Annotated in this window: 45 protein-coding genes and 5 tRNA genes (1 of these 50 running past the window's edge); 42 read left to right on the top strand and 8 right to left on the bottom strand. The window is 31.8% G+C overall.

Annotated features, from left to right (window positions below):
- The 3 genes in view from GN138_RS14475 to GN138_RS14465 are tightly spaced (at most 4 nt apart) and all read left to right on the top strand, a layout consistent with a single transcriptional unit that may run on beyond the window.
- A protein-coding gene (locus GN138_RS14475; RefSeq protein ID WP_157364713.1) for a DegT/DnrJ/EryC1/StrS family aminotransferase crosses the window boundary here: on the top strand, positions 1-951 show its 3' portion. Its footprint begins 153 nt before the window's first position; the window shows 951 of its 1,104 coding nt (coding positions 154-1,104); its start codon lies beyond the left edge, outside the window; its stop codon occupies positions 949-951.
- Positions 952-2,268 carry an O-antigen translocase gene (locus GN138_RS14470; protein ID WP_157364712.1) on the top strand — a complete coding sequence of 439 codons (1,317 nt, stop codon included), beginning with the start codon at positions 952-954 and terminating at the stop codon, positions 2,266-2,268.
- 4 nt (positions 2,269-2,272) lie between these two features.
- Positions 2,273-3,565, top strand: coding sequence for an O-antigen translocase (locus GN138_RS14465; RefSeq protein ID WP_197429358.1), 1,293 nt, complete (start codon positions 2,273-2,275; stop codon positions 3,563-3,565).
- 14 nt (positions 3,566-3,579) lie between these two features.
- Here the strand turns inward: GN138_RS14465 and GN138_RS14460 are convergent, their stop codons facing one another.
- Positions 3,580-4,734, bottom strand: a complete 1,155-nt coding sequence (locus tag GN138_RS14460; protein ID WP_157364711.1) for a glycosyltransferase — start codon at positions 4,732-4,734, stop codon at positions 3,580-3,582.
- A gap of 82 nt (positions 4,735-4,816) precedes the next feature.
- Here GN138_RS14460 and GN138_RS14455 point away from each other — a divergent pair, with 82 nt between their 5' ends.
- Positions 4,817-5,902: a glycosyltransferase gene (locus tag GN138_RS14455; RefSeq protein ID WP_157364710.1), complete on the top strand. Its 1,086-nt coding sequence runs from the start codon at positions 4,817-4,819 to the stop codon at positions 5,900-5,902.
- A gap of 8 nt (positions 5,903-5,910) precedes the next feature.
- Positions 5,911-6,315, top strand: coding sequence for a sugar 3,4-ketoisomerase (locus GN138_RS14450; RefSeq protein WP_157364709.1), 405 nt, complete (start codon positions 5,911-5,913; stop codon positions 6,313-6,315).
- On the opposite strand, the gene GN138_RS14445 is transcribed toward GN138_RS14450, so the two are convergent.
- The 3 genes from GN138_RS14445 to GN138_RS14435 form a co-directional block, all read right to left on the bottom strand.
- Positions 6,301-7,236, bottom strand: a complete 936-nt coding sequence (locus tag GN138_RS14445) for a glycosyltransferase family 2 protein (protein ID WP_157364708.1) — start codon at positions 7,234-7,236, stop codon at positions 6,301-6,303. The genes GN138_RS14450 and GN138_RS14445 overlap by 15 nt on opposite strands.
- Position 7,237: 1 nt before the next feature.
- Entirely contained in the window at positions 7,238-8,542 is a 1,305-nt protein-coding gene (locus GN138_RS14440; protein WP_157364707.1) for a capsular polysaccharide export protein, LipB/KpsS family, read from the bottom strand.
- Between the two features lie 125 nt (positions 8,543-8,667).
- Positions 8,668-9,351: a cell division ATP-binding protein FtsE gene (locus tag GN138_RS14435; protein ID WP_157364706.1), complete on the bottom strand. Its 684-nt coding sequence runs from the start codon at positions 9,349-9,351 to the stop codon at positions 8,668-8,670.
- Between the two features lie 245 nt (positions 9,352-9,596).
- Here GN138_RS14435 and GN138_RS14430 point away from each other — a divergent pair, with 245 nt between their 5' ends.
- The 3 genes from GN138_RS14430 (at position 9,597) to GN138_RS14420 (ending at position 16,111) form a co-directional block, all read left to right on the top strand.
- Positions 9,597-12,617 carry a tetratricopeptide repeat protein gene (locus GN138_RS14430; RefSeq protein ID WP_157364705.1) on the top strand — a complete coding sequence of 1,007 codons (3,021 nt, stop codon included), beginning with the start codon at positions 9,597-9,599 and terminating at the stop codon, positions 12,615-12,617.
- A gap of 61 nt (positions 12,618-12,678) precedes the next feature.
- On the top strand, positions 12,679-14,400 hold the full coding sequence (locus GN138_RS14425; protein WP_157364704.1) for a porin family protein: 1,722 nt from the start codon (positions 12,679-12,681) through the stop codon (positions 14,398-14,400).
- Between the two features lie 82 nt (positions 14,401-14,482).
- Positions 14,483-16,111: an amidohydrolase gene (locus GN138_RS14420; RefSeq protein ID WP_157364703.1), complete on the top strand. Its 1,629-nt coding sequence runs from the start codon at positions 14,483-14,485 to the stop codon at positions 16,109-16,111.
- A gap of 182 nt (positions 16,112-16,293) precedes the next feature.
- On the opposite strand, the gene GN138_RS14415 is transcribed toward GN138_RS14420, so the two are convergent.
- Positions 16,294-16,995, bottom strand: a complete 702-nt coding sequence (locus tag GN138_RS14415) for a class I SAM-dependent methyltransferase (protein ID WP_157364702.1) — start codon at positions 16,993-16,995, stop codon at positions 16,294-16,296.
- A 70-nt stretch (positions 16,996-17,065) separates the two neighbouring features.
- Here GN138_RS14415 and GN138_RS14410 point away from each other — a divergent pair, with 70 nt between their 5' ends.
- Genes GN138_RS14410 through GN138_RS14390 form a run of 5 tightly spaced genes read left to right on the top strand, consistent with a single transcriptional unit; the run spans position 17,066 to position 20,675 of the window.
- Complete coding sequence (locus tag GN138_RS14410) at positions 17,066-17,560, top strand: YkgJ family cysteine cluster protein (RefSeq protein ID WP_157364701.1); 495 nt, start codon at positions 17,066-17,068, stop codon at positions 17,558-17,560.
- Between the two features lie 50 nt (positions 17,561-17,610).
- A complete protein-coding gene (locus tag GN138_RS14405) occupies positions 17,611-18,510 on the top strand; it encodes a hypothetical protein (protein WP_157364700.1) in 900 nt (299 codons plus the stop codon).
- A 14-nt stretch (positions 18,511-18,524) separates the two neighbouring features.
- Complete coding sequence (locus GN138_RS14400) at positions 18,525-18,965, top strand: hypothetical protein (protein WP_157364699.1); 441 nt, start codon at positions 18,525-18,527, stop codon at positions 18,963-18,965.
- Positions 18,966-18,967: 2 nt separating this feature from the next.
- Complete coding sequence (locus tag GN138_RS14395; protein WP_157364698.1) at positions 18,968-19,810, top strand: sterol desaturase family protein; 843 nt, start codon at positions 18,968-18,970, stop codon at positions 19,808-19,810.
- A complete protein-coding gene (locus GN138_RS14390; protein WP_231743089.1) occupies positions 19,773-20,675 on the top strand; it encodes a glycerophosphodiester phosphodiesterase in 903 nt (300 codons plus the stop codon). Before GN138_RS14395 ends, GN138_RS14390 begins: the two co-directional genes overlap by 38 nt.
- Positions 20,676-20,981: 306 nt before the next feature.
- Here the strand turns inward: GN138_RS14390 and GN138_RS14385 are convergent, their stop codons facing one another.
- Positions 20,982-22,292 (bottom strand): exo-beta-N-acetylmuramidase NamZ family protein, encoded by a 1,311-nt coding sequence (locus tag GN138_RS14385; RefSeq protein WP_157364697.1) that lies wholly within the window; start codon positions 22,290-22,292, stop codon positions 20,982-20,984.
- 9 nt (positions 22,293-22,301) lie between these two features.
- Here GN138_RS14385 and GN138_RS14380 point away from each other — a divergent pair, with 9 nt between their 5' ends.
- The 28 genes from GN138_RS14380 (at position 22,302) to GN138_RS14245 (ending at position 51,011) form a co-directional block, all read left to right on the top strand.
- Positions 22,302-23,534, top strand: coding sequence for an ABC transporter permease (locus tag GN138_RS14380; RefSeq protein WP_157364696.1), 1,233 nt, complete (start codon positions 22,302-22,304; stop codon positions 23,532-23,534).
- A gap of 187 nt (positions 23,535-23,721) precedes the next feature.
- A complete protein-coding gene (locus tag GN138_RS14375; RefSeq protein ID WP_157364695.1) occupies positions 23,722-24,702 on the top strand; it encodes a PLP-dependent cysteine synthase family protein in 981 nt (326 codons plus the stop codon).
- Between the two features lie 329 nt (positions 24,703-25,031).
- Positions 25,032-26,159, top strand: a complete 1,128-nt coding sequence (locus GN138_RS14370) for an FIST signal transduction protein (RefSeq protein WP_157364694.1) — start codon at positions 25,032-25,034, stop codon at positions 26,157-26,159.
- On the top strand, positions 26,153-27,883 hold the full coding sequence (locus GN138_RS14365) for a PAS domain-containing hybrid sensor histidine kinase/response regulator (RefSeq protein ID WP_157364693.1): 1,731 nt from the start codon (positions 26,153-26,155) through the stop codon (positions 27,881-27,883). Before GN138_RS14370 ends, GN138_RS14365 begins: the two co-directional genes overlap by 7 nt.
- Positions 27,884-27,918: 35 nt before the next feature.
- The gene (locus tag GN138_RS14360) at positions 27,919-29,190 is read left to right on the top strand and encodes a DUF2851 family protein (RefSeq protein ID WP_157364692.1); all 1,272 of its coding nucleotides are present in this window, start codon (positions 27,919-27,921) and stop codon (positions 29,188-29,190) included.
- Between the two features lie 17 nt (positions 29,191-29,207).
- Entirely contained in the window at positions 29,208-29,435 is a 228-nt protein-coding gene (locus GN138_RS14355) for a PspC domain-containing protein (RefSeq protein WP_157364691.1), read from the top strand.
- Positions 29,436-29,441: 6 nt separating this feature from the next.
- Entirely contained in the window at positions 29,442-30,464 is a 1,023-nt protein-coding gene (locus GN138_RS14350) for a potassium channel family protein (RefSeq protein ID WP_157364690.1), read from the top strand.
- Between the two features lie 96 nt (positions 30,465-30,560).
- The gene (locus GN138_RS14345) at positions 30,561-32,156 is read left to right on the top strand and encodes an alanine/glycine:cation symporter family protein (RefSeq protein ID WP_157364689.1); all 1,596 of its coding nucleotides are present in this window, start codon (positions 30,561-30,563) and stop codon (positions 32,154-32,156) included.
- Positions 32,157-32,175: 19 nt separating this feature from the next.
- The gene (locus GN138_RS14340; RefSeq protein ID WP_157364688.1) at positions 32,176-33,063 is read left to right on the top strand and encodes a ComEA family DNA-binding protein; all 888 of its coding nucleotides are present in this window, start codon (positions 32,176-32,178) and stop codon (positions 33,061-33,063) included.
- A gap of 13 nt (positions 33,064-33,076) precedes the next feature.
- Positions 33,077-34,243, top strand: coding sequence for an acyl-CoA dehydrogenase family protein (locus GN138_RS14335; RefSeq protein WP_157364687.1), 1,167 nt, complete (start codon positions 33,077-33,079; stop codon positions 34,241-34,243).
- 194 nt (positions 34,244-34,437) lie between these two features.
- Positions 34,438-35,817, top strand: coding sequence for an alpha-amylase (locus GN138_RS14330; protein WP_157364686.1), 1,380 nt, complete (start codon positions 34,438-34,440; stop codon positions 35,815-35,817).
- 111 nt (positions 35,818-35,928) lie between these two features.
- Positions 35,929-36,819 carry a tyrosine-type recombinase/integrase gene (locus tag GN138_RS14325; protein ID WP_157364685.1) on the top strand — a complete coding sequence of 297 codons (891 nt, stop codon included), beginning with the start codon at positions 35,929-35,931 and terminating at the stop codon, positions 36,817-36,819.
- An 83-nt stretch (positions 36,820-36,902) separates the two neighbouring features.
- Positions 36,903-37,205, top strand: a complete 303-nt coding sequence (hpf, locus tag GN138_RS14320) for a ribosome hibernation-promoting factor, HPF/YfiA family (protein ID WP_157364684.1) — start codon at positions 36,903-36,905, stop codon at positions 37,203-37,205.
- A gap of 115 nt (positions 37,206-37,320) precedes the next feature.
- Positions 37,321-37,394, top strand: a tRNA-Thr gene (locus GN138_RS14315).
- Between the two features lie 73 nt (positions 37,395-37,467).
- Positions 37,468-37,549: transfer RNA gene (locus tag GN138_RS14310), tRNA-Tyr, on the top strand.
- Positions 37,550-37,684: 135 nt separating this feature from the next.
- A tRNA-Gly gene (locus GN138_RS14305) sits at positions 37,685-37,757 on the top strand.
- Positions 37,758-37,825: 68 nt separating this feature from the next.
- Positions 37,826-37,897 (top strand) — tRNA-Thr (locus tag GN138_RS14300).
- A 73-nt stretch (positions 37,898-37,970) separates the two neighbouring features.
- On the top strand, positions 37,971-39,158 hold the full coding sequence (gene tuf / locus GN138_RS14295; protein ID WP_157364683.1) for an elongation factor Tu: 1,188 nt from the start codon (positions 37,971-37,973) through the stop codon (positions 39,156-39,158).
- Between the two features lie 62 nt (positions 39,159-39,220).
- Positions 39,221-39,293: transfer RNA gene (locus tag GN138_RS14290), tRNA-Trp, on the top strand.
- A 40-nt stretch (positions 39,294-39,333) separates the two neighbouring features.
- Positions 39,334-39,528, top strand: coding sequence for a preprotein translocase subunit SecE (secE, locus tag GN138_RS14285; protein WP_157364682.1), 195 nt, complete (start codon positions 39,334-39,336; stop codon positions 39,526-39,528).
- A 19-nt stretch (positions 39,529-39,547) separates the two neighbouring features.
- Positions 39,548-40,093: a transcription termination/antitermination protein NusG gene (gene nusG / locus GN138_RS14280; protein ID WP_157364681.1), complete on the top strand. Its 546-nt coding sequence runs from the start codon at positions 39,548-39,550 to the stop codon at positions 40,091-40,093.
- Between the two features lie 67 nt (positions 40,094-40,160).
- Entirely contained in the window at positions 40,161-40,601 is a 441-nt protein-coding gene (gene rplK / locus GN138_RS14275; RefSeq protein ID WP_157364680.1) for a 50S ribosomal protein L11, read from the top strand.
- A gap of 11 nt (positions 40,602-40,612) precedes the next feature.
- Positions 40,613-41,302, top strand: coding sequence for a 50S ribosomal protein L1 (gene rplA / locus GN138_RS14270; RefSeq protein WP_157364679.1), 690 nt, complete (start codon positions 40,613-40,615; stop codon positions 41,300-41,302).
- Positions 41,303-41,321: 19 nt separating this feature from the next.
- Positions 41,322-41,843, top strand: a complete 522-nt coding sequence (gene rplJ / locus GN138_RS14265; protein WP_157364678.1) for a 50S ribosomal protein L10 — start codon at positions 41,322-41,324, stop codon at positions 41,841-41,843.
- Between the two features lie 58 nt (positions 41,844-41,901).
- The gene (rplL, locus tag GN138_RS14260; RefSeq protein WP_157364677.1) at positions 41,902-42,276 is read left to right on the top strand and encodes a 50S ribosomal protein L7/L12; all 375 of its coding nucleotides are present in this window, start codon (positions 41,902-41,904) and stop codon (positions 42,274-42,276) included.
- Between the two features lie 122 nt (positions 42,277-42,398).
- Entirely contained in the window at positions 42,399-46,211 is a 3,813-nt protein-coding gene (gene rpoB / locus GN138_RS14255) for a DNA-directed RNA polymerase subunit beta (protein ID WP_157364676.1), read from the top strand.
- Positions 46,212-46,284: 73 nt separating this feature from the next.
- Positions 46,285-50,586, top strand: a complete 4,302-nt coding sequence (gene rpoC / locus GN138_RS14250; protein ID WP_157364675.1) for a DNA-directed RNA polymerase subunit beta' — start codon at positions 46,285-46,287, stop codon at positions 50,584-50,586.
- A gap of 107 nt (positions 50,587-50,693) precedes the next feature.
- The gene (locus tag GN138_RS14245) at positions 50,694-51,011 is read left to right on the top strand and encodes a DUF3467 domain-containing protein (protein WP_157364674.1); all 318 of its coding nucleotides are present in this window, start codon (positions 50,694-50,696) and stop codon (positions 51,009-51,011) included.
- A gap of 233 nt (positions 51,012-51,244) precedes the next feature.
- On the opposite strand, the gene GN138_RS14240 is transcribed toward GN138_RS14245, so the two are convergent.
- Both GN138_RS14240 and GN138_RS14235 read right to left on the bottom strand, forming a co-directional pair.
- Positions 51,245-51,475, bottom strand: coding sequence for a (4Fe-4S)-binding protein (locus GN138_RS14240; RefSeq protein WP_157364673.1), 231 nt, complete (start codon positions 51,473-51,475; stop codon positions 51,245-51,247).
- A gap of 111 nt (positions 51,476-51,586) precedes the next feature.
- The gene (locus GN138_RS14235; protein WP_157364672.1) at positions 51,587-53,176 is read right to left on the bottom strand and encodes a peptide chain release factor 3; all 1,590 of its coding nucleotides are present in this window, start codon (positions 53,174-53,176) and stop codon (positions 51,587-51,589) included.
- A gap of 381 nt (positions 53,177-53,557) precedes the next feature.
- On the opposite strand from GN138_RS14235, the gene GN138_RS14230 reads away from it, so the two are divergent.
- Positions 53,558-57,671 (top strand): beta strand repeat-containing protein (locus GN138_RS14230; RefSeq protein WP_231743088.1); only part of this gene is annotated, 4,114 nt, incomplete at its 3' end.

The following is a 57,671-nucleotide window of genomic DNA, read 5'->3' as shown; positions in this document are numbered from 1 at the left end:
TTTTGTATTGGTACTGCAAACGGTTTAGACGCTCTTACACTTATTTTAAAAGGCTATATACATCTTGGAAAATTAAAGAAAGGCGATAAAGTGATTGTGCCAGCAAATACATTTATTGCTACAATTTTGTCGGTTTTACATGCAGATTTAGTGCCTGTTTTGGTTGAGCCAGACCCAAATACTTACAATATATCTATTCAATCCATAGAAGAAAATATAGATGATGAGGTTAAAGCTATAATTATGGTTCATTTATATGGTCAGTTGTGTGCTGTTGAAAGTTTACAAGATGTAACCCAAAAACATAATTTGCTTTTAATTGAAGATGCAGCACAAGCGCATGGTGCTGTTTCAGAGTTTAATAATTCTCTAGCAGGAAATTTATCGCATGCTGCTGCATTTAGTTTTTATCCAAGTAAAAATCTAGGTGCACTTGGTGATGGAGGCGCTGTAACTACTAATGATAACCAATTGGTAAACGTAATAAAGCTTTTACGCAATTACGGAAGTACCGAAAAATACACTAATAAAATAATAGGTTACAATAGTCGTTTAGATGATATGCAAGCAGCATTTCTAAATATTAAATTAAAATCTTTAGATAGCGATAATAATAAACGAAGAGCAATTGCAAAAACATACATTAACGGCATTACTAACCCAAAAATTAAACTACCGTTTTATAATGGTTCTCAGAATCATGTTTTTTATGCTTTTGTAGTAGAGGTAGAGGATAGACTACATTTTACTAATTTTTTAAATTTGCATAAAATCGAATGGCTAATTCATTATCCAATTCCGCCACATCAACAAGAGGCATTAGGTGTTTTTTCAGGTTTAAGTTTGCCTATTACAGAAAATATTCATAATAAAATAGTTAGTTTGCCTATGAGTCCCGTAATGACCAAAAATGAAGTGCAAGGTGTAATTGAAGTTTTAAATTCTTACTAATTGAAGCGATTTTTTAATTATATAAACAAAGAAGTTTTAGTACAATCTGCAGGTTTAAAATCTGCAAATATTGGATTGAAGATTGTATCTGGAATAATTATATCAAAATTTATAGCGCTTTTTGTAGGGCCATACGGAATGGCTCTTATTGGTAATTTGAGAAATTTTTTGAGTGTTGTTCAATCTTTAGCTATTTCTGGTTTATATAAAGGGTTTGTAAAACAAATTAATGAAGTAAAAAACGATGTGTTACAATTAAGTAAAGCATTATCTACTGTGTTTTATTTTGGCTTTTTCTCATCAATGATTCTGGCAATATTGTGTTATTACAATGCTGAATTTATTAATAATATGTTGTTTTCTTCAACTTATAATTACACCTATATTATAGAAACTTTAGCCATAGTTTTACCATTCTATTCTTTAAATATGTATGTGTTTTCTATTATGAATGGATTTTCTAAATACAAATACTTATTAATAATAAATATCTTAGGTCAAGTTTTAGGTCTGTTAGTAACCTTAGTTTTAATATATCAAGAAAACATTAATGGTGCTTTGATGGCCATTGTTATAACACCAGCTTTAAGTTTGCTAATAACGCTAGTAGGTATAGTTTTTAGACGAAGTTTAATGGGTTCTATAAAAATATCGGAAGTTAGTTTGTCTATTTTGCAAAATTTAAGTCCGTATATGATAATGGCATTAGTAAGTGCAATTGCAATACCTGTAGTGATGATTATTATTAGAAATCATCTTATTACTGAAATAGGTATAAAAGGAGCAGGTTATTGGACCGCAATGACGAGAGTTTCAGATTATTATTTAATGTTTATCAATTCCTTAATGGCATTGTATATTTTACCTCGTTTTTCAGAAATTAATACAAAAACTGAATTTAAAAAAGAGGTGTTAGATTTTTACAAATCTGTTATGCCAGTTTTTATAATATTACTTTTTTTAATATACATAAGTAGGTCTGTACTGGTAAAGGTTTTGTTTTCTGAAGATTTTCAGCCGGTAGAAAATTTATTCGGTTTTCAGATTTTGGGTGATATAATTCGTGTTTTAGCTATGGTCATTATTTACCAGTTTTTGGCAAAAAAGATGTTTGGTCATTTTTTAATTTTAGAGGTGTTTCTATTTGTAATAATGTATTTTTCTAGTATTTATTTTATAGACGAGTTTGGTGTAGAAGGTGTTGTTATGGGTCATTTTTTGAGCTATTTATTATATTTTGCTATCATATTACTGATTTTTAATAGCTCATTATTCGGGATTTTGAATGATGATGGTTTAGACGAATCTTACAATTAAAACCGTGAAACTTCCTAAATTTATTAGCAACAATACTGTGCTTAAGATAACCTCTCTTAACGCTGTAGTTATATTTATTAGGTTAGTTGTTTCAGTCTTTATACAACGATTACTAGCGGTGACCGTTGGTGAAGCTGGTATTGCAAATATTGGCCAAATTAGAAATTTGCTGGCTATGCTTACCACAACATCTACACTTGGAGTTTTCTCAGGTGTTGTAAAATATGTGGCTCAATTTAAGGAAGACCAACCTGAGCTATCTAAATTATTTTCTACAGTTACACTTTTTGTGGTTATTGGTTCTATAGTGTCTTCAGTAATTTTATTTTTTGGAGCTTCTTATTTTTCGGAGAGTGTGTTTTATTCTCAAAATTATAATTATGTCTTTCAATTACTGGCAGTAATAGTGCCTTTTATAGCCGTAAATAGAGTGGTAAATGGTGTTGTTAGTGGTTTGTCTGACTATAAAAGATACGCTAAAATAGAGTTAATTAGTTACCTCCTTGGCGCTGCTGCGTTATTAATAGGTTTGTATTCTAAAGATATTAAAGGTGTAATAGTTGCTATTGCATTAGCACCTCTAATTCAATTAATAGTTTTAGCTTTTGTATTTGGTAAAACTTTAAAAAGGTATGTTCATTTTAATTCTATTCAGCTCAATTTTTATTACCGAAATAAATTATTAGCATTTACTTTAATGTCATTTATCTCTTCATTTTTAATCAATTATATTGAGTTAGATGTTAGGTCTTTAGTTACCGAAGAACTAAATATCAATGAAGCTGGTTATTGGACAGCCATGAGCTTTATCTCTAAAAATTATATGGTATTTGCTACAGGTTTATTTACTCTATACGTCCTACCAAAATTTGCAAACATTACTAATAAAGTAGAGTTTAAACAAGAGGTTTTAAATATCTACAAAACCATTTTACCCATTTTTGCTTTAGGTATGTTGTTGGTATATTTTTTGAGAAACCTAATTATTGAGTTTGTTTATCCAGATTTTACGGGAATGGAACCGTTGTTTAAATGGCAACTATTAGGGGACTTAGTGCGTTTGGCGTCGGTTGTATTAGCACATCAGTTTTTAGCTAAACGTTTAGTAAAAAGCTTTGTAATTACAGAACTAGTTTCATTAGGTTTGTTTTTTGGACTAACAAAACTGTTTATCTCATATTACGGAACAGAAGGTGTTGTAATGGCTCATTTTGTGAGATATATAATTTATTTTATAGTGGTAATAATGGTAATTAAAAATTATTATAGCAAAACAGATTTAGAAGTGCAATCTTGATAATATAACGCTCTCTACTCTCTACTCTCTATTTGTGCTTGCCATTTCTCTAGGTAGTTTTGAGCACATTTAATATGATCGTGTTCTGCTTCAACAAATTGTCTGGCTTTTTTAGAAATCTCAATAATTTTTTCCGGATTAAGAATTAACCATTCTAATTTTTTTGCAATGGCTTCAGCATCTGGTAAGGCATTTATAGCAATAGTATCTTCCTCTAAATTATAATAGTCTAACCATTCTTTTTCTGCACCAGTAAATACTACTTTACCTTTAGCCATGGCCTCTAGTGCATTATAACCTTGGTCATAAGCATAAACTTGGTCTAGTAAAATATGCGCCTTGTCAAAACTTTTAATGTAGTCTTTATATGGTAAATCTTTAGTAATAATTATGTCAACTTTGTTTGGGAATTTTTCTGCAATAATGGTAAGGGCATCATTAAAAATATCGTTGCCTTTTTTGTAATAATTAAAACTATTGATACCATGGAAAATAACAATTCTATCTTTAATATTTGGTTTAGAATACTCAAGTTTGCTTAAATTAATAGCATGTGGAATCATCCCCAAATATTTTTGATGTCCGAGTAGTGGAATATGATAATCTAGGTCATTTGATATTACACCTTTTATGGTATTATAAATATAATCATGAAGAATTTTATGAGATTTTGTTAAGTAGCTTAAAGGCGAAGAATAATCCTTTTTTGAGCCTTTTCCATCAAAGTATGGCGTTAAAATAGAGTATCGAAACTTTTTATTGTAAGAATGTGTTACGCAAATGTAATCTGTACCACAAGATAGGAGAAACGGATTTTTGTTCCATTCAATTAATAGTTCAAATAATGTTTTTTGAGTATTTCTGTCGCATCCAAAGGGTGCTTCGTTAATGAATTGTATAATATCAAAATTAGATAATTCCTGTTTTTTAGAATTTATTTGATGTTTTAAATGTAAACTAAGAATATCAATATTGAAGAGTTTTACAAATAATACTTTTAGTTTTTTTAATAGACCAGATTCAAAATAATTTTTTATTTCAATATCTACTTTCACTTTTTTAAAGCCATCAGTTAAACCAACAACTTTTGCAGAATGTCCTAGTTCTTCTAATCCTAATTTTACATTTCTATGAGCTCTATTGTATTCGCCAACGAGTAAAATTTTCATTCTATTTATAGATTAAGCTGAGAAATGTTTAGTAAAAATGTCTAATATATATGCTTACATTTGTTTTCAAATATAGTATTTAATGGGTAATCCAGTAAAGAAAAAAATATGTATTGTTGTTAAATCGTTAGCAGGTGGAGGCGCAGAACGCTCTGCGGCACTCTTATCAATTATGTTGTCTAATTTAGGGCACGAGGTACATGTTGTTACTGTATTAAATGATATTAATTATAAATATGCAGGAACGCTTCTAAATTTAGGAAAAATAAAAGAGCAGAATTCTAATTGGTTTGGAGGAATAAAGCGTTTTTTATTGTTTTATAACTATTTAAGATCAAATAATTTCGATTTTGTTATAGATAACAGAACCAGAGTAAGGCGAATAAGAGAATTTATTATTTCAAAAATACTTTACCAACCAAGTAAAACAATTTATTGTATGCGTAGTTTTAACTTAGTTAATTATATGCCTACAAATGCGTGGTTAGCAAAGTTTATTTACGGAAGTGCTTTTAAGGTAATTGGTGTTTCTACTGCTATCACAGAAGAGTTAAGGAGTAAGTTTCATTTTACAAATGCTATAACTATTCATAACCCAGTTGACATAAGTATTGAAAAAGTTTCAACAGACTTAATCAATGGAGATTATATTCTATTTTTTGGAAGACTAATAGATGAAGTTAAAAATGTATCATTATTGCTTAAAGCTTATGAGAAATCCCAGTTGCATAAAGAAAAAGTTAAATTAATAATAATGGGTGAAGGGAAGGATAAGGTTGGTTTTAAAAAGAAGGTTGCTGCAATGTCTTGTAGTTATTTTATTCAATTTTTAGATTTTAACCCTAACCCAAATAGTTTAATTGCGAATGCAAAATTTACAGTATTAACGAGTCATTACGAAGGATTTCCAAGGATGATTTTAGAATCATTATCTCTCAGTACACCTTGTATTTCTGTAGATTGTAAATCTGGACCAAGTGATATTATACAGCATAATAAAAATGGATTGTTAGTTGAGAATTATAATACTGATGCTTTAGCAGAAGCTATGAATTCCCTGTATTTTGATAAGGAACTTTATAACAATTGTAAAAAATATGCCAAAGAGAGTGTTTTAAAATATAACCAAGAAAATATTGCCAAACAGTGGCAAGCAATCTTAAACTAAACCTTAAAATGAGCAGAAAAAAAGAAACTTATATAATAGAAATTCCTAAAGTACATGATGAAAGAGGAAGTTTGGCTGTTGTGGAAAAAGACGTTCTTCCGTTTAAAATAAAACGTATTTATTATTTGTACGATGTGCCTAGCGATAGTTTTAGAGGTGGTCATGCTCACAAAGAACAACAATCTGTAATTATAGCGCTTAGTGGCAGTTTTGAGGTTGTAGTAGATAATGGATTATCTAAAAAAAGAATCCTGCTTAATAAGCCTAATCAAGGTTTGTTTATACCTACAGAAATGTGGAGGGAAATAGAGAATTTTTCATCAGGTTCGGTTTGTCTAGTCTTAGCTTCTACTGAATTTAATGAAAGTGAATATATAAGAAACTATGATGAGTTTAAATCATTTGTAAGATGATATATAAATCCCATTTTTAATAAAAATTAAATAAACCTTTTTCATTAATAATATTATACTCTTAGGCATTTTAAGAATTAGTTTTTGCTTAAAATTTAGATGTGTTTTATCAATTTGCGGAAGTAGTTTTTTATAGGTTACTTCGTTTGATGCTAACTTACACTGAATAGCTAAAGAATAACGATTAAGTATTAAGTAATGTTTTAGCGAGGTATTGGCGACTTCAAATTCTTTAAAACTACTAAATAATTTTTCTTTACTAATTTGGTGATTGCTTTTAGATAGACTATTAGGTACAGATTTGTCATAATAACACGTGATTATAGGGTTAAATACAATATTTTTATAAATGCCATATCGTATCATTAAGTCTAAATCTTGACCGGATAATATTTCTGAATTATAACCTCCTAAATTTAAAAAGTCAACTTTATTAAAAGTTATTGAAGATGTCATTGCTATTGGATGAATTGTGCTTGCTTTAAAATAATCTTCAATAAGATGTGGTGTTGTTTTTTTGGGTGTGTTGTAAATTGCATTAATTAAATTAGTTTCTGATAATTTTAATTGATAAGCATTGGAAAATAAACTTTCCATTGGAAACATTGTTATGGATTTAAAATGCTCCTCCAAATGGTTTGTGTACCAAAAATCGTCCGCGTCAATTAAAGCTATAAATTTGGCATTGGCTTTTTTAACTCCAATATTTCTTGTTTCTGCAGCACCACAATTATTCTGAGAATAAAGTTTAATTCTACTGTCCTTTATCTTTTTTACTTTTTTTACGCTATTATCTGTTGAGCCATCATCTATTATAATAACTTCAAAATCTTTGAAATTTTGATTAAGTACACTTTGTAAAGTTTTTTCAATGTGGTCTTCTTTATTATACAACGGAATTATAACTGAGAAAAAAGGCATATTATAAATTCTGTATTAAATGGTTGGCAATTGTTTTTGAAGACGTTAAAGTGCTATCTGTAATAGCACCTTGCAGTAAAACACTGTTAAATAAAGCTACTTTAAAAGTATCAATTTTTAATTTATTAGGCTTGTAATCAACGGCATTTTCTAAGATTTGAGAAAGTTCCTTTTTATCTTCAAGTTTTAGGCAAATAGCGTTGTTATCATAAAATGCATTACCTAAAACCACAACCGTTTTATAGTTGAGAATGGCTTCTATACCAACGGTAGAGTTATTTACAATGACAATATTAGATTTTTTTAAGGCAAGATTTAAAGGTGTTGAATTATCAATTAAAATATTGTTAGACTTTATAAATTCGTACAAATCGTTGTCATATTTATTAATATAAAGTGGATGTTCTCTAATCACTAATTTTAAACCTTTAGGTAAATTGTTGTACACACTTTTTACAATTTCAGTGTGCGATTTAAAATGAGGACTATGATAAATCATATTAACATCTAAAGGAACCTGAAGCACGAGCAAAGCAATAGGTTGCAAAGTGTTTTTTAAAGCTTTTGAAGAATTTTTATTCCTTTTTCTTGAGCGTTGTACAATATCTGTAAACTTTAAGTCTGGAGGACAAATAGTAGTTTTTTCAAATAATATGGAAAATAGAACATCCATTCCACGATAAAAAGGAGAACGATTGTATTTTTTAGCAAAATTATTTAACGGCTTGTCATTATATTTTTCTGCATTATTTGGCACGTTAAGAGCGCTCTTATTTCGGATACTCAAATTAGCATTAACACCTTCATCATCAAAAAAAGTGGTATTAAATGGACCCTGTTCTATATAATAAACTTTGATGTTATGTTTTTTGGCAACAGCAACTGCTATTTCTACACAAAGTCTAGAATCACCAAGGGTTAATAAATAATTGGGTGTTTGTTTTGTAAATCTTTTTTCAAAAATATCGATGTATGCGAGTGCTTGAAGCTTTAGTGATGTATTCGAAATTTTAGAGTTTAACGCTTTGTGAAATTGAACACAATCTATATATGCAACCTCGTTGTAAATTTCAGAAGAGCTAATAATTTTTTTATAAGTCTTTTTTTTCCGCTGTGCTAAAAACCAAGCTTTTAAAGCAATCCAACTGCTAAATTTTAATCGGAATAAGGTATAAAGAAAACCACTGAGGTGAATGCTGTAAATTTTATACTGAATTGAAGCTTTTGAATTAACTTTAAGATGCTTCTCTATATCTAGAAAGAATCTCGAAAATTTATCAAAATACCCAATGCATATTACCGTCATGTTTTAATATCTAAATTTGGCTTAAATCGATGGAGAAATTAATGTAAATTTCCAACAACCAACAACCAACAACCAACAACCAACAACCAACAACCAACAACCAACAACCAACAACCAATAACCAATTACCCTTTTCGCTGTACCACTTCAAAAACTTTATTCTCATCACACTTTAAAGTTTTGCTCGGATATTTTAATAGCAAAGCGTAGTCGTGTGTGGCCATTAAAATTGTATTGCCATTTTTATTTATCTCTTGCAATACTTCCATAACCTCAATACTTGTTTGTGGATCTAAATTTCCTGTGGGCTCATCAGCCAAGATAAGTTCTGGGTCATTTAGCAATGCTCTTGCAATAGCAATACGTTGTTGTTCTCCGCCAGAAAGTTCATGAGGATATTTAAATCCTTTAGTTTTCATGGCTACTTTATCTAAGACATTATCAATTTGATCTTTAATTCTGTTTTTCTCTTTCCAGCCTGTAGCTTTTAAAACAAATTCTAAGTTTCCAATAATGGTTCTATCTGGTAACAATTTAAAATCTTGAAATACAATACCCAGTTTTCGTCTTAAAAACGGAATGTCTTTCTCTTTCATAGTTTTAAGATTAAAATCAACCACAGAACCTTCGCCTTCAGTTAATTCTAAATCGCCATAAAGGGTTTTCATAAAACTACTTTTTCCGCTTCCTGTTTTACCTATAAGATAAACAAAGTCTCCTTTTTGCATTTCAAAATTAACCTTAGAAAGTACTACACTTCCGCCTTGGTAAATTGTGGCATCCTTTAGTTTTAAAACCGTTTCAGACATAGTATTGATATAATTATTTGGTAAATGTAAATGTATTGCTTAAAATCTCAAATCCCAAAAGCTACCAGTTAATTTGTAAACGAAATTATAATTACGTTAGTATTTTATAACCTAAAACTGCTAACTAACGGTAACCAAGCAAATATTAATAACTGGTTTATAATTATAAGCAAATTCTGTCGTTATAGATTTGGGATATAATTATATTTGAACTTAAATTAAATCATCAATTAAACACATAACTAATGATGCTACTTAAAAGACAGTTAATCATCGTTTTTATAGTTTTTACTTCGTTTGGTATGGCACAAAAATCTGCCGTTTATACTAGCAATCTACAAGACTATCAAAAAGCATTAACTTTATATAATAATAAACAATACAAAGCTGCGCAGTCTTTGTTTGACGCTATTAAGGATAACACTACTGATGTTACAATTCAGTCAGATTGTGCCTATTATATTGCAAATTGTGCTGTGCGTCTAAATCAGAAAAATGCAGACGATTTAATAACAGATTTTGTAGATGAATACCCAACAAGTACTAAAAGAAATACAGCATTTTTAGATGTAGCTGATTATTATTTTAACAACGGAAAGTATGCTTATGCTCGCAAATGGTACGAGCGTGTAGATGAAAGAAGTATTGCACGTGCAGAAAAAGAACGTTTTAATTTTAATTATGGGTATTCCTTATATTCTACAAAAGACGAGAAGAAGGCAACTAAGTATTTAAACCGAGTTGTAAATTCTAAAGAATATGGTTCTCAGGCTAAGTATTACATCGGTTTTTTAGCATACCAAGGTGATGATTATGATACTGCGAATGAATATTTTGACCAAGTAAGCGATAATGAGAAGTACAAAGAGAAACTATCTTACTACCAAGCCGATTTAAATTTTAAATTAGGTAAGTTTGATAAAGCCATAGAGTTGGCTTCAGAACAATTGCCAAAAAGTAATGCCGCTGAAAAGTCTGAATTATCAAAAATTATTGGTGAGAGCTTCTTTAATCTTGGGCAATATGAAGATGCTATACCGTATTTAAAAGCGTATAAAGGTAAAAACCGAAAATGGAGTAATACAGATTATTACCAATTAGGTTATGCGTATTATAAACAAAATGATTTTGAAAGTGCCATTTCAGAATTCAATAAAATTATAGGTGGTGACAACTCCGTGGCACAAAATGCCTATTACCATTTAGGAGAAAGCTATATCAATTTAGATAAAAAGCAAGAAGCTTTAAATGCGTTTAGAAATGCGTCCCAAATGGATTATGATTTAAAAATTCAAGAAGATGCATGGCTAAATTATGCTAAGATTAGTTACGAGATTGGTAATCCATACCAATCTGTTCCTCAGGTTTTAACAGGTTATTTAGATCAATATCCAGATTCTGGTTATAAAGAAGAAATTGAAACACTGTTAATAGACTCTTACATCACCTCAAAAAATTACAAGGAAGCTTTAGAACTTTTAAAAGGTAAAAATAGTTTTGAAAATAAGGAAGCCTACCAAAAAGTAGCCTTCTTTAGAGCAGTAGAATTATATAATGAAAATCAATATAATGAAGCTTTAGACTTGTTTAATGGCTCCTTAAAAGAGTCAATTGATCCAATTTTTGTAGCCAAAGCAACGTTTTGGAAAGCCGAAACAGAATATAACTTAAACAATTATAATGACGCTTTAATTGGCTTTAAGCAATTTGCAGGTTTAGATGAAGCTTCAGGTTTAGAAGAAAATAAAAATCTTAATTACAATCTGGCTTACACCTATTTTAAGTTGAAAGAATATAACAATGCTTCCACTTATTTTGAAAAATTTATACAATCTAATTCTTCAGATTTGTTGCGAAATAATGATGCTTATTTGAGATTAGCAGATGGTTATTTTGTGTCTAGCCAATATCAAAACGCTATAGATTCTTATAAAAAAGCAATTAAACTTAATAAAATTGAAACCGATTATGCTGCTTTTCAGATAGCCATGAGTGAAGGATATTTAGGGAAAGGGTCCGCTAAAATTTCAGAATTAAAATCGTTTATAAATGATTATCCTAAATCGGCTTTAAGAGATGATGCCATGTATGAGTTGGCCAATTCTTATGTAAAAGCTAACGACACTGATAAAGCCATGCAAATGTATGATAGGTTGAATGCTGAATACAGTAAAAGTGCATTTACATCTAAGTCTTTATTGCGTCAAGGTTTAGTGTATTATAACGGAAATGATAATGAAAGAGCACTGAGCAAATTTAAGAAAGTAGCAACCGATTTTCCTGGTTCGGGTGAAGCTGTTCAGGCGGTTTCTACGGTAAGATTAATATACATTGATTTAGGTCGTGTAGATGAATATGCCAATTGGGTTAGAACCTTAGATTATGTAGAGGTTTCAGATATTGATTTAGATAATACCACCTATTTAGCAGCAGAGAAACCTTATTTAGATAATGAAACAGATAAAGCAATTCGTCAGTTTAATAAATATTTAAATGAGTTTCCAAACGGTATTCATAGTTTAAAAGCCCATTTTTATGTCGCACAATTGTATTATAAAAAAGGGTTGTTAGAAAATGCGCAACCACATTATAAAGCCGTTGTTGAAGCTTCAAAATCTGAATATACCGAACAAGCAACCGTTAAACTTTGCGAAATTTATTTAAGTAACTCTAACTGGAACAAAGCGATACCTGTTTTAAAAGATTTAGAATTAGAAGCAGACTATCCTCAGAATGTCATCTACGCACAATCTAATTTAATGAATGCATATTATCAAACAGAAGACTTTGCAAAAGCTGAGAGTTATGCCGAAAAAGTATTAAGCAATTCAAACTTAGATAACAAAGTTAAGAGTGATGCTAAATTAATCATTGCACGTTCGGCTATAAAAACAGGAAACGAAACTAAAGCCAAAACAGCTTATGCAGAAATTGAAACTATTGCCACAGGAAGTGTAGCAGCAGAAGCGTTATTCTACAATGGTTATTTTAAAAATAAAGCAGGTGATTATGAAGCATCTAATACAGTGATTCAGAAATTAGCTAAAGATTACGGAAGCTACAAATTGTTTAGTGCCAAAGGATTAGTGGTTATGGCAAAGAATTTTTATGCCTTAGGTGATGCTTTTCAAGCCACATACATTTTAGAAAGTGTAATTAGCAACTTCCCAGATTTTACTGAGGTTGTAAATGAAGCACAGCAAGAACTGAATAAAATAAAAGCCGAAGAAGCGAAGACAAATTCATCAATTGAAACTGAAGACTAAAACAATCCCTTTGAAAAACGGAATCTCTTAGTTGAAGCAAATTCAAATCAAAACATATAAAATGAAAATCAAGTTTTTAATTTTTATACTAACCATAGCAAGTAGTTTTTCTTTTGTTAATGCTCAAGAAAAAGATACTATTGCAGACCAAACGGTTAATGTTATAAAACCATATCAGCCAACAATTTCAGATGCCTTTAAAATTAAGGATAATCCAAAATTGAATGACTCCAACGCCGTAAAGAAAAAGGAAATAAAATATAATATTTTCTCAATTCCTGTGGCTTCTACATTTACACCAGCAAAAGGAAAAGCTGCAACCGTAGATAAGGCTAAAGCCGTAAAATTATATGATAATTATGCGTCTTTAGGTGTGGGTACGTACACAACTATTTTAGGTGAAGTGTATCTTAACCATGAGTTAAGTAGAGATGAAAATGTTGGTGGTTACTTTAGTCATCATTCTTCTCAAGGTGGAATAGATGATTTATTACTTGACGATAATTTCTCAAAAACAAAATTAAACGCATATTACTCTAAATCCTTAAGAGATTTTTCTTGGAAAGTAGATGGAGGTATTGATTTGCAAACGTATAATTGGTATGGCTTACCTCAAGATTATTTTGGTGAAGCAGAGGCCAATGTTATAGACCCAAAACATAATTTTACGAGCTTTAATATTGGTGGAAAAATTGATTTTAAGGATGCTATTTTAAACGATGCAAGTATACGTTTTAGACGCTTTGGAGATGATAGAAGTTCTGGTGAAAACATGTTTGGTGCAAACACAAATTTTGAAGTTGCCATAAGAGATGCAGATATTGATGCTGAGGTATTTTTAGAAGGTATAGCAGGAGGTTTTGATACAGATTACAATGGAGTAGATGAGTTAAATTACGGTAATATTATGTTTGGTGTAGCACCTTCTTACCAATTAATTAGAGATGATTTAACACTTAATTTAGGGGTGAGATTAACGTATCTTAACGACACTGAGTACAACAAAAGCAAATTTTACTTCCATCCTAATGTAGACGCATCTTATCGTTTAGTAGATGAACTATTAATAGCTTATGGTGGATTAAAAGGAGAGGTGATTCAGAATTCATACTATCAATTTGCTAATGAAAATCCATTTGTATCGCCAACGCTTGCCATTGTCCCAACCAATCAACAATTTAAAGCTTTTGTTGGTGTAAAAGGTAAATTAACCAATAATGTGAGTTATAATGTTAGAGGAAATTACGGTTCAGAAAAAGATAAGGCTTTATATAAATCTAATGCAGCCGTTGCAACACCAACCGAAGATTACCAATACGGAAATTCTTTTGGAATAGTTTACGACAATGTTACTACATTCTCTGTTTCAGGAGAGTTAAATGTAGATGTCAACAGAAATTTTTCTCTGGGAATTAAAGGTGAGTATTTTGCCTATGACATGAAAGACCAAGCACAAGCATGGAACTTACCAGATTTAGAAGCATCTATATTTGTAGATTATCAAATATCAGAACAATGGTTTGCAGGTGCTAGTGGTTATTTTGTAGGCGAACGTAAAGATGAACAAATTGTAGAAATGCTGTTTGATACAGCAGAAGTTACAAGAGTAAGTTTAGATAGTTATTTTGACCTCAATGCACACGTTGGTTATAAATTAAATGACCAATTATCGTTTTTTGCAAAAGCAAATAATATTTTTAATCAAGATTATGACCGTTGGTTAAATTTTCCTGTGCAAGGCATTCAGTTTTTAGCAGGTGCAACGTATCAGTTTGATTTTTAAAAAAGACTATAATTGTTAAATACCTAAAGCGTTCCATTTGGAGCGCTTTTCTTATTTTTACAAAGCTTATAAACCAACAACCATGAAATTTAAGACTTACAGACTATTTTCAATCCTATTGCTTTTAACCTTCTTTGCATGTCAAAAAGATAAATTACAAGCCGATTTAATTGTAGCAAACGCTAATATTTATACGGTTGATGATAACTTTAGTAAAGCCGAATCATTTGCCGTTAAGGATGGTAAAATTCTCGCTGTTGGTTCCTCATCTAAAATTAACGAAACATACAAAGCAATAGATACGCTTAACGCCAATGGAAAAACAATAGTGCCAGGTTTTATAGATGCACATTGTCACTTTTTAGGTTTAGGGTTTAATCAGCAAGCTGTTGATTTATTTGGTACAAAAAGCTTTGAAGATGTAGTGAAGCGCGTTTTAGATTTTCAAAATGAAAAACACAAAGATTTTATTTTAGGACGTGGTTGGGACCAAAATGATTGGGAAGACAAACAATATCCAAATAAAAATTTACTTGATAAATTATTTCCTAATACACCAATTGCTTTAACACGTATAGATGGACATGCTATTTTAGCTAACCAAGCAGCATTAGACTTAGGTAAAGTAACCAAAAACAGTAAAATTGATGGAGGCGAAGTTGTGTTGGAAAACGGTGAGTTAACAGGTGTTTTAATTGATAATGCAGAACAATTAGTAATGGATTATTGGCCAAAACCAACTAAAATAGAAGAAGCAAAGGCCTTGTTAGAAGCTCAGAAAATTTGTTTCGATTTAGGTTTAACAACCGTTGATGATGCTGGTTTAAATAAGGAATCTATTCAAATTATAGAAAACCTACAAGCATCTGGTAAATTGAAAATGCGTATTTATGCGATGGTCTCGTATTCCGAAGAAAATTTAGATTATTTTTTGAATAAAGGCATTACCAAAACAGACCGACTTAATGTACGTTCGTTTAAATTTTATGCCGACGGTGCATTGGGTTCTAGAGGTGCCATGTTAAAAGAACCGTATAGCGATAAACCAGAGCATTTAGGTTTAATGGTTACGGATTTAGAGACTCTAAAAAAATCGGCAGAGCGTATTGCAAATTCCGAGTTTCAAATGAATACCCATGCCATTGGAGATTCTGCAAACAGAGCGGTTTTAGAAACCTATAATAAGGTTTTAAAAGGAAAAAAGGACAGACGTTGGCGTGTAGAACATGCGCAAATAGTATCTGATGAAGATTTTGAATTATATAAAAATGTAATGCCATCAATTCAACCAACGCATGCTACAAGCGATATGTATTGGGCAGAAGATAGAGTAGGAGAAGAACGCATTAAAGGTGCTTATGCTTATAAACAATTATTAGAAGCTTATGGAATGGTAGCTTTAGGAACCGATTTTCCGGTAGAACGTGTTAGTCCGTTTTTAACATTTTATGCTGCTGTGGCTAGGCAAGATTTAGAACACTATCCTGAAGGTGGTTTTCAAATGGAAAATGCTTTATCTAGGGAAGAAGCTTTAAGAGGAATGACGATTTGGGCAGCCTTTTCTAATTTTGAAGAGAACGATAAAGGAAGTATTGAAGTTGGTAAATATGCAGATTTTATCATTTTAGATAAAGATATTATGACGGTTGAAGCAAAGGAGATTCCTAATATTAAGGTGCTGAATACTGTTGTTGGTGGTGAAGTGCAATAGATGAATTTTCTCGCAAAGGCACAGAGTAGCAAAGACTCTTGACCTTAAAAAGTATGATTCAATTTGTTGTATTGGCGTGAAAAATAATTGGTAGGTTTTATAAAATAATGAAATGGGTTGTTCTTCTGCATTAAGACTTAGCGTCTCTGCGCCTCTGCGAGAAGCCTTTTCTATATAAAACCTTATAAAGTAATACGCGCCAAATAATCAAAATGTTCGCCATCCATAACTTTCTCACATTTTAAACCAACAGTTAAACAAGCTGTTTTCAATGTTTCAAAATCGAGATAAAGCCATTTCATAGCAGCTTCTTTTTCGCCTTTATAAGACAAATAGTAATCGAGTTCTCCAGGATAACCTTGGTTGAGGTCTAACCATTGTCCACCATCTTCATCTTGGTACATATAAGAAATATCAGAAGAATCAATAAGAATTTGTCCGTTGGGTTTTAATAAAGATTTTAAATGTTTCAAATTTTGAGAAACAAGAGACAATTCTTGAAAAATCCCAGTACCATTCATTAATAATAAAATGGTATCAAACGTTTCAGTTTCTTGTAAAATTGGTTTTAATTCGGCATTAATAACACCTCTTTCTTTAGCAACGTCTATAGCACCTTTAGAACTATCAATTGCTTTAATTTTAAACCCTTTGTTTTGTAGCCACAACGAGTGGCTTCCAGAGCCGCAACCAACATCTAAAATAAGTCCTTTAGATAATTGTAAAGCCTTTTGCTCTAGTTTTGGCATTTCCGAATATGGTCTAAATAAATATGGTAATGGTAAAACATCCTCATCTGAAATGTTTGTAGATGTAATAAGGTCTTCAGAGTAATTTCCGTTTTGGTAATCTAACAATGCTTTTCCAAAAATATCCTTTTTCATAATTTCCGTTAGTTCTAGTGATTTCAATCTTTCTCAAAATAGTATCGAGAACTTTACTTAAATTTGTGTTATGCAAGACCAAATCAATAACCTTCCAAAGCTCGCCAAAGATAAGCATAAGGAGAATAAAACTTTTTTTACCAAGCTAAAAAAGAAACCACCAAAACAGCTAGATTATTTAATGCAAGAGTTACACGAGGATGAATTTGAGCGTACTGATTGTTTAGAATGTGCTAATTGCTGTAAAACAACTGGTCCTTTGTTTACAGATAAAGATATTCAGCGTATTTCTAAGTCTTTTAAGATGAAAGAGCAACAATTTATTGAAACGTATTTGCGCTTAGATGAAGAGAACGATTATGTATTACAATCAGTACCTTGTACATTTTTGGGCGCAGATAATTACTGTTCTATTTACGATGTAAGACCAAAAGCTTGTAGAGAATTTCCGCATACAGATAGAAAAAAGTTTCAGCAAATTTCTAATTTAACATTGAAGAATGTTGCTATTTGTCCGGCAGCATTTAATATTGTTGAAGAAATGAAAAAACGCATTCAATATTAGATGAATTAATTTAGGAATAATTCTTGATGATAAACCGTTAAAAATAATACATGAAAAATCTCTTTATAAAAACTGCATTTTTTCTATTAATGGTTAATGTTTCGTTTTCACAAGCCTGGATGACTAATCTAGAAATAGCTCAAAGTTTAGCCTCTGTTGAGAACAAAATGATTTTAATGGTTTGGGAAGAAACAACGTATTATCAATATCCTGTTTTAGTAAATGATGATAATGGAAATGTAGTATTCATTAATAATTTGTTTGAGGATGAGGAGATAAGTCCGCTTATATGGAAAAACTTTATTCCTGTAATAGTCAGCGAATATCAATATGCAGATTTATATGAGAAAATAAAAGGGAAAAGAAGTCAGCGTTATATTGATAAATTTAATGACGATTCTATTAAAATTTTAGACATAAATGGTAATATTCTTAATGTTAACGACACTTCAGAGGATTACGAGAATATTTCAATATTCATTCAAAAATACGCTTTAAATACAGAGTATATTGAAGCGGAATTACAAGGTTATCGTCAGAAACAAGATTTTTATTCGGCATATTATTTAGCCTCAAAATATTTAGATTACGCAATGTATATGAAAGATGATGTAAGAGCTGATATTATAAGATTATCAAAAATTTATTTAGAAGAAGCTGAAACTTATGTAGAATCTTCTAAGGAAGAAAATAAATTATCTTTAAGGCAACGTGTAGACCTTTTAGGTATTCAGCAGAGTTTAATTGCTAAACGTCCTAAAAAGGTATTAAGACAATTAAAGCGTATGGATGCAGAAAATGTAGAGACTAACAATCAGTCCTTTGCAGCTTTATTATACTATACAGCTTATAAGATTTTAAAAGACGAAACTAATGCTGCAGTATGGCAATCTAAAATTTCTTCAGTAAATTTGAAGAAAGCACAAATGATTATTAATCTCAATAATTAATTTAGATTGAACTTATGAAAAGACTAATAACATGTTTACTAGCAATGTTTGTATTAAGCTGTTCTTCTGACGATGATACAACAAACCTAGATTTAAACTTGTTATATGGTCAATGGTATAGAGTTGGGTTATGCGCAGAACAAAATAGCCTTTTATTAAATTCAAATGGAACATTTACAAGCTATGCTTCTGGAGCTATAGACTGTAATGACCCAGAGCCAGATACTCATAAATATACTGGAACTTATGAAATTAGCGGTGATTTTTATTATCCAAATGAGCAAACACGCGAATTGATTATTGATGGCACTAATATTACAGTTTTTGATTTTGAAGACCCTAATATTAAGAGAGAAATAATAGAACTTACTGAAACGACTTTAGTTATAAAAGTATATTTAGATAACGGTAATAATACCATAGATCTTTATGGTGAGTATACCTATGAACATTAATTATGGATAGCATTATTAATTATTTCGAAACTATTCCTTCTCTACATCGAAGTCTTATTTTAGTTGGTGGACTAACATTTTTTTGGCTTTTAGAAGGCGGATTACCATTATTTAAGTTTAAATATAAAAAATGGAAACATGCGTTACCCAACCTATTTTTTACACTTACAACAATCATTGTAAATTTTACATTAGCGTTTTTACTCTTAGGTACTGCAGATTGGGTTAAAGCAAACAATTTTGGTATTATAAATTGGTTGCCAGAAATGCCCTTATGGTTATATGCTTTTATTGGCGTTTTGTTTTTAGATTTTTTTGGTGCGTATTTGGCACATTATGTAGAGCACAAAGTAAAACCGTTATGGATGGTTCATTTAGTACATCATACGGATCATAACGTAGATACTACAACGGCGAATAGGCATCATCCTATTGAAAGCTTAATAAGATTTGGTTTTACGTTATTAGGAGTTTTAGTTGTTGGCACACCAATAGCCTTGGTAATGTTGTACCAAGCTATGTCTTTAATATTTACACAATTTACACATGCTAATATTAAATTACCAAAAGGTTTAGATAAAGCATTGAGTTATTTTATTATTTCTCCAGATATGCACAAAACGCATCATCATTACAGATTGCCATATACAGATTCTAATTATGGAAACATTTTTAGTATTTGGGATCGTATCTTTGGAACTTATATGTATTTAGATCGCGAAAAATTGATATATGGTGTAGATGTGTTTCCTGATGAAGTGAAAAATAGCGACATTAAACACTTACTTAAACAACCTTTTTTGCCATATGAAAAAGCAACATTATCTGCCAATCTTGAAGATTAGCGCATTATTCTTTTTTATGCTATTAGTTGTTAGTTGTAATCCTGAAGTTAAACAAATTGATATACAAGGCCACAGAGGTTGCAGAGGTTTAATGCCAGAAAACACCATACCAGCGTTTGAAAAAGCGATTGAATTGGGCGTTACAACTTTAGAATTAGATATTGCTATTTCTAAAGACAATAAGGTTGTTGTAACTCATGAACCTTATATGAATCCCTTAATTTGCCGAGATGCTAAAGGTGAAGTTATTCCAGATTCTTTAGAAACACATTATAATTTATACAAAATGAATTATAATGAAATTAAGCAATTTGACTGTGGTTTAAAAAATCATCCTAGATTTCCGGAGCAACAGAAAATAAAAACCTTCAAACCTTTATTATCCGATGTTTTTGATTTAGTGAAACGTAAAAATTCTGATGTAAAGTTTAATATAGAAATTAAATCTGAGCAAGACTATTATAACATCTTTACACCTGAGCCAAAAACTTATGTGGCTTTAGTATTAAATGAATTAAAGCGTAATGATATGTTGAGTCGTGTAATTCTTCAATCTTTTGATATTAAAATTCTGAGACAGATAAGAAAACAATCTCCTAAAACTGAAATTGCGCTTTTAGTTGATGAGCATGAAGAGATTTGGGATAAAATTTCAAAATTAGATATTGTAAAATCACCAGAAATAATAAGCCCATATTACAAACTTTTAGATGAAAAAAAGGTTAGAAATTTAAAAGCAGAAAACTTTAAAGTAATACCATGGACTATTAATGAAGAAAAGGATATGGAGCAAATGATAAAATGGAAGGTTGATGGCATTATTACGGATTATCCAAATCGCTTAAATAATGTCTTAAAATTATAGTTTTACGTTAAGTCGCATAAAGTATACACTTCTTCTTGTTTTTGTGCATTTTGTAGGATTTTTTATAAAAAAACAAATTTTAAATTTATGTTTATAGTGAGGGGAAATTATTTTATCTAACAATCACAAACACCTAGTGTGTTTATAGTTTCTATTATGTTTAAAAATATCGTCCGTATTTTCCTCGTTGTTATTCTTACACTTTTATTAGGATATACTTTACAAAATAATTCAGAATCAAAATTAGAAAAAGAAACAACTATTAATGAAGAAGAATTAATAGTGGATACCCAATCAAAAAAGTCTTTATTTATAGATTAAGTATTTTTGCCTTATAATTTTAAAGGCTGCAATATCATCTTGCCAAGTGGCTTTAATTTCACTTTCTGATAAACCTGCTTCAATTTGTTGTTGCAGTTTTTTTGTGCCTGCGTGTGCCGTAAAGTTCGAGGTATTAAAAAATTTAGATTTATCAGTAGAATGCTTATATGCATCCATAATATACTTTAAAGTAAAATGTCTTTCCACTATTTCTTTAGATAGGTCAGTTCCGTAACATAATTCATTTTTGTGTTTAGGATATTTAGAGCCAAAATTTGCAACAGGTGTATAGCTAAATTTATAATGAGATTTATCTAAGAATGGTGCACCATAACGTTGAAATTGAAATTCAGTCCCTCGTCCAGCATTAATGTTGGTACCTTCAAATAAACCTAAACTAGGATATAAAGTTATAGATTGGCTGTTTGGTAAATTAGGAGAGGGTCTTATAGGTACATTGTAAAAAGCCTCATGATTGTAATTGTCTAATTCTATAATTGTAAGTTGGCAAACCACTTTGTTTTTTAACCAAGCTTCACCATTAATCATTTTAGCATATTCACCTATGGTCATACCATGTATTAAAGGAATAGGGTGCATACCTAAAAAGTTGCTATGCACTGTTTCTAAAACAGGACCGTCAATATAATTACCATTAGGATTTGGTCGGTCTAAAACTATAAGCGGAATATTTTGTTCGGCACACGCTTCCATTACGTAATGTAACGTTGAAATGTAGGTGTAAAACCGAACGCCAACATCTTGAATATCAAAAATCATCAAATCTACATCATTAAGTTGTGCTGCTGTAGGTTTTTTATGCTTACCATGAAGTGAATAAATTGGTAAACCCGTTTTGGTGTCTATGCCATCTTTTACAAGCTCACCAGCATCTGCTGTGCCTCTAAATCCGTGTTCTGGCGCAAAAACTTTTTTAACGTTTATCTGCAACTGAAGTAAAGAGTCTACAATATGTGTATACGCATTCTCTTTAAAAATTACGGAAGTTTGGTTAGCCACAATAGCTACGCGTTTGTTTTTTAATAATGGTATATACTTCTTGGTTTTGTTGGCAGCTATTACAATGCTAGTATCTGTATTTTTGTTAGGTTTTATGGACAATGCTTCTCCTTTACCTGTTGTAGAGATGCCATTAGAAGCAGTTTCAGTATTATGGTCTTTATGTGTTGTTGCACTGGTTTTTATCTTTGTCTTATCTCCACAAGAATTGGTAATGAAGAAAATCCCAATAATTATAGAGAATAAAACTGTATTTTTGACAACCTTTAAAAGCATAGAGTAATTTTGAATTTTGAGTTATTTATAGCTAAACGTATAATTGGCAATAAAACGTATAAAAGTAGTGTTTCGGCACCAATAATTAAAATTGGTATCGCAGCAATTGCTATTGGTATTATTGTAATGCTCATAGCAATTGCAACAGGTTTAGGTTTACAGCAGAAAATTAGAGATAAAGTTGTGGCATTTAATGGCCATATTGAGATTACTAATTATGATACTAATGCTTCAGATGAGTCTCAAGTTCCTATTTCAAGAAATCAAGAATTCTATCCTAATTTTAATAATGTTGAGGGGATAAATCATGTGCAAGCCGTTGCAACTAAATTTGCTGTAATTAGAACCGAAACTGATTTTGAAGGCGTTGTAGTTAAAGGTGTAGGAGCAGATTATAATTGGGGCTATTTCAAAGAATTCTTAGTAGAAGGTCAACTACCAGATTATACACAAAAACGAAATGAAAACGTATTAATATCAACCTATTTAGCCAATCGTTTAGGGTTTAAGGTTGGTGATAAATTTCAAACCTTATTTGGTGAGCAGTTAAATAAATTACCAAGATTAATGAATTTTGAAATTGTAGGTATTTACAATTCCGGATTTCAAGAACTCGATGAAAAATTTTTAATCGCAGATTTACGACACGTACAACGTCTTAATAAATGGAAAGCTGACCAAGTGGGCAATTTTGAAGTCTTTATTGATGATTTTTCAGATATAGAATCTGTAACCAAAGCTGTTTATAAGAATACAAATTCAAATTTAAATGCCGTTTCTATCACACAAAAGTATTATACTATTTTTGAATGGATTAAGGTTTTTGACAACAACACGTATGGCATAATTGCCATAATGATTGTTGTAGCTGGTATTAATATGATAACTGCATTATTGGTTTTAATTCTAGAGCGTACACAGATGATAGGTATTCTAAAAGCCTTAGGTAGTTCTAATTGGACGATAAGAAAAGTATTTCTTTATAATGCATCGTATTTAATAGGTTTGGGTCTTTTTTGGGGCAATTTAATTGGTTTAGGTTTGTTATTTGCTCAAAAGTATTTAAAGCTCTTTCCGCTTAATCCAGATACGTATTATGTTAGTACAGCTCCTGTTTATATTAGCTTGGACTATATTTTGCTGTTAAACATTGGTACCTTCATAGCTTGTTTACTTATGTTGCTTATTCCGTCTTTAATTATTTCTAAGATTTCACCTGTAAAAGCAATGCGTTTTGATTAGTTGTCAATTATCTTTTACTAATGGTTAAAAAAGATAATAACGTACTTTTAACTTTAGAGATTTAACTTTTCACGTATTTTTGCACTTTCAAAAAACAACAATATAATGAGCATCTAAATAAGGCGCAATAATTATAAGTTATATTAAAGGAGAATATGTTTTTCCTGTATAACAATAACAAAAAGAAATGGATTACGTAGAAAATATATTAGGTACAATAGGTAACACACCTCTAGTTAAAATGAATAAACTAGTAGAAGACTTACCTTGTTTGGTACTTGCAAAATACGAAACTTTTAACCCAGGGAACTCTGTAAAAGACCGTATGGCATTGCAGATGATTGAAGATGCAGAAGCGGATGGAAGATTAAAACCAGGAGGAACCATTATAGAAGGGACTTCAGGGAATACTGGGATGGGATTAGCTTTGGCAGCCATTGTAAAGGGTTACAAATGCATTTTTGTAATGGCAGATAAACAATCTAAAGAGAAAGTAGATATTATGCGTGCTGTAGGCGCAGAAGTTATTGTTTGCCCAACGGCTGTAGAACCAGATGATCCACGTAGTTATTATTCAGTTTCAAAACGATTAGGTGAAGAAATACCAAATTCTTGGTACGTAAACCAATATGATAATCCAAGTAACACAAAAGCACATTACGAAAGTACAGGTCCGGAAATTTGGAAACAAACCGAAGGTAAAATTACGCACTTTGTGGTTGGTGTTGGTACTGGTGGCACAATCTCTGGTGTTGGTAAATATTTAAAAGAACAAAACCCTAATATTAAAGTTTGGGGAGTAGATACTTATGGTTCTGTTTTTAAAAAATATCACGAAACTGGAATTTTTGATGAAAACGAAATCTATCCTTATGTAACTGAAGGTATTGGCGAAGATATTTTACCGAAAAATGTAGATTTTAGCTTAATTGATGGGTTTACAAAAGTTACAGATAAGGATGCCTGTGTCTATACGCAAAAATTAGCAAAAGAAGAAGGTATGTTTTTAGGAAACTCAGCAGGTTCTGCTATTAAAGGAGTATTACAATTAAAAGAACATTTTAAACCAGAAGATGTCGTAGTAGTTTTATTTCATGATCACGGCAGTCGTTATGTTGGTAAAATGTTTAATGATGATTGGATGCGCCAAATGGGTTATATAGATTAGATGTTTATAAATAATATATTATAGCAGTTTAAATAATTTGAAACACTCAATATTGAGTGTTTTTTTATGCTCTTACATGAGTTAAAGTAATTTTTAAAACAATGAGAATTAGTTTTTAATTTATTGAAAAACTAAGTTTTTCAGCATAAATATTATAATAGAAATACAATTATTGATTGCTATATTTATTTGGGAATCTAATTTTCGTAAATTATTTTTCTTAAAAATAATGCTGTTGTTATAATATATTTATCATATATTCGCTGAAATGTATTTTTTTAACGATAAAATGCATACCCCAAACCTAAGTCAATTTAACCTAAACATCTATGAAAGTAGAACAGTTATCCCTAACTGGAGAAAATTGGAGTGGTGATATAGATACTATTGAGATACAACCTAATCTTATATTATTATTTGTTTCACTTTTATTTAAATCTAAGAGAGCTTTAGTCTCTAAATTACAAGAGCGTTATCCAAATGCACTTCTGGTAGGATGCTCAACAGCAGGAGAAATATCTGGTAGTAAAGTGTCAGATGATACAGTCTCTTTATCTGCAATAGAATTTGAAAAAGTAATTTGCAAAATAGCAACCGTTGATATTATTAATATTGATAAAAGTTATGAAGCAGGTAAATTTTTAGCCTCACAATTAGAAAATGAGAATCTTAAACACGCATTGGTGTTTAGCGATGGTTCTAATGTTAATGGAGCAGATTTAGTTACAGGGTTAAAAAGTATTTTAAAAAATACCAGCATCACAGGTGGACTTTCTGGTTATAATATAGATTCAAAAGAAGCATTTATTATTGCAAATTCTAACATAGTTGGTAAAAAAATTGTGGGATTAGGATTTTATGGACAAGAGCTCAATGTTAGTTTTGCTTCTAATGGAGGTTGGGATAGTTTTGGTGCAGACAGGTTGGTAACCAAATCTAAAAAAAATATAGTCTATGAACTAGACGGACAGCCGGCATCAGAAATCTATCGAAAATTTTTAGGAGAAAAAGTTAACACTTTTCCAAATTCAGGTTTATCCTTTCCTTTTAGTATGCGTGTAAATGAATTAGATACACCAGTTGTGCGGACTGTACGCGCTATAAACGAAGAAGAACATAGTTTAGTTTTTGCGGCTAATGTGCCTGTAGGTTCTTCTTTACGCTTAATGAATTCTAATGCAGATAGATTAATAAAAGGTGCAGAAAATTCTGCAAAATCAGCCATAAACACAATTACGCAACAACCAGAATTAGCAATTTTAGTAAGTTGTGTTGGGCGTCGTTTATTACTAAAACAACTGGTAGAAGAAGAGGTAGAAGCCGTAGAAGAAGTATTAGGTAAACACCCAAAAATAACCGGGTTTTATTCCTTTGGTGAAATTGCACCATCTGGAAATTCGTCACCTTGTGAATTACATAACCAGACAATGACTGTCACAACTTTATCAGAATGTTAGAAACAACAAAACATAGGTTACTACGACGTCAAATAAGTAAAGCAGGCTTTAATCAAATTGAACTCGAAAAATTTAAAGATTTTTTTAATGCAGTTAATCAAGCATATGAAGATTTTGATGAGGATATAAAACATGTGGAGAATATTTTAGAAAAAAGCTCCAATGAACTTTATGTAGCCAACAAAGCGTTAAAATCTGAGATATTTAATGTAGAATCTAGATTAAATACTATTGTAAACAATATTGATGGCGTCATTTTTAAAACAGATATTAATGGAGATTTTAAGTACATTAATAAAGCATCACAAGATATGTTTGGGCTTTCTGTAAAAGAAGTGCTAAATAAAAATTATAAAGAACTACTTATAGGCGTTAACCACAAGGAACAGTTAAAAATATCTAAGATACTTAAAAAAGGAAATGAAGATTTTAACTTAATTTTTCAATTTGTTAAACCTAAAGGTGAAAAAATTTGGGTAGAATTAAAATTAACACCTACGTATTGCTTAAAAGGTTTACCAGATGGCGCAATTGGTACCTTAATGGATATTACTAAGCTAAAAGAAATAGAAATTGAATTAAAGCAAGCCAATAAAACTAAAGATGCTTTTTTATCTACTATGTCTCATGAGATAAGAACACCTTTAAATGCTGTTATAGGCATGTCTGATATTTTATTATTAGAAGATTATTTGCCATCTCAGTTAGAGAATCTTGAAGTTTTAAAATATTCAAGTGAACATTTATTAGGGTTAATAAACGATTTGTTAAACCTTAACAAGTATAAATCTGAAGACATTGAAATAAAGAAAAAAGACTTTAATTTTATAGAACTAATTCAGAATATTAAACACCACTTTAAACAAGCAACAATAAGTAAAAATTTAAGTTTAAATGTAGAAATAGAAAGTGCAATACCAGCAATGTTAGTTGGTGATCCGCTAAAATTGTCTCAAGTTTTAAAAAATCTACTGAGCAATGCAATTAAGTTTACACACAAAGGAGGTGTTGTTTTTAGAATAGAAAAGGTGAAATCAGTCAATCAAACTACTACAGTGAGATTTAGTGTTATTGATACTGGTATAGGTGTTTCATATGATAAGCAAAAAGATATTTTTAAAAGCTTTGTACAAGCAACAGAAGATACAACAGCCTTATATGGTGGCTCTGGTCTAGGTTTATATATTAGTAAACAACTTCTAAAAATTCAGAATAGTGAGCTACAGTTAGAAAGTAAAATAGGTTTTGGTTCTAAATTTTGGTTTGAGATAGATTTTAAACACTCTAAGATGTTAACTACTGAGATTGCTGATAGTAGTGCTAAAACACAACCCATAAATTTAAACGTACTTTTGGCAGAGGATAATACCATTAATATTTTGGTAATGACTAAGTTGCTAAGACGATGGCAAGTGGATTACCAAATAGCAAAAAATGGTCAAGAGGCGTTAGATTTGCATGCAGCAAAAGATTTTGACGTTATTTTAATGGATTTACAAATGCCAGTTTTAGATGGTTATGAAACCACTAAAGTGATTAGAAAAATGAACGATTCTAGCAAATCTACCATACCAATTGTGGCATTATCTGCATTTACAAAAGAAGAAGTAAAAGAAAAAATAGAGCGTTACAAAATGAATGGATATCTAAGTAAACCATTTGATGTAAACGAATTACATGAGCTTTTAAATTTCTACTGCCATAAGAAACAATATGCTATTTGATTTTTTATCACTAAAGTTTTTATTATTTTCGGTAAATGCAAGAAGATTTTCTTCATTATATCTGGAAACATAAAGCTTTTGATTCTTCTATTTTAATTACAACAAATAAAGAATCTATTCAAATTTTAAATTTAGGTCAGCACAATCACAATGCTGGTCCAGATTTTTTTAATGCACAACTCAATATTGGTCAGCAATTATGGGCTGGAAATGTAGAAATCCATTTAAAATCTTCAGATTGGTATGTGCATAATCACGAAACAGATAAGGCATACGATAATGTAATTTTGCACGTGGTTTGGGAGCATGATACAGAAATATTTAGAAAAGATAACTCCGTAATCCCTACTTTAGAATTAAAACATGTTGTTGATTTAAGTTTACTACATCAATATCAAAAACTTTTACAATCAAAATCTTGGATTAATTGCGAATCTAATTTTTCTGAAATAAATAATTTCATATTTAACAATTGGTTAGAGCGTTTGTATATAGAACGCTTAGAACAAAAATCTGAGAGAATTAAACAAGAATTAAAAGCGTCTAATAACGATTGGGAAGCCGTACTTTTTAAAATGATTTTGAAGAATTTTGGATTAAAAGTTAATGGAGAATCATTTTTAACTTTAGCTAATTCAATAGATTTTTCAATTATAAGGAAAGTAAAAAGTAATGTTTTAGACCTTGAGGCATTGCTCTTTGGGCAATCTCGTTTATTATTAGATGAAAATATTGAAGATGCCTATTATTTAGATTTAAATCATCGCTACGGATTTTTAAAACAAAAATTTAAACTTAACAATCAAGGTGTCTTACCATTGCAATTCTTTAGGTTAAGACCTCCAAATTTCCCTACCATTAGACTATCTCAATTTGCTAATCTGTATAGTTTAAAACAGAATTTGTTTTCTCAAGTAATGCAATTTAAAAGAAAGGAAGAATTTTATGAATTTTTTAATATAGGAGTTACCACCTATTGGAGCACGCATTATACGTTTTCTAAAACTTCAAAAGCATTTAAAAAATTATTGACAAAATCATTTATAGATTTACTCATTATAAATACATTAATTCCCTTAAAATTTAGTTACGCTAAGGCACAAGGTAAATCCATAGAAGAAGAAGTGTTTCAACTGATTAAAGAAATTAAAATAGAAAACAATAGTATAGTTTCTAAATTTTTAGATTTAAAAGCAATAGATAAAAATGCATTAAACTCACAAGCATTGTTGCAGTTAAAGCACAGTTATTGCGATAAAAATAAATGCTTACAATGTGCCATTGGCAATAGCTTAATTGTAAAGTAAATTAATTAACTTGCGGTATGAATAAGTCTTACAACTTACTATTATATTTTCAGAAACGAGGCTACTACGTTTGCCAACGTATTGCAGACCGTTTAGGTATTAGAGCCAAAATTGTAAGAACTTCATTTATGTATCTCACCTTTGTAACCGTTGGTTTTGGTTTTGCACTCTATGTTTTTTTGGCATTTTGGATGCGAATAAAAGATATTATTTATACTAAACGCTCTTCGGTTTTCGACTTATAATAACTAATGGATAATCCACTACTAAGACTATATAGATCTAAAATATACACAGCAATAATGATGCTTGTGTTTTTAATGACTGTTGGTGTTTTTGGATATAAATTTATTTCGGGTTACGATTGGTTAGATGCCATTTATATGACAGTTATAACAACTACTACCGTTGGGTTTGCAGAGGTTAACCCATTAGATACAGAATCAAAAATTTTTACAATATTTCTTATTTTAGCTAGTGTAGTAATTGTTGGTTACGCCATATCTATTATAACAGAATTTATTTTAAGTAGAAATAATTTTGAAGACATAAAACAACGTAAAATGCAGAAGAAGATAGAAGCCATGTCTAACCATATTATCATTTGTGGCTATGGACGTAACGGAAAACAAGCAGCCAAAAAATTAATAGCATACAACAAACCCTTCGTTATTATTGAAAGAGATAAAGAAATTATTGAAAAATTTCAAGAAGATAATATTCCTTTTGTATTAGGTAATGCTAATGAAGACGAAATTTTAATCGAAGCAGGTGTAGAAAAAGCAAATACATTAATAAGTGCTTTACCAAATGATGCAGATAATTTATTTGTTGTACTCTCTGCAAGACAAATAAATAAGGAGATGTGTATAATTAGTAGAGCATCTCAAGAAACGTCGTATGAAAAATTAAAACTAGCAGGTGCTAACAATGTTATATTACCAGATAGAATAGGAGGAGATCATATGGCTTCTTTAGTAGTTATACCAGATTTAATAGAATTTATAGATAATTTAGGTATAGTGGGAGAACGAAATATTAATATTGAAGAAGTTAAAGTTGAACAACTTTATAACTTAAAAGAATTAAAAACAATAAGTGAACTTGACCTTCGAAAAAAAACGGGCTGTACAGTTATAGGATTTAAGGACGATAAAGGTGAATATGTAGTTAATCCCGAGGCTGATACTCAATTGATACCGGGTTCTAAAATTATAGTTTTAGGACGACCAGAACAAATACAAAAACTAAATTTAGAATACAATATTGGTTAAAGAAAGCAATGTTTTTAACATCTATGGCTTTAAAAATTAAATAATTTTTAGCATCTTGTCAGCTTTAATAATAAAACTAACTAACATCCCTTACTCATGAAGAAATATCTTCTATCATTTTTTACCCTTATTTTACCGTTATTAAACTTTGCTCAAGAGACACAAGAAATTGGCATCGACCAAAAAATAGACAACGCTTTTGGAAGCGTTACAGGTTGGTTTGTTAATGCCATATTTTATCAAATTGATTTTGGAGGAGGTGTAAAAGTATTTTGGGTACTTTTTCCATTAATTTTAGGGGCATTGTATTTTACAATTTATTTTAAGTTTATCAATTTTAGTGGATTTTTTACTTCAGTTAATATAGTAAGAGGGAAATATGATGGTCTCGATCATCACGAATCTTTAGTAGGAGCAGGTGATGCTACACCAGGAGGAGATAATATAGAAACTATTGCAATAGAAGACCATGAAGGTGAGGTGTCTCACTTTCAAGCATTAACCGCAGCTTTATCAGCAACCGTTGGTTTAGGAAACATTGCAGGTGTAGCTATTGCTGTTTCTGTAGGTGGAGCAGGAGCAACATTTTGGATGATTATAGCAGGTTTTCTTGGTATGGCTTCTAAGTTTGTAGAGTGTACACTTGGGGTAAAGTATAGAGATATTGATGAGGATGGAACCGTTTATGGAGGTCCAATGTACTACTTAAGAAAAGGCTTAAAGTCTAGAGGTTTAGATGGATTAGGAAAAGTTTTAGCAAGTATATTTGCTGTGTTTGTTATCGGAGGATCATTTGGTGGTGGTAACATGTTTCAAGTTAATCAAGCAGCTCAATTATTTGAGCATATGACTGGTGGAGAAGAATCTTTTATGAATGGGTACCGTTGGGTATTTGGTTTAATAATGTCAATATTAGTAGCCATTGTAATTATTGGTGGTATTAAGAAAATTGCCAAGGTTACAGATAAAATTGTACCTTTTATGGTTGTTATATATGTAGCAGCTTCCTTGTTTGTGATTTTTGCTAATTTTGGATTGGTAGGAGATGCTTTCGTTCAAATATTTGAAGGTGCATTTAGTCCAGAAGGTGTAGCAGGTGGTGCTATAGGTGTATTAGTGCAAGGGTTTAGAAGAGCAGCTTTTTCAAATGAAGCTGGTGTAGGTTCTGCATCCATTGCACACTCCGCAGTAAAAACAAAATATGCGGCATCCGAAGGTTTAGTAGCATTGTTAGAGCCTTTTATAGATACAGTTGTGGTTTGTACAATGACAGCTTTAGTTTTAGTAATTACAGGTAATGTAACTTCTGCTAACGCAGGTTTAAGTGATGCAGATGCCATTTTATTAACCTCTGGAGCATTTGAATCTGTAATATCTTGGTTCCCTTATGTACTTACTGTAGCAGTTGTGCTATTTGCTTTTAGTACAATGATTTCTTGGTCTTATTATGGTTACCAAGGTTGGGCATTTTTATTTGGAAGAACAAGAAAAACAGAATATGTTTATAAAGTGTTATTCTGTTTGTTCGTAATCGTTGGTGCTTCAATTAGTTTAGGATCTGTAATTGGATTTTCAGATGCAATGATTTTTGCTATGATGGTTCCTAACATGGTTGGTTTAGTTCTTTTAGCACCTAAAGTAAAAGGTGAGCTTAATAAATATATGAATGCAATAAAGGAGAAAAAAGCATAAATAAATTAATATATATAATATGAAATCCCATTTCCAGTTTACTAATCAACAACGGAATGGGATTTTTTTATTGCTCGCGCTTATAGTATTTATTCAGTGTCTGTATTGGTTTGGTCATAATATTTTCTCAGTTTCGGTAAAGGAGACTCCAGAAATAACAAACCAAATTAATTTATTTAGAAAAGAGGTAGATTCTTTACGCTTGGTTGAAATAGAAAATAGAAAACCTAAAATTTATCCATTTAATCCAAACTACATTACAGATTATAAAGGTTATACTTTAGGAATGACTAATGAACAAATCGATAGACTTCATAAGTTTAGGGCTTCAAACCAATGGGTTAATTCAGCTAAAGATTTTCAAAACATTACAAAAGTTTCAGATTCTGTTTTATCAATAATTTCACCTTATTTTAAATTTCCAGAATGGGTTACCAATCCTAAACCAAAGTCTCAAGGAATTAGCAATACATATTCAAACTCTAAAAAGCCAAAAACGTTTCAACAAAAGATAGATTTAAATTTAGCATCAGCTAAGCAATTACAAACAGTATATGGCATAGGAGAGAAGTTGTCACAACGTATAATTAAATATAGAAATAAATATAAAGGAGGGTTTATTTCAGATGTTCAACTTAATGAAATTTATGGTTTAACACCAGAAGTTATTGAACGCATTAAAATTGATTTTACGGTTAAAACACCTAGAGTTATAAAAAGCTATAATCTTAATTCAGCAACTAGAGACCAATTAGTTACAATACAGTATATAGATTACGAAATTGCGCATCATATTATAGAAGAGCGTACACTAAGAGATGGCTTTAAATCTTTAGATGATTTATTAAAAGTTGAGGATTTTCCAATCAAAAAAATAGATATAATTAAGTTATATTTGCACCTATAACAAACAACAATTTATGTCTAATTTATATTTTACTGAAGAGCACAATTTATTTAGAGAAAGCCTTAGGGAATTCTTAAAAAAAGAAGTTGTACCACATATTAACAAATGGGAAGAAACGGGTTATATAGAACGTTTTATTTGGAAAAAATTTGGTGAAATGGGTTACTTCGGTTTGGCTACTCCAGAAGCTTATGGAGGTTTAGATTTAGATTTATTTTATACCATTATCTTTCTTGAAGAATTACAACGTATTAATTCTGGTGGATTTGCCGCAGCAATGTGGGCGCATGCTTATTTAGCAATGACACATCTTAACAAAGAAGGTAATCACGAGCAAAAAGAAAAATATTTAATTCCAAGTGCTTTAGGTGATGCTATTGGTTGTCTTTGTATTACAGAACCTTTTGGTGGAAGTGATGTAGCAGGTATGCGAACAACAGCTGTAAGAAAAGGAGATACCTTTGTCATTAATGGTTCTAAAACATTTATAACAAACGGAGTATACAGCGATTATTTAGTGGTCGCTGCTAAAACAAATCCAGAACTTGGAAATAAAGGGATTAGTATTTTTGTTATGGACAGAGATACTGATGGTATCTCAGCTACTAAATTAGATAAATTAGGATGGAAAGCATCAGATACAGGTGAAATTGCATTTGATAATGTAGTCATTCCGGCAACTAATTTAATGGGAAAAGAAAATCAAGGTTTTCCTTATATAATGCAACATTTTGCTTTAGAAAGGTTAATAATGGGTGTTAATGCGCATGCTAGAGCAGAATATGCTTTAGAGTACGCCAAACAATACATGTCTGAAAGAACAGCTTTTGGAAGAACAATTGATAAGTTTCAAGCCTTAAGACATACATATGCAGATTGCGAAACACAAATGGAAATCTGTAAACAATTTAATTATTACGTAACTAAACGTTTAGATATGGGAGAATATGTGGTAAAAGAGGCTACCATGTCTAAACTACAATCTACAAAAATGGCAGATGATGTAATTTATCAATGCTTACAATTTTTAGGCGGATATGGCTTTATGGAAGAATATCCATTAGCACGTATGGCAAGAGATAGTCGTTTAGGGCCAATTGGTGGAGGCACATCAGAAATTCTAAAAGAAATTATTGCTAAAATGGTGATTGATAATAAGGATTATAAACCAGCTACTTAAGAATTATATAAATAAATAAGATTTATCTTATAATAATTAAAAACCTATCAATAAATTGATAGGTTTTTTGTGTTATAGCTATTTTATCTAAGATATTTTTAGAATTTATCAACACGAAAACGATTTCGTTATAAATGTAACTTTGCTTAAAACTCTTATTACTGTAGATTTAGGTATAATCAACAACTTATATTATGATAAATTTAAAACGTATTGTATTGGCATGTATAATGCTAATCCTATTTAATTGTAGTCAAGATGAAGTTCTTTCAGAAGAACATCTTAATCAACCAACGGAATTAGAAATCTCTAATGCAAAAGCCTTAAACCTAAAACAAATAGGTTCTGGTGTAATGATGCAGGCCTTTTATTGGGACGTTCCTGCTGGTGGCACATGGTGGAACACAATAAGTTCTAAAATTCCAGATTGGAGCAGTGCAGGTATTGATGCCATTTGGATTCCTCCAGCATCAAAGGCACAAAATGGACCTTTCTCTATGGGTTATGATCCATTCGATTATTATGATTTTGGAGAATATAACCAAATGGGTAGTATAGAAACACGTTTCGGTTCTAGAACAGAATTAATTAATATGGTAGATACCGCACATCAAAATCAATTAAGTGTTATCGCAGATATTGTAATAAATCATAACAGTGGAGGAGCTAGTGAATCTAATCCTTATGCAGGCGGCAATACTTGGACAGATTTTAATCCACTTTCAGGTATGTTTTATCGTTCTGCAACAGATTTTCACCCAAATAATATTCAAAATAATGATAGTGGAGCTTTTGGAGGCTTTCCAGATTTATGTCATAATCAAACTTACGTTCAAGATTGGTTATGGAGAAACTCTAATAGTGTAGCCAAATATTATAAAGATGTTATTGGTTTTGATGGCTGGCGTTTTGATTATGTAAAAGGTTTTGATCCTTGGGTTGTAAAAGCTTGGAAAGATGAAGTAGGTGGTTTTTCTGTAGGTGAACTTTGGGATAGTAACGTTTCATTATTAAATTCATGGACGAGTTCTGCAGAAGCAAGTGCTTTTGATTTTGCGTGCTATTATAAAATGAAAGATGCCTTTATGGGAAATAATTTGGCTGCGCTTAATGACGATATGTTATGGAAGCAAAATGCCTCTAGAGCTGTAACTTTTGTAACAAATCATGATACCGATGAAATAATAAATAATAAAATTTTAGCTTATGCATACATACTAACTCACGAAGGATATCCAACTATATTTTATAAAGATTATGAAGAATGGTTAAATAAGGAAAGAATGAACAACCTAATTTGGATACATAATAACTTAGCAGGTGGTTCAACAAATATTTTACACGCAGATACAGATGAATATATTGCCAGAAGAAATGGTTATAATAATTCAGGGCTTGTGGTCTATATCAATAATTCAGATTTTTGGCAAGAAAGATGGATAGAAACCAATTGGTCCAATACCGTAATAAAAGATTATACTGGTCACTCTACTTGGGAACCAACAACACAATATGGTAAATGGGTAAAAATACAAGCACCACCAAAAAGTTATTCTGTATGGTCTACTAAGTAAGATGTTTCTAAGAATATTTTAAAAATCCTGCTCTTACGCAGGATTTTTTAATTTAAAATGTAAAATTTAAAATAAGTAATAGTTATATTTAAAGTTCATCAAAAGAAACTAATGAGTTTAAGCGCTTTTTCCGATTATCTTTTACTAGAGAAAAAATATTCTAAGCACACGGTTGTAGCATATACTAGAGATATTGAAAGTTTCCAACTATTTTTAAATCAAAATCATGATACTCAAATCTTAACAGAGATTGGCTATTCCGAAATTAGACAGTGGATTGTAGAATTGGTAGATAAAGATATTTCAACCCGAACAATAAATAGAAAAGTCTCTTCATTAAATACGTATTATAATTTTTTATTAAAAACTAATGAATTAGACGTAAATCCCCTTAAAAAACATAAAGCTTTAAAAGTGGGTAAAAAAGTACAATTACCCTTTTCTCCTAATGAACTAAAAACTGTATTAGATAATTCAATAGAAGTTGTAGATTTTGAAACCGCAAGAAATCAATTTATTATAGAGTTATTTTATGCCACTGGTATAAGACGCATAGAGCTTGTAAATTTAAAGTTAGAAGATATTAATAGAAGTAATAGACAAATTAAGGTTTTAGGAAAACGTAATAAAGAAAGATATATTCCTTTAATAGAAGGAGTACTAAAGTCGTTAAACAAATATTTAGAATACAGGGATAGTTTACCTATAATAGAAGATAAAGACCTTCTGTTTTTAACTAAAAAAGGTCTTAAAATTTACGAAAAGCTTGTTTACAGAATAATAAATAAGTATTTTAGTGAAGCATCAACTAAAGCAAAATGTAGTCCTCATGTACTAAGACATTCATTTGCCACACATTTATTAAACCAAGGGGCAGATTTAAATACAGTTAAAGAATTGCTTGGCCATACAAGTTTAGCGGCAACTCAAGTTTATACACATAATAGTATAAACGAATTGAAAAAAGTACATGCAAAAGCACACCCTAGAAACAGAAGATGACTTAGAGCTTATTTTGGTTAGTATACACAGATGTTGTACTAAATAGAAGATTTAGTATATAAGTTTAACTTAAAATGAAATATATGAAAGTAAACACCCAATCCGTAAATTTTACAGCCGATAGTTCACTTATTGAATTCATACAGAGGCGAATGGACAAATTAGAATTGTTTTATGATAAAATAATTCAGTCAGATGTATATTTAAAAGTTGAAAACACAAGTGATAAAGAAAATAAAATTTTTGAGGTAAAATTAAGTGTTCCAGGAGATAGTTTTGTTGTGAAAAAGCAGTGTAAATCTTTTGAAGAGGGCGCAGATGCTGCGATTGCCTCTTTGGGTAGACAAATAAAAAAAAGAAAGGAAAAGTTAAGAGCACATAGTTAGATGAAAAATTTTTCAAAAAATGTTTTGAATAATTAAATATTGTTTTACCTTTGCAGTCCGTTAGAAATAGCGGGCTTTTTTTAAGTCAATTTTAGACGGTAAAAAAGGATTAAAAGCCGATGTAGCTCAGCTGGCTAGAGCAGCTGATTTGTAATCAGCAGGTCGTGGGTTCGAGTCCCTCCATCGGCTCTTTAAAAGTTTGTTTTTTTTGTTTGAAAAGAAATAAATTTTTATACATTTGAAATCTTGAAATTTGATTTTAGGGGAGATACTCAAGCGGCCAACGAGGGCAGACTGTAAATCTGCTGACTATGTCTTCGCAGGTTCGAATCCTGCTCTCCCCACAAAAATTTTCGGTTCTAGTTGTAAAATGTTTACTTTTGCAAAACTATTGCGAAAAAGACTATAGATGTGGATTAGATTTTAATCTGCATTTTGAAATATTGAAAACCTTTCAGAACGTAAAAGTTTTGATAAATGCGAGAGTAGCTCAGTTGGTAGAGCGTCAGCCTTCCAAGCTGAATGTCGCCGGTTCGAACCCGGTCTCTCGCTCTAATAAATTTACGAGTTAAGATTAGACTTTTATATCGTAATTCGAAATCGGCTATCGTAAATGAAAAGCCGGTGTAGCTCAGGGGTAGAGCGTTTCCTTGGTAAGGAAGAGGTCACGAGTTCAAATCTCGTCATTGGCTCTTTATATTTCTAAGCGTATTTTAGGATATTACAATTGAACACTAATATTAAAAAGAATAAAATAAATTAAACATGGCAAAGGCAACTTTCGATCGTTCAAAACCACACTTAAACATTGGTACTATTGGACACGTAGATCACGGTAAAACAACTTTAACTGCTGCTATTACTAAAGTATTAGCTGATGCAGGTTTATCTGAGGCAAGAGATTTCGATACTATCGATAACGCACCAGAAGAAAAAGAAAGAGGTATAACAATTAATACATCTCACGTAGAGTACCAAACGGCTAATCGTCACTACGCTCACGTTGACTGTCCAGGTCACGCGGATTACGTAAAGAACATGGTTACAGGTGCTGCTCAAATGGATGGTGCTATTTTAGTTGTTGCTGCAACAGATGGTCCAATGCCACAAACTCGTGAGCACATCTTACTTGGTCGCCAGGTAGGAATTCCTCGTATCGTTGTATTCATGAATAAAGTGGATATGGTTGATGATGAAGAGTTGTTAGAGTTAGTTGAAATGGAAGTTAGAGATTTATTATCATTCTATGAATATGATGGTGATAATGGTCCTGTAGTAGCAGGTTCTGCTTTAGGTGCACTTAATGGTGAGCAAAAGTGGGTTGATACCGTAATGGAATTAATGAATCAAGTAGATGCTTGGATTGAAGAGCCAGTTCGTGATATGGATAAGCCGTTCTTAATGCCAATCGAAGATGTATTCTCAATTACAGGTCGTGGTACTGTTGCAACTGGTCGTATTGAAACTGGTGTAGCTAATACAGGAGATCCTGTTGAGATTATCGGTATGGGTGCTGAAAAATTAACATCTACAATTACTGGTATTGAAATGTTTCGTCAAATCTTAGATAGAGGTGAAGCTGGTGATAATGCAGGTATCTTATTAAGAGGTATTGAGAAAACTCAAATCTCAAGAGGTATGGTAATTACTAAGCCTGGTTCTGTAACACCACACTCTAAATTTAAGGCTGAGGTTTATATCCTTAAAAAAGAAGAAGGTGGTCGTCACACGCCATTCCATAATAACTACCGTCCACAGTTTTACGTACGTACAACGGACGTAACAGGAAACATTGCGCTTCCTGATGGAGTTGAAATGGTAATGCCTGGTGATAACTTAACAATCACTGTTGAGTTGATTAACACAATTGCAATGAACGTAGGTTTACGTTTCGCTATCCGTGAAGGTGGTAGAACAGTTGGTGCTGGTCAAGTTACTGAAATTTTAGACTAAATAAAATACTTAGATAATTAATTAAGGTGTCCTGAGAATTCGGGATGCCTTGATTATTGTTTACGGGTTTAGCTCAGTTGGTAGAGCACTGGTCTCCAAAACCAGGTGTCGTGAGTTCGAGTCTCTCAACCCGTGCAATTTAAATATAGGTTGTTAAACCTTAAAAAAAAATCAAATGGCAGGATTAGTTACATATATAAAAGAATCGTTTGAAGAGTTAAAGAACAATGTGTCTTGGACGCCTTGGCCAGAAGCTCAAAAATTAACGGTGATTGTAGCTGTGTTTTCAATTATATTTTCATTGGCTATTTGGGGAGTGGATACTGTTTTTAGTAAAGCGGTAAAAGCTTATTTTGATTTGATACACTAAACAATTATACAAATAGAAGATGTCTGAAAAAAAGTGGTATGTTGTTAGGGCTGTAAGCGGTCAAGAAAATAAGATTAAGACTTATATAGAAAATGAAATTTCTAGATTAGGTCTTAGTGATTATGTCGATCAGGTTTTAGTGCCTACTGAAAAAGTGATTCAAATCCGTAATGGAAAAAAAATTCAAAAAGAGAAAGTTTATTTTCCTGGTTACATAATGATTCAGGCCAATTTAAGTGGTGAGATACCTCACATTATTAAATCAATAACTAATGTTATTGGGTTCTTGGGGGAAACAAAGGGTGGAGATCCAGTACCTTTGAGACAATCCGAAGTAAATAGAATGTTAGGTAAGGTAGATGAGTTATCCGTAGAAGCTAATGCAAATGTTGCAATTCCTTATTCAAAAGGTGAGACGGTTAAAGTTATTGATGGTCCTTTTAATGGTTTTGATGGTATCATTGAAAAAATTAATGAAGAAAAGCGTAAACTTGAGGTAATGGTGAAAATTTTTGGAAGAAAGACACCATTAGAATTGAGTTATATGCAAGTAGAAAAAGTTTAATAATTGTTACAATAAAGAGCGTTTTATCTAAGCTTCCAATTTTGATAAACGTAATAAACATTTAAAAATGGCAAAAGAAATAGACAAAGTAGTTAAACTACAAGTTCGGGGAGGTGCTGCGAATCCGTCGCCACCGGTAGGACCCGCTTTAGGTGCCGCTGGAGTTAATATCATGGAGTTCTGTAAGCAATTTAATGCTAGAACTCAAGATAAAGCAGGTAAGGTTTTACCTGTGGTAATTTCTGTTTACAAAGACAAATCTTTTGAATTTGTAATCAAAACACCACCAGCAGCAGTACAATTATTAGAAGCGGCCAAAGTAAAGAAAGGATCAGGAGAACCTAACCGACGTAAAGTAGCCAAGGTAACTTGGGATCAAGTAAAAGCTATAGCAGAAGATAAAATGGCAGATTTAAATGCCTTTGAAATTGGTTCTGCTATGAAGATGGTTGCTGGTACAGCACGATCGATGGGTATCACTGTTAAAGGAGGTGAAGCTCCAAACTAAATTTTTTAGAAATGGCAAGATTAACAAAAAAGAAAAAAGAGGCACAATCAAAGGTAGATAAAAATAAAATCTATTCTTTAGAAGAGGCTTCGGCATTACTAAAAGAAATTACTTACACAAAGTTTGATGCTTCAGTAGATTTAGCAATTAGATTAGGTGTTGATCCACGTAAAGCAAATCAAATGGTACGTGGTGTAGTTTCATTACCTCATGGTACTGGTAAGGATATGAAGGTTTTAGCCCTTGTAACACCAGATAAAGAAGCAGAAGCAAAGGAAGCTGGTGCTGACTATGTAGGTTTAGACGAGTACTTACAAAAGATTAAAGATGGTTGGACAGATGTAGACGTTATTGTTACTATGCCTAGCATCATGGGTAAGTTAGGACCATTAGGTAGAGTATTAGGGCCAAGAGGTTTAATGCCTAACCCTAAGACGGGTACAGTAACAATGGATGTGGCTAAAGCGGTTGCTGAAGTTAAGGCTGGTAAAATTGATTTTAAAGTTGATAAAACAGGTATAGTACATGCTCCAATTGGAAAGGCATCTTTTAGTACCGACAAAATTGTTGGAAATGCTCAAGAATTGTTGTCAACTATAATTAAATTGAAACCAACTACTGCAAAAGGAACTTATGTAAAAAGTATTTACATGTCTAGTACAATGAGTCCAAGTATTGCAATAGACACAAAAATAGGATAGTAGTTAAACTTAGAATATTATGACAAGAGAAGAAAAATCCCAAGTAATTGAAGAGTTAACTGCTCAGTTAGCAGATAATACAAATATCTATTTAACAGATATTTCAGGATTAGATGCAGCAACTACTTCAAATTTAAGAAGAGCATGTTTCAAGTCTAACATTAAGTTAGCGGTTGTTAAGAATACGCTTTTAGAGAAAGCAATGGAGGCATCAGATAAAGATTTTGGTGACTTACCTGCTACTTTAAAAGGTAATACATCAGTAATGTATTCTGAAACAGGAAATGGACCTGCTAAAGTAATTAAAGAGTTCAGAAAAAAATCTGAAAAGCCTTTGTTGAAAGGAGCTTTTATCGAGGAGTCTATATACATTGGTGACGATTTATTGGATGCATTAGTTGATATTAAGTCTAGAGAAGAACTTATTGGTGAGATTGTAGGTTTATTACAGTCACCAGCTAAGAATGTTATCTCTGCTCTTAAATCAAGTGGTGGTACTATCGCAGGAATCGTAAAAACATTATCTGAAAGAGAAGGATAATACAAGGAATACACAATAGAAAATTAAATTATAACACACATTATTAAACATTAGAAAAATGGCAGATTTAAAAGATTTCGCAGAACAATTAGTTAACTTAACAGTAAAAGAAGTTAACGAATTAGCAACTATATTAAAAGATGAGTACGGTATTGAGCCTGCTGCTGCTGCTGTTGCAGTTGCTGGTGGTGCTGCTGCAGGTGGCGATGCTGCTGAAGAGCAAACTGAATTTGATGTTATCTTAAAAGCTGCAGGTGGTTCTAAACTAGCTGTAGTAAAATTAGTTAAAGAATTAACTGGTTTAGGTTTAAAAGAAGCAAAAGGTTTAGTTGACGATGCACCAAGTGCAATCAAAGAAGGTGTTGCAAAAGACGAAGCTGAGGCATTAAAATCTCAGTTAGAAGAGGCTGGCGCTGAAGTTGAGCTTAAGTAAGCTTAACTTATCTTTAATACAAGGTTTAGGTCTAGAGTATTACTCTAAGACCTAAACCATTTTGTGTATATAAACGTTATATACATTTTTTAGTTTTTATTTAAATAAAATCTCGTTCATCAATGTTAGCAAAAAAGGCTGAAAGAATTAATTTCTCTTCTATTGTAAATAGGACAGATTACCCAGACTTTTTGGATATTCAAATTAAATCCTTCCAGGATTTTTTCCAATTAGAAACAAAGTCAGAAGAAAGAGGTACTGAAGGTTTATACAACACCTTCATGGAGAACTTCCCAATAACAGACACGCGTAATCAATTCGTACTAGAATTTTTAGATTACTTTATTGATCCACCAAGATATTCTATAGAAGAATGTATTGAAAGAGGATTAACTTACAGTGTGCCTTTAAAAGCAAGATTGAAGTTGTATTGTACCGATCCAGAGCATGAAGATTTTGAAACAATCGTTCAGGATGTTTATTTAGGTACTATTCCATACATGACGCCGAGTGGAACATTTTGTATCAATGGAGCAGAACGTGTAGTAGTTTCTCAATTACACAGATCACCAGGTGTTTTCTTCAGTCAATCTTTCCATGCAAATGGAACAAAATTATATTCAGCAAGAGTAATTCCTTTTAAAGGTTCTTGGATAGAATTTGCAACAGATATCAATCAAGTGATGTATGCTTATATTGATAGAAAGAAAAAATTACCTGTTACAACATTATTCAGAGCTATTGGTTTTGAACGTGATAAAGATATTTTAGAGATTTTTGACCTTGCAGAAGAAGTAAAGGTTTCAAAATCTGGATTAAAGAAAGTAATTGGTCGTAAACTTGCGGCTCGTGTACTTAATACTTGGCACGAAGATTTCGTTGATGAAGATACTGGAGAAGTTGTATCTATTGAACGTAACGAAATAGTTTTAGATCGTGATACAATTATAGACAAAGATAATATTGAAGAAATTCTTGAAGCAGATGTAAAAACTATTCTTTTACATAAAGAAAGTTCGCAACAAGGAGATTACGCAATTATTCATAATACATTACAAAAGGATCCAACAAATTCTGAAAAAGAAGCTGTTGAACACATTTACCGTCAATTACGTAATGCTGAGCCACCAGATGAGGAAACAGCACGTGGAATTATTGACAAGCTATTCTTCTCAGACCAACGTTACTCTTTAGGTGAAGTAGGTCGTTATAGAATGAATAAGAAGTTACAGTTAGATATTGGTATGGACAAACAAGTTTTGACCAAATTAGATATCATTACTATTATAAAATATTTAATTGAACTTATCAACTCTAAAGCAGAGATAGATGATATTGATCACCTATCTAACCGTCGTGTACGTACAGTAGGAGAACAATTATCTTCTCAATTTGGTGTTGGTTTAGCTCGTATGGCTCGTACTATTAGAGAGCGAATGAATGTTCGTGATAACGAAGTATTTACTCCTATTGATTTAATTAATGCTAAGACCTTATCGTCAGTTATTAATTCTTTCTTTGGTACTAACCAGTTATCTCAATTTATGGATCAGACAAACCCTCTTGCAGAGATTACGCACAAGCGTCGTCTTTCAGCATTAGGACCAGGTGGTTTATCTAGAGAAAGAGCTGGTTTCGAGGTACGTGATGTTCACTATACACACTACGGTCGTTTATGCCCAATTGAAACACCAGAAGGGCCAAACATTGGTTTAATTTCATCTTTATCTGTATTTGCTAAAGTGAACCCAATGGGATTCATTGAAACGCCTTATAGAAAAGTTGAAGAAGGTATTGTTGACATTAAGAATAATCCAACATATCTAAGTGCCGAAGAGGAAGAAGATATGTTAATTGCTCAAGCAACGATTAAAGTTGATGATGATGGTAAAATATTAGAGGATAAAATTATTTCTCGTCAAGAAGGTGATTTCCCTGTAATTGATCCATCTCAAGTAGATTATACAGACGTTGCACCAAATCAGATAACATCTATATCTGCATCTTTAATTCCGTTCTTAGAACATGATGATGCCAACCGTGCATTGATGGGATCTAACATGATGCGTCAAGCGGTACCATTATTAAGACCAGAAGCACCAATTGTAGGTACTGGTTTAGAGCGTCAAGTTGCATCAGACTCTAGAGTATTAATAAATGCTGAAGGTGAAGGTACTGTTGAATACGTTGATGCAGAAAAAATAACTATTAGATATGAGCGTACTGAGGAAGAAGCAATGGTAAGCTTTGATAGTGATACAAAAACTTATCCATTAGTTAAATTTAGAAAAACAAACCAAGGTACGTCTATCAACTTAAAACCTATTGTTGAAAAAGGTGATAAAGTTACAAAAGGACAAGTTCTTTGTCAAGGTTATGCAACTGAAAACGGTGAATTAGCGCTTGGTAGAAATATGAAAGTAGCCTTTATGCCTTGGAAAGGGTATAACTTTGAGGATGCAATTGTAATTTCTGAAAAAGTAGTTAGAGAAGATGTATTTACTTCTATCCATATTGATGAATACTCTTTAGAGGTTAGAGATACTAAATTAGGTAATGAAGAATTAACTAATGATATTCCTAATGTCTCTGAAGAAGCTACTAAAGATTTGGATGAAAATGGTATGATTCGTATTGGTGCGGAGATTAAACCAGGAGATATCTTAATTGGTAAAATTACACCTAAAGGAGAATCTGATCCAACGCCAGAAGAAAAACTTCTTAGAGCTATCTTTGGTGATAAAGCAGGTGATGTAAAAGATGCTTCTTTAAAAGCGTCTCCATCTCTAAATGGTGTAGTAATTAATAAAAAATTATTTGCTAGAGCCGTTAAAGATAAACGTAAGAGAGCTCAAGACAAAGAAGACATAGAAGCATTAGAAAATGCTTATGACAATAGATTTGATGAATTAAAAAATATTCTTGTAGAAAAACTATTTAACATAGTAAATGGTAAAACTGCTCAAGGAATATATAATGATTTAGGAGAAGAAATTATTCCAAAAGGTAAGAAATATACCTTAAAAATGTTAAATGCAGTAGATGATTATACGCATCTGACTTCTGGAAAATGGACTACTGATGACCACACCAATGAATTAGTTGCAGATTTAATCCATAATTATAAGATTAAGGAAAATGATCTTCAAGGTTCATTAAGACGTGAGAAGTTTACAGTGTCTGTAGGAGATGAATTACCTGCAGGTATCATTAAACTAGCTAAAGTTTATATTGCTAAAAAACGTAAACTAAAAGTAGGTGATAAAATGGCAGGACGTCACGGTAACAAAGGTATTGTTGCACGTATTGTCCGTCAAGAAGATATGCCTTTCTTAGAAGATGGAACTCCAGTTGATATTGTATTAAACCCACTTGGTGTACCTTCTCGTATGAATATTGGTCAGATTTATGAAACCGTATTAGGTTGGGCTGGTCAAGATTTAGGTAAGAAATATGCAACACCAATTTTTGATGGTGCTACATTAGATCAAATTAACGAATATACAGATGAAGCTGGTATTCCAAGATTTGGTCATACATATTTATACGATGGTGGCACAGGAGATCGTTTTGATCAACCAGCAACAGTTGGTGTAATCTATATGATTAAACTTGGTCACATGATTGATGATAAAATGCACGCTCGTTCTATAGGACCATACTCATTAATTACACAACAACCATTAGGTGGTAAAGCACAATTTGGTGGACAACGTTTTGGTGAAATGGAAGTTTGGGCACTTGAGGCCTATGGAGCTTCAAGTACTTTACGAGAGATATTAACTGTAAAATCAGATGATGTAATTGGTAGAGCAAAAACTTACGAAGCAATCGTTAAGGGTGAGCCAATGCCAGAACCAGGACTACCAGAATCATTCAACGTACTTATGCACGAATTGAAAGGTTTAGGATTAGATATTAGATTAGAGGAATAAAAAATAGTAGGCGGTCGTCAGTACATTGTAATCACTGTGTACTGAAGACTGAAGACTGAATACTATAAAGAACATGGCAAGAAAACAAGATAAGAATACAGTACAGAAATTTAATAAAATTTCTATTGGTTTAGCATCTCCTGAGTCTGTTTTAGCAGCATCTCGTGGAGAGGTATTAAAGCCAGAAACTATTAATTATCGAACTCACAAACCAGAAAGAGATGGTTTGTTCTGTGAGCGTATTTTTGGTCCTGTAAAGGATTTTGAATGTGCTTGTGGTAAATATAAAAGAATACGTTACAAGGGTATTGTTTGTGACCGTTGTGGTGTAGAAGTAACAGAAAAGAAAGTACGTAGAGATAGAGTAGGACACATTAATTTAGTTGTTCCTGTTGCGCATATCTGGTATTTCCGCTCGTTACCAAACAAAATAGGTTACCTTCTTGGATTACCATCTAAGAAATTAGATATGATCATTTATTATGAGCGTTATGTGGTTATTCAGCCAGGTATTGCAATGAATGCTGAAGGAGAACCAATTCAAAAAATGGATTTCTTAACTGAAGAAGAGTATTTAAATATTTTAGATACTATTCCTCAAGAAAATCAATATTTAGACGATACAGACCCTAACAAATTTATCGCTAAGATGGGTGCTGAGTGTCTTATTGACTTATTAGCAAGAATAGATTTAGATCAATTATCTTATGATTTAAGACATAAAGCTAATAACGAAACATCTAAACAACGTAAAACGGAAGCCTTAAAACGTTTACAAGTTGTAGAGGCTTTTAGAGATTCTAACGAAAACAGAGAAAACAGACCAGAATGGATGATCATGAAGGCTGTACCTGTAATCCCACCAGAATTAAGACCTTTAGTGCCTTTAGATGGTGGTCGTTTTGCGACATCAGATTTAAATGATTTATACCGTCGTGTAATTATCCGTAACAACCGTCTTAAGCGTTTAGTTGAGATAAAAGCACCAGAAGTAATTTTACGTAATGAAAAACGTATGTTACAAGAATCAGTAGATTCATTATTTGATAACACACGTAAATCTTCAGCTGTAAAAACTGATTCTAATAGACCATTAAAATCTTTATCAGATTCACTTAAAGGTAAGCAAGGACGTTTCCGTCAAAACTTACTTGGTAAGCGTGTTGATTATTCTGCACGTTCTGTAATTGTAGTAGGACCAGAATTAAAATTATTTGAATGTGGATTGCCAAAAGGAATGGCAGCAGAGCTTTACAAGCCTTTTATTATTAGAAAATTAATAGAAAGAGGAATTGTAAAAACAGTAAAATCTGCAAAGAAAATTATAGATAGAAAAGAGCCTGTTGTTTGGGATATTTTAGAGAATGTTTTAAAAGGACATCCAGTGCTTTTAAATCGTGCTCCTACATTACACAGACTAGGTATACAAGCATTCCAACCAAAACTTATCGAAGGTAAAGCGATTCAGTTACACCCATTAGTGTGTACGGCTTTTAACGCCGATTTCGATGGTGACCAGATGGCTGTACATTTACCATTAGGACCAGAAGCTATTTTAGAATGTCAATTATTAATGTTGGCTTCACATAATATATTAAATCCAGCTAATGGCTCTCCAGTTACTGTACCTTCTCAAGATATGGTACTTGGTTTATATTATATGACTAAGCTTCGTAAATCAACACCAGAAGTTCCAATTAAAGGAGAAGGTTTAACATTTTACTCACCACAAGAGGTTACAATTGCATACAATGAAAAGCGTGTAGACTTAAATGCTGGTATTAAAGTTAGAACTTTCGATTTTAATGAAGAAGGTGAATTAACAAAGCAAATTATAGAGACTACTGTTGGACGTGTACTTTTTAATGAAAAAGTTCCTGCTGCTGCTGGTTATATCAATGAGGTATTAACTAAAAAATCTTTGAGAGGAATTATTCATGGTATTCTTAAAAAGACAAGTGTGCCTGAGACAGCTGACTTCTTAGATGAGATAAAAACATTGGGTTATAAGTTTGCATTCCAAGGTGGTTTATCATTTAGTTTAGGTGATATTATTATTCCACAAGAAAAGCATGCTATGATTGATGCTGCTAATAAGCAAGTAGATGGTATAATGGGTAACTATAATATGGGTCTTATTACTAATAATGAGCGTTATAACCAAGTTATCGATATATGGACATCTACCAATGCGGAATTGACAGAATTATCTATGAAGCGTATCCGTGAGGATCAGCAAGGATTTAACTCAGTATTTATGATGCTAGATTCTGGTGCAAGGGGTTCTAAAGAACAAATTCGTCAGTTAACAGGTATGCGTGGTTTAATGGCAAAACCTAAAAAATCCAATGCAGGTGGAGGAGAAATTATCGAAAACCCAATTCTTTCTAACTTTAAAGAAGGACTTTCAATTTTAGAATACTTTATCTCCACTCACGGTGCACGTAAAGGTCTTGCAGATACGGCTCTTAAAACTGCCGATGCTGGTTACTTAACACGTCGATTAGTAGATGTTTCTCAAGATGTAATAGTATATGAAGAAGATTGTGGTACACTAAGAGGAATTGAAGTTGCTGCACTTAAGAAAAATGAAGAAATTGTTGAGAGCCTAGAAGCTAGAATAGTTGGTAGAACTTCTCTTAATGATGTATATAATCCTCTAACTGAAGAATTATTAGTTGAAGCTGGTGGACATATTGATGATATTATTGCTAAGAAAATTGGTGATTCTCCATTAGAGTCTATTGAAGTGCGTTCGCCATTATCTTGTGAGGCTAAGAAAGGAATTTGTGTTAAATGTTACGGACGTAACCTTGCTACTGGTAAAATGGTACAAAGAGGTGAAGCTGTTGGTGTAGTTGCTGCTCAGTCAATTGGTGAGCCTGGTACTCAGTTAACATTACGTACGTTCCACGTAGGTGGTATTGCAGGTAACATTTCAGAGGATAACAAATTAACTGTGAAGTTTGATGGTATTGCAGAAATTGAAGATCTAAAAACAGTAAAATCTGTTGATAACGAAGGAAATGAAGTAGATGTTGTTATTTCTAGAACTTCAGAATTAAAGTTAATGGATGCTAAAACAGGTATTGTTTTAAGTACTAATAACATTCAGTATGGTTCACATATTTTTGTGAAACCAGGACAAAAACTTAAAAAAGGTGATGTAGTATCTCAATGGGATCCGTACAATGGTGTAATTATTTCTGAATTTGCAGGTAAAGTGAGATATGAAAATATCGAACAAGGTGTTACTTACCAAGTTGAAATAGATGAGCAAACAGGTTTCCAAGAAAAAGTAATTTCAGAATCTAGAAATAAGAAATTAATACCAACATTATTAATTGAAGATTCTAAAGGTGAAACTATACGTTCTTATAACTTACCTGTTGGTGCACACATCATGATTGATGATGGTGATAAAATTGAAATCGGTAAGATTTTAGTTAAGATTCCTCGTAAATCTGCAAAAGCTGGTGATATTACTGGTGGTCTTCCTCGTGTAACTGAATTATTTGAAGCGCGTAACCCTTCTAATCCTGCTGTTGTAAGTGCTATTGATGGTGTTGTGTCATTTGGAAAAATTAAGCGTGGTAACCGTGAAATTATTATAGAATCTAAGTTAGGAGATGTTAGAAAATACCTAGTTAAATTATCTAATCAGATTCTTGTACAAGAGAATGATTACGTTAAAGCTGGTATGCCATTATCTGATGGATCTATAACACCAAATGATATCCTTAATATTAAAGGACCTGCAGCGGTACAACAATACTTGGTAAACGAAGTTCAAGAAGTATACCGATTACAAGGTGTAAAAATTAATGATAAGCACTTCGAAGTTGTAGTTAGACAAATGATGCGTAAAGTTAGAATTATAGATTCTGGTGATACAATTTTCTTAGAAAATCAATTAGTGCATAAATCAGATTTCATTGAAGAAAACGATAAAATTTTCGGAATGAAGGTGGTTGAAGATGCTGGTGATTCTCAGAATTTAAAATCAGGTCAAATTGTAACGGTGAGAGAACTTAGGGATGAGAACTCTAGTTTACGAAGAGAAGATAAGAATCTTGTTACAGCAAGAGATGCTAGCCCAGCTACTGCAACTCCAATCTTACAAGGTATTACAAGAGCATCATTACAGACTAAGTCGTTTATATCTGCAGCGTCATTCCAAGAAACTACTAAAGTTCTTAACGAAGCAGCTGTAAATGGTAAGGTTGATTCACTAGAAGGTCTTAAGGAGAATGTAATTGTTGGTCATAGAATACCAGCAGGTACTGGAGTGAGAGAATATGAAAACATCATTGTAGGTTCTAAACAAGAATTTAATGAAATGATGAAGGCTAAAGAAGAAATGAATTTTAATTAATTTAATATTTCTAAAGAATAATAGAGGAAAGCCTTCTTGTATTTATACTTGAAGGCTTTTTTAATAAAAAAAACATGCTTTATAATGAAGCAATAAAATAATATAATATGGCAGATGAAAAAAATGCACCAAAAAAGGGGCAAATTAATATAGAATTAGATGAGAAAATCGCGGAAGGAACCTATTCTAATTTAGCAATAATTAATCACTCGGTTTCAGAATTTGTAGTAGACTTTGTTAGTATAATGCCAGGGACACCAAAAAGTAAAGTTAAATCTAGAATAATTTTAACACCACAACATGCTAAACGTTTATTAAAGGCGTTGGCAGATAATGTAAATAGATTTGAAAAAGCCCATGGTGAAATTAAAGATTATGAACAACCACCTATTCCTTTAAATTTCGGTCCAACCGGTCAAGCTTAAAATAAATTAAATGTATTTATAAAATCTATGAAAAATACATATTGCATTAATATTTTCTATTTAAAAAACATCATTTAAACTGGTGTTTTATGTGTTTTAAAAATTATTTTATATCTAAATATTGGTATTGTTTAAAAAGCTCTTAAAATCTCTAAAAATAGATTTTTATGAATTTTAGTAAAAAAACCTTTGATTTTAGTGTCAAAGGTTTTTGTTTTTATGTTAAATGCTATCTATGCTACTTCTCTTTTATGTAACCTATATTGTAATGCCCCAGAAGGACATTTTTTAATTTGGTTTACAATTACATCGGTTTTTTCAGCTTCTAAATTTATCCATGGTATAACAGAATTTCTAAAAACTGTAGACAGTTCTTTTGCGCATAAACCGGCATTTATACAACATTTTGGTTTGTAATTTACCGTAACTTCTGAGTTACTGTAGGTGTTATTATTGATTTCCATAAGTAGATTAGTTTGGGGTTAATCTTATGTTTTTCTATTAACTTGAGAATTAATATTGTACAATATACCGATAAAATACCAATTTAAACGTTTAAATGTGTTTTTTTTTCACTACTCAAATTCTGAAGTCATGTGAAATGTAATACTTGGATACTTTTGTTGAGACATCTGTAAAGAAAATAATGAGTCCGCTAAAAATACTAATTGATTTTGTTTGTCTCTCGCTAAATAACGTTGCTTAACTCTAATAAAATCTTGAAATTCTTCACTTTTCTCATTTTCTGTTTGAATCCAACATGCTTTATGTACGTTTAAATTTTCATAGGTACATTTTGCTCCATATTCATGTTCTAATCTATATTGAATAACTTCATATTGCAGAGCTCCAACGGTACCAATAACTTTTCTTCCGTTAAAATCTAATGTAAATAATTGTGCTACACCTTCATCCATTAATTGGTCGATACCTTTATATAACTGTTTCGCCTTCATTGGGTCAGCATTATTGATGTATCTAAAGTGCTCTGGAGAAAAACTTGGTATACCCTTATAATTTAATATTTCACCTTCGGTAAGTGTATCACCAATTTTAAAGCTTCCTGTGTCCTGTAAACCAACAATATCGCCAGGATATGAAATATCTACTATTTCTTTCTTTTCAGCAAAAAAAGCATTGGGACTAGAAAATTTTAATTTTTTCTTATTCCTAACATGTAGATAAGGTGTGTTTCGTTTAAACTCTCCTGAGACTATCTTTACAAAAGCTAAACGATTTCGGTGGTTAGGGTCCATATTAGCATGTATTTTAAATACAAAACCACTAAATTTCTTTTCATCAGGTTTTACCAATCGTTCTTCACTTTGCTTAGGTCTTGGTTTTGGAGCGATTTCTATAAAACAATCTAATAATTCTCTTACACCAAAGTTGTTTAAAGCAGAGCCGAAGAAAACGGGTTGCTGATTTCCATTTAAATATTCTCCTTTGTCAAAATTTGGATAAATTCCTTTTACTAATTCAATTTCTTCTCTAAGTGTATTGGCAGCGGTTTCACCAACTAAATTATCTAATTCCTTTGACGATAAATCAGAGATTTCTATGGTTTCTTCTATATCTTTTCTACTATTTCCAGAGAATAGATTGATATTTTTTTCCCATATATTGTAAATACCTTTAAAATCATAGCCCATTCCAATTGGAAAACTTAATGGCACAACTTTTAAGCCTAACTTTTGTTCAATTTCATCTAATAAATCAAAGGCATCTTTACCTTCCCTATCCATTTTATTAATAAAAACAATGATTGGTATGTTTCGCATTCTACAAACTTCTACCAGCTTTTCTGTTTGTTCCTCTACACCTTTTGCTACATCAATAACTACAATTACGCTATCTACAGCAGTTAAGGTTCTAAATGTATCTTCCGCGAAATCTTTATGTCCAGGTGTATCAAGAATGTTAATCTTAACACCATTATATTCAAAAGCTAAAACAGAAGTAGCAACAGATATACCACGCTGACGTTCAATCTCCATAAAATCACTTGTTGCTCCTTTTTTTATTTTATTACTTTTTACAGCGCCTGCCTCTTGTATAGCACCACCAAATAGTAATAATTTTTCGGTAAGTGTAGTTTTACCAGCATCAGGATGCGATATAATCCCAAAGGTTCGTCTTCTGTTAATTTCTTTTAAAAAGCTCATAGTATTTTATTAAATAGGAATGCAAATATAATTGTATTAATGTATTTAGATATAAAGAATTAAGAAAACAAAGTTTAATTATATATTGATGTTAAATGTGTAAATATTTTTGTTAATTTTAGCCTCGCAAAATTGTGGGACTGATTTATTTTGAAGTAGTTAATAATAATTTGCTTCATAAGAGTCATGTTTTTTAAAGGTTATGTGACTTTTAGACCTCCTAACGTGTCTAAATAATTATAATATGTATTAATCATATAGAAATACCCTACAATAATTTTTTGTTTTCATTTGATCCAAATATATTTGTTGCTTTTAGAGATATTAGCATAATTATTATTTAAACTCACAGAACTATACATCAACTATACAAAATATAATATGAAAATCTTTCTTCGATTCTCGTTTACAAACACAAGAATATTATTATTGATTCTTTTTTCTTTTGTTTGGATTAATCAATCTTTTGCTCAGCCAGGTAAAGATGGAGATTTAGTAGTTTCTGCTGCTAACACCGTTTTAAATACTTATGGAGCAGTTTCTGCAGATATCGCAGTAGGAGATGAAATTATTCAGGTATATGACCTTGCATCTGATATTGGAACGCTTTCGGCTGGAGATTTAATAATGATCTATCAAGCTCAAGGGGCATCTATTAATACGTCTAATACAATTAATTATGGTGAAATTACTTCTTATAACAGTGCTGGATTGTACGAATTTGTGTATGTAACTGGTGTTAGTGGAAATAACATAACAATCTCTTGTGGTGTTTCACAAGCTTATTCTGTGGCTGGTCGTGTACAGGTAATTAAAGTTCCACAATATAATAATTTAACAATTGATTCTGGGGCTTCTGTAACAGCATTAGAATGGCAAGATTACGCAGGTGGTCGTAGAGGGGGATTAGTTGTTATTGATGCTACTACTGTTACTGTTAATGGACTTGTTGATGTTTCTGGTTTAGGTTTTAGAGGTGGTATTAGAGAGAATTCAACTCTTAGTTCAGGTTCAAGTATACAAGATGGTTATGTTTCTACAAGCAGTGCAGATAGTGCAGAAAAAGGTGAAAGTATAGCTGGTTTTAATGTGGAGTATGATTTACTTGGGGGAAGATATGGTAGAGGAGCACCAGCTAATGGTGGTGGTGGTGGAAATTCTCACAACGCTGGTGGTGGTGGTGGTGCCAATGGTAATAATGGAGTAGTCTGGTTAGATGGAGCAGGTAATATGTGTGCTACTTGCACAGGCTCGTCAGCATGGTCTTTAGATCCTAATTATATAGCTAATGGTAATTCATTAACAGTATCTTCTGGTGGAGGACGAGGAGGTTATAGTTTTAGTGGTAGTAATCAAGACGCATTATCAGTCGGACCTAGTAATACTTCATGGAGTGGAAACCGTAGAGAAAATGTAGGTGGATTAGGTGGTAGACCTTTGGTTGCGAATGAAGTAAATAGAATCTTCTTCGGAGGAGGCGGAGGAGCTGGAGATGGTAATAATAATGCTAATCAAAGTGCAACAAATGGTGCTGGTATAATATTAATTAGAGCTAATCAAATAAATGGTACAGGTAATTTTAGTGCTAATGGTCTAGATGGATCTAATACTATAGGTGGTCATAATGATGCTCCAAGTGGAGCTGGAGCGGGTGGTAGTATAGTATTAAAATCAGCATCCATTGCAAATACGTTAGTGTTAGACGCTAATGGTGGAGCTGGAGGTAATCAATTGATAACTAATACAGAGGCTGAAGGTCCTGGTGGTGGAGGTTCTGGTGGTTTTATAGCTATTTCTTCGGGTTCGCCAACAATAAATATAAATGGAGGTGATAGTGGAGTAACATCTAGTTCTGCATTAACTGAATTTCCAGTGAATGGAGGTACAGATGGAGGAACTGGTTTAGTTATTTCTACAGCTACTACCCCATCTATAGCTTGTATAGATGCAGTAAATGATGATTTTAGTTTGTCATCAATTGATAATACAGTTGGTGGTATTACCTCTTCAGTTTATAATAATGATTCATTATATGGGGTTTCATTTCTAGATTCAGATGTTGTGCCCTCTATTCTTGATGACGATGGTATTGCAGGTTTGGTTATAAATAGTGATGGAACCTTAACTATTCCTGCAGGAACAGCAGCAGGAACTTATGTTGTGGAATATCAAATTTGTGAAGTTTCAGATCCTTCAAACTGTGATACGGCTTTTGTTACTCTTGTAGTAAATGATGGAAGTATAGATGCTGTATTTAATGATTATACTTCATCTCCAATTAGTGATTCTGCGGGTGGTTCAACACCTTCAGTTTTTGATAACGATACATTAAATGGTGTTTCTTTTGCTGATGGGGATGTTGTACCAAATATTAATGATGATGATGGTCTTACAGGTGCAGTAATTAACTCGGATGGAACTATTACTGTACCTCCAAATACACCAAGTGGTACTTATAATATTGAATACGAAATTTGTGAAGTAGGAAATTTATCTAATTGTGATGTAGCAATTGCAACTATAGTAGTTTTTGATTCATTAATTTCTAATGATGATGATTTTTCAGCAACAACTATTAGCGATTTTAGCGGAGGAACAACAAGTACTGTATACATAAATGATACGTTGAATGGTGTTACGGTAACGGCTTCGGATGTTACACCATCTATTGTGAACGATGGAGGATTAACAGGTGTTTCAATTAATGCTGATGGTACAATAGATGTTCCTGCTGGTTTGGCTTCTGGAACATATACAGTAACATATGAAATTTGTGAAACTGCTAATACAACAAATTGTACTACATCAGATGTAACTATAGTAATAGAAGATGCAATTAATGCAGATGATGACGATTTTTCTTCAGCACTTGTAATCGGTGGAGATACTACAGCAGATAGTGTTTTTGATAATGATACTTTAAATAGTTCAACAGTTGCAACAGGAGATGTTGATGTTTCCATAATTAATGAAGGAGGTCTTACAGGAGTAACAATAAATACTGATGGAACTTTAAATATACCGGCAAGTGCCTCTGCAGGAGTATATACAATAACTTATGAAATTTGTGAAACTTCAACTTCAAATTGTGATACAGCTGAAGTAATAGTACTTGTTGGGGCTGATTCTGATGGTGATGGTGTTGTAGACAGTACTGATTTAGATGATGATAACGATGGTATATCTGATGTTGATGAAGATGCATCATGTATAGGAAGTATTCAGTATGAATTTTATGATTCAACACCTTCGGGAAATACAGTTGATAATATTCCAACTGATGTAAGTTTAGCGTTGTCAATTGGTACGGTGTCAAGTTTTGATGTTGATGCATTACAGAATTCTGTTGACCCTGGGGATACAAATACATTTAGTGTTCGTTTCAGAGGAAATATTAATATTACTACAGCAGGTTTGTATACTTTTTATACGTCTTCAGATGATGGTTCTAAGTTATTTATTGATGGTATTGAAATTGTAGATAACGATGGAGGTCATGGTGTTATTACTGAAAATGGTTCAATTACATTAACTATTGGTTTACATGAAATAGTTATTTTATATTTTGAAAATACTGGAGGTGAATCTTTAACAGCAGAATATGAAGGTCCTTCAGTGACTAGACAATTTATTCCTTTTACGAGCTTATCTTGTATTTTGGATACGGATGGAGATGGAATTCCTAACCAGTTAGATTTAGATAGCGATAATGATGGTTGTAGTGATGCCAATGAAGCGTATAATGATGCAAATGCGGATGGAGGAGATGGTAGTCAGTTTGGTACTGGTAATCCAGCAAGTGTTGATGCCTCAAATGGTTTAGTTACAGAAACAGGAGTTGATTACAGTCTTGGTACAAATACACAAGTTACCGATGGTGATTTTACGTTAAGTGTTTGTTATGTAGATCCTTGTGACCCAGTAGCCTCAGGAAATTTAGATACTGATGGCGACAATATAACTGATGTTTGTGATTTAGACGATGATAATGATGGTATTTTAGATGTATTTGAATGCCCATCTTCAGATAGTGGAATAGATGGTTCAATTTCAGATTTGGCTTATGATGTAACAACAAATGATGCAAACTCCAGCACAGAGTCTCATTATTTAAATAGTATTACGGTTTCAGGATTTGAATATACAGACTTTATTTTACCAAGTGGTTATTCAAATAATATTTCTAATGTGACCGCTAACGATATGGTCTATATTACAGAAAATAATATAGGTGAAGAGTCAAATTTATTCACTGATTCTGATGATTTATTTGATGTAACTGCTTTGTCAGCATTTCAAGATAGAAATTTAAATCATTTTCAATATTTAAATAATAAAGATTTTACTGCAGATAGTTATGATTTAATTTATTCATATGATATAGTAACAACGGCAGGCATGTTTATTGCTATTACAGAACGAGGTGGAAATAACCGAGTAGGTGTTGAGGCTTTAGACAATTTGGGTAACTCTTTAGGGTCAATTTTTGTTAATA

Origin of the sequence: Winogradskyella endarachnes (genome assembly GCF_009741275.1) — a bacterium.
Lineage (GTDB): Bacteria > Bacteroidota > Bacteroidia > Flavobacteriales > Flavobacteriaceae > Winogradskyella > Winogradskyella endarachnes.
The sequence above is the reverse complement of the archived record's forward strand: the minus strand, read 5'-3'. Positions and strand labels throughout refer to the sequence as shown.

Excerpts from the sequence above, each read along its gene's own strand:
- GN138_RS14370 (WP_157364694.1), top strand. The coding sequence starts at position 25,032 with ATGAAAGTAGAACAGTTATCCCTAACTGGAGAAAATTGGAGTGGTGAT.
- GN138_RS14455 (WP_157364710.1), top strand. The coding sequence starts at position 4,817 with ATGGGTAATCCAGTAAAGAAAAAAATATGTATTGTTGTTAAATCGTTA.
- GN138_RS14410 (WP_157364701.1), top strand. The coding sequence starts at position 17,066 with ATGCAAGACCAAATCAATAACCTTCCAAAGCTCGCCAAAGATAAGCAT.
- GN138_RS14435 (WP_157364706.1), bottom strand. The coding sequence starts at position 9,351 with ATGTCTGAAACGGTTTTAAAACTAAAGGATGCCACAATTTACCAAGGC.
- tuf (WP_157364683.1), top strand. The coding sequence starts at position 37,971 with ATGGCAAAGGCAACTTTCGATCGTTCAAAACCACACTTAAACATTGGT.
- GN138_RS14440 (WP_157364707.1), bottom strand. The coding sequence starts at position 8,542 with ATGACGGTAATATGCATTGGGTATTTTGATAAATTTTCGAGATTCTTT.
- GN138_RS14235 (WP_157364672.1), bottom strand. The coding sequence starts at position 53,176 with ATGAGCTTTTTAAAAGAAATTAACAGAAGACGAACCTTTGGGATTATA.
- GN138_RS14420 (WP_157364703.1), top strand. The coding sequence starts at position 14,483 with ATGAAATTTAAGACTTACAGACTATTTTCAATCCTATTGCTTTTAACC.
- rpoC (WP_157364675.1), top strand. The coding sequence starts at position 46,285 with ATGGCAAGAAAACAAGATAAGAATACAGTACAGAAATTTAATAAAATT.
- GN138_RS14460 (WP_157364711.1), bottom strand. The coding sequence starts at position 4,734 with ATGAAAATTTTACTCGTTGGCGAATACAATAGAGCTCATAGAAATGTA.
- GN138_RS14345 (WP_157364689.1), top strand. The coding sequence starts at position 30,561 with ATGAAGAAATATCTTCTATCATTTTTTACCCTTATTTTACCGTTATTA.
- GN138_RS14350 (WP_157364690.1), top strand. The coding sequence starts at position 29,442 with ATGGATAATCCACTACTAAGACTATATAGATCTAAAATATACACAGCA.
- GN138_RS14425 (WP_157364704.1), top strand. The coding sequence starts at position 12,679 with ATGAAAATCAAGTTTTTAATTTTTATACTAACCATAGCAAGTAGTTTT.
- GN138_RS14335 (WP_157364687.1), top strand. The coding sequence starts at position 33,077 with ATGTCTAATTTATATTTTACTGAAGAGCACAATTTATTTAGAGAAAGC.
- nusG (WP_157364681.1), top strand. The coding sequence starts at position 39,548 with ATGTCTGAAAAAAAGTGGTATGTTGTTAGGGCTGTAAGCGGTCAAGAA.
- GN138_RS14415 (WP_157364702.1), bottom strand. The coding sequence starts at position 16,995 with ATGAAAAAGGATATTTTTGGAAAAGCATTGTTAGATTACCAAAACGGA.
- GN138_RS14375 (WP_157364695.1), top strand. The coding sequence starts at position 23,722 with ATGGATTACGTAGAAAATATATTAGGTACAATAGGTAACACACCTCTA.
- GN138_RS14430 (WP_157364705.1), top strand. The coding sequence starts at position 9,597 with ATGATGCTACTTAAAAGACAGTTAATCATCGTTTTTATAGTTTTTACT.
- secE (WP_157364682.1), top strand. The coding sequence starts at position 39,334 with ATGGCAGGATTAGTTACATATATAAAAGAATCGTTTGAAGAGTTAAAG.
- GN138_RS14355 (WP_157364691.1), top strand. The coding sequence starts at position 29,208 with ATGAATAAGTCTTACAACTTACTATTATATTTTCAGAAACGAGGCTAC.
- GN138_RS14360 (WP_157364692.1), top strand. The coding sequence starts at position 27,919 with ATGCAAGAAGATTTTCTTCATTATATCTGGAAACATAAAGCTTTTGAT.
- hpf (WP_157364684.1), top strand. The coding sequence starts at position 36,903 with ATGAAAGTAAACACCCAATCCGTAAATTTTACAGCCGATAGTTCACTT.
- rplL (WP_157364677.1), top strand. The coding sequence starts at position 41,902 with ATGGCAGATTTAAAAGATTTCGCAGAACAATTAGTTAACTTAACAGTA.
- GN138_RS14385 (WP_157364697.1), bottom strand. The coding sequence starts at position 22,292 with ATGCTTTTAAAGGTTGTCAAAAATACAGTTTTATTCTCTATAATTATT.
- GN138_RS14390 (WP_231743089.1), top strand. The coding sequence starts at position 19,773 with ATGAAAAAGCAACATTATCTGCCAATCTTGAAGATTAGCGCATTATTC.
- GN138_RS14445 (WP_157364708.1), bottom strand. The coding sequence starts at position 7,236 with ATGCCTTTTTTCTCAGTTATAATTCCGTTGTATAATAAAGAAGACCAC.
- rplK (WP_157364680.1), top strand. The coding sequence starts at position 40,161 with ATGGCAAAAGAAATAGACAAAGTAGTTAAACTACAAGTTCGGGGAGGT.
- GN138_RS14450 (WP_157364709.1), top strand. The coding sequence starts at position 5,911 with ATGAGCAGAAAAAAAGAAACTTATATAATAGAAATTCCTAAAGTACAT.
- GN138_RS14325 (WP_157364685.1), top strand. The coding sequence starts at position 35,929 with ATGAGTTTAAGCGCTTTTTCCGATTATCTTTTACTAGAGAAAAAATAT.
- rplJ (WP_157364678.1), top strand. The coding sequence starts at position 41,322 with ATGACAAGAGAAGAAAAATCCCAAGTAATTGAAGAGTTAACTGCTCAG.
- GN138_RS14400 (WP_157364699.1), top strand. The coding sequence starts at position 18,525 with ATGAAAAGACTAATAACATGTTTACTAGCAATGTTTGTATTAAGCTGT.
- GN138_RS14245 (WP_157364674.1), top strand. The coding sequence starts at position 50,694 with ATGGCAGATGAAAAAAATGCACCAAAAAAGGGGCAAATTAATATAGAA.
- rplA (WP_157364679.1), top strand. The coding sequence starts at position 40,613 with ATGGCAAGATTAACAAAAAAGAAAAAAGAGGCACAATCAAAGGTAGAT.
- GN138_RS14365 (WP_157364693.1), top strand. The coding sequence starts at position 26,153 with ATGTTAGAAACAACAAAACATAGGTTACTACGACGTCAAATAAGTAAA.
- rpoB (WP_157364676.1), top strand. The coding sequence starts at position 42,399 with ATGTTAGCAAAAAAGGCTGAAAGAATTAATTTCTCTTCTATTGTAAAT.
- GN138_RS14330 (WP_157364686.1), top strand. The coding sequence starts at position 34,438 with ATGATAAATTTAAAACGTATTGTATTGGCATGTATAATGCTAATCCTA.
- GN138_RS14405 (WP_157364700.1), top strand. The coding sequence starts at position 17,611 with ATGAAAAATCTCTTTATAAAAACTGCATTTTTTCTATTAATGGTTAAT.
- GN138_RS14240 (WP_157364673.1), bottom strand. The coding sequence starts at position 51,475 with ATGGAAATCAATAATAACACCTACAGTAACTCAGAAGTTACGGTAAAT.
- GN138_RS14395 (WP_157364698.1), top strand. The coding sequence starts at position 18,968 with ATGGATAGCATTATTAATTATTTCGAAACTATTCCTTCTCTACATCGA.
- GN138_RS14340 (WP_157364688.1), top strand. The coding sequence starts at position 32,176 with ATGAAATCCCATTTCCAGTTTACTAATCAACAACGGAATGGGATTTTT.